Annotated in this window: 55 protein-coding genes and 3 pseudogenes; 35 read left to right on the top strand and 23 right to left on the bottom strand. The window is 64.9% G+C overall.

What is annotated here, in order from left to right; all coding sequences use genetic code 11:
• Positions 1 to 98 precede the first annotated feature (98 nt).
• Positions 99 to 1061 (bottom strand): succinylglutamate desuccinylase/aspartoacylase family protein, encoded by a 963-nt coding sequence (locus ASD15_RS11960; protein WP_057155128.1) that lies wholly within the window; start codon positions 1059 to 1061, stop codon positions 99 to 101.
• Positions 1062 to 1132: 71 nt separating this feature from the next.
• On the opposite strand from ASD15_RS11960, the gene ASD15_RS11955 reads away from it, so the two are divergent.
• Entirely contained in the window at positions 1133 to 2311 is a 1179-nt protein-coding gene (locus ASD15_RS11955; RefSeq protein WP_057155126.1) for an acyltransferase, read from the top strand.
• A 153-nt stretch (positions 2312 to 2464) separates the two neighbouring features.
• On the opposite strand, the gene ASD15_RS11950 is transcribed toward ASD15_RS11955, so the two are convergent.
• From ASD15_RS11950 to ASD15_RS11940, 3 genes are all read right to left on the bottom strand, one after another.
• On the bottom strand, positions 2465 to 2935 hold the full coding sequence (locus ASD15_RS11950) for a hypothetical protein (protein WP_057155125.1): 471 nt from the start codon (positions 2933 to 2935) through the stop codon (positions 2465 to 2467).
• A gap of 70 nt (positions 2936 to 3005) precedes the next feature.
• Positions 3006 to 3884, bottom strand: coding sequence for a pirin family protein (locus tag ASD15_RS11945; RefSeq protein ID WP_157200911.1), 879 nt, complete (start codon positions 3882 to 3884; stop codon positions 3006 to 3008).
• Positions 3885 to 3925: 41 nt separating this feature from the next.
• Entirely contained in the window at positions 3926 to 4525 is a 600-nt protein-coding gene (locus tag ASD15_RS11940; RefSeq protein WP_057155120.1) for an FMN-dependent NADH-azoreductase, read from the bottom strand.
• Between the two features lie 333 nt (positions 4526 to 4858).
• Between ASD15_RS11940 and ASD15_RS11935 the strand changes: the two genes are divergently transcribed.
• Positions 4859 to 5284 carry a GNAT family N-acetyltransferase gene (locus ASD15_RS11935; protein ID WP_057155118.1) on the top strand — a complete coding sequence of 142 codons (426 nt, stop codon included), beginning with the start codon at positions 4859 to 4861 and terminating at the stop codon, positions 5282 to 5284.
• An 11-nt stretch (positions 5285 to 5295) separates the two neighbouring features.
• Complete coding sequence (locus ASD15_RS11930) at positions 5296 to 5892, top strand: YdcF family protein (protein WP_057155116.1); 597 nt, start codon at positions 5296 to 5298, stop codon at positions 5890 to 5892.
• A 1-nt stretch (position 5893) separates the two neighbouring features.
• Here ASD15_RS11930 and ASD15_RS11925 read toward each other — a convergent pair whose 3' ends face one another.
• The 10 genes from ASD15_RS11925 to ASD15_RS11880 form a co-directional block, all read right to left on the bottom strand.
• Positions 5894 to 6793, bottom strand: a complete 900-nt coding sequence (locus tag ASD15_RS11925; protein ID WP_057155114.1) for an alpha/beta hydrolase — start codon at positions 6791 to 6793, stop codon at positions 5894 to 5896.
• A complete protein-coding gene (locus ASD15_RS11920; RefSeq protein WP_057155209.1) occupies positions 6786 to 8411 on the bottom strand; it encodes a 3-hydroxyacyl-CoA dehydrogenase in 1626 nt (541 codons plus the stop codon). The genes ASD15_RS11925 and ASD15_RS11920 overlap by 8 nt, the downstream gene beginning before the upstream one ends.
• Positions 8412 to 8413: 2 nt before the next feature.
• Positions 8414 to 8812 (bottom strand): RidA family protein, encoded by a 399-nt coding sequence (locus tag ASD15_RS11915; RefSeq protein WP_057155112.1) that lies wholly within the window; start codon positions 8810 to 8812, stop codon positions 8414 to 8416.
• Between the two features lie 49 nt (positions 8813 to 8861).
• On the bottom strand, positions 8862 to 10019 hold the full coding sequence (locus ASD15_RS11910; RefSeq protein ID WP_057155110.1) for an acyl-CoA dehydrogenase family protein: 1158 nt from the start codon (positions 10017 to 10019) through the stop codon (positions 8862 to 8864).
• A gap of 9 nt (positions 10020 to 10028) precedes the next feature.
• The gene (locus ASD15_RS11905; RefSeq protein ID WP_057155108.1) at positions 10029 to 10883 is read right to left on the bottom strand and encodes an enoyl-CoA hydratase family protein; all 855 of its coding nucleotides are present in this window, start codon (positions 10881 to 10883) and stop codon (positions 10029 to 10031) included.
• Between the two features lie 11 nt (positions 10884 to 10894).
• Positions 10895 to 11434, bottom strand: coding sequence for a MarR family winged helix-turn-helix transcriptional regulator (locus tag ASD15_RS11900; RefSeq protein WP_057155106.1), 540 nt, complete (start codon positions 11432 to 11434; stop codon positions 10895 to 10897).
• 11 nt (positions 11435 to 11445) lie between these two features.
• Positions 11446 to 12261 (bottom strand): SDR family NAD(P)-dependent oxidoreductase, encoded by an 816-nt coding sequence (locus ASD15_RS11895; protein ID WP_057155104.1) that lies wholly within the window; start codon positions 12259 to 12261, stop codon positions 11446 to 11448.
• Between the two features lie 2 nt (positions 12262 to 12263).
• Positions 12264 to 14660, bottom strand: coding sequence for a bifunctional salicylyl-CoA 5-hydroxylase/oxidoreductase (locus ASD15_RS11890; protein WP_057155102.1), 2397 nt, complete (start codon positions 14658 to 14660; stop codon positions 12264 to 12266).
• A gap of 81 nt (positions 14661 to 14741) precedes the next feature.
• Positions 14742 to 15935 carry an ABC transporter substrate-binding protein gene (locus tag ASD15_RS11885; protein ID WP_057155100.1) on the bottom strand — a complete coding sequence of 398 codons (1194 nt, stop codon included), beginning with the start codon at positions 15933 to 15935 and terminating at the stop codon, positions 14742 to 14744.
• 70 nt (positions 15936 to 16005) lie between these two features.
• The gene (locus tag ASD15_RS11880; RefSeq protein WP_057155099.1) at positions 16006 to 17631 is read right to left on the bottom strand and encodes an AMP-binding protein; all 1626 of its coding nucleotides are present in this window, start codon (positions 17629 to 17631) and stop codon (positions 16006 to 16008) included.
• 220 nt (positions 17632 to 17851) lie between these two features.
• Here ASD15_RS11880 and ASD15_RS11875 point away from each other — a divergent pair, with 220 nt between their 5' ends.
• Genes ASD15_RS11875 through ASD15_RS11860 form a run of 4 tightly spaced genes read left to right on the top strand, consistent with a single transcriptional unit; the run spans position 17852 to position 21263 of the window.
• Positions 17852 to 18772 (top strand): branched-chain amino acid ABC transporter permease, encoded by a 921-nt coding sequence (locus ASD15_RS11875; protein WP_057155207.1) that lies wholly within the window; start codon positions 17852 to 17854, stop codon positions 18770 to 18772.
• A gap of 9 nt (positions 18773 to 18781) precedes the next feature.
• Positions 18782 to 19768 (top strand): branched-chain amino acid ABC transporter permease, encoded by a 987-nt coding sequence (locus ASD15_RS11870; RefSeq protein ID WP_082551778.1) that lies wholly within the window; start codon positions 18782 to 18784, stop codon positions 19766 to 19768.
• An 8-nt stretch (positions 19769 to 19776) separates the two neighbouring features.
• Positions 19777 to 20556, top strand: coding sequence for an ABC transporter ATP-binding protein (locus tag ASD15_RS11865; RefSeq protein WP_057155097.1), 780 nt, complete (start codon positions 19777 to 19779; stop codon positions 20554 to 20556).
• Positions 20553 to 21263 carry an ABC transporter ATP-binding protein gene (locus ASD15_RS11860; RefSeq protein WP_057155095.1) on the top strand — a complete coding sequence of 237 codons (711 nt, stop codon included), beginning with the start codon at positions 20553 to 20555 and terminating at the stop codon, positions 21261 to 21263. Before ASD15_RS11865 ends, ASD15_RS11860 begins: the two co-directional genes overlap by 4 nt.
• A gap of 60 nt (positions 21264 to 21323) precedes the next feature.
• On the opposite strand, the gene ASD15_RS11855 is transcribed toward ASD15_RS11860, so the two are convergent.
• Complete coding sequence (locus ASD15_RS11855) at positions 21324 to 21734, bottom strand: thioesterase family protein (RefSeq protein WP_057155094.1); 411 nt, start codon at positions 21732 to 21734, stop codon at positions 21324 to 21326.
• Positions 21735 to 21748: 14 nt separating this feature from the next.
• On the bottom strand, positions 21749 to 22804 hold the full coding sequence (locus ASD15_RS11850) for a porin (RefSeq protein ID WP_057155092.1): 1056 nt from the start codon (positions 22802 to 22804) through the stop codon (positions 21749 to 21751).
• A gap of 157 nt (positions 22805 to 22961) precedes the next feature.
• On the opposite strand from ASD15_RS11850, the gene ASD15_RS11845 reads away from it, so the two are divergent.
• Positions 22962 to 23873: a LysR family transcriptional regulator gene (locus ASD15_RS11845; protein WP_057155090.1), complete on the top strand. Its 912-nt coding sequence runs from the start codon at positions 22962 to 22964 to the stop codon at positions 23871 to 23873.
• A gap of 121 nt (positions 23874 to 23994) precedes the next feature.
• On the opposite strand, the gene ASD15_RS11840 is transcribed toward ASD15_RS11845, so the two are convergent.
• Both ASD15_RS11840 and asd read right to left on the bottom strand, forming a co-directional pair.
• On the bottom strand, positions 23995 to 24675 hold the full coding sequence (locus ASD15_RS11840; protein ID WP_057155089.1) for a thiol:disulfide interchange protein DsbA/DsbL: 681 nt from the start codon (positions 24673 to 24675) through the stop codon (positions 23995 to 23997).
• Positions 24676 to 24695: 20 nt separating this feature from the next.
• Entirely contained in the window at positions 24696 to 25541 is an 846-nt protein-coding gene (gene asd, locus ASD15_RS11835) for an archaetidylserine decarboxylase (RefSeq protein ID WP_057155087.1), read from the bottom strand.
• A gap of 190 nt (positions 25542 to 25731) precedes the next feature.
• Between asd and ASD15_RS11830 the strand changes: the two genes are divergently transcribed.
• The 4 genes from ASD15_RS11830 to ASD15_RS11815 all read left to right on the top strand — a co-directional run bounded on the left by ASD15_RS11830 (position 25732) and on the right by ASD15_RS11815 (position 31631).
• A complete protein-coding gene (locus tag ASD15_RS11830) occupies positions 25732 to 27879 on the top strand; it encodes a TonB-dependent siderophore receptor (protein WP_229418161.1) in 2148 nt (715 codons plus the stop codon).
• Positions 27880 to 27946: 67 nt separating this feature from the next.
• Complete coding sequence (locus ASD15_RS33155; protein ID WP_229418160.1) at positions 27947 to 28387, top strand: hypothetical protein; 441 nt, start codon at positions 27947 to 27949, stop codon at positions 28385 to 28387.
• Complete coding sequence (locus tag ASD15_RS11820) at positions 28384 to 30708, top strand: GAF domain-containing protein (protein ID WP_200953960.1); 2325 nt, start codon at positions 28384 to 28386, stop codon at positions 30706 to 30708. The genes ASD15_RS33155 and ASD15_RS11820 overlap by 4 nt, the downstream gene beginning before the upstream one ends.
• A complete protein-coding gene (locus ASD15_RS11815) occupies positions 30708 to 31631 on the top strand; it encodes a LysR family transcriptional regulator (protein ID WP_057155083.1) in 924 nt (307 codons plus the stop codon). Before ASD15_RS11820 ends, ASD15_RS11815 begins: the two co-directional genes overlap by 1 nt.
• A 16-nt stretch (positions 31632 to 31647) precedes the next feature.
• Here ASD15_RS11815 and ASD15_RS11810 read toward each other — a convergent pair whose 3' ends face one another.
• Complete coding sequence (locus tag ASD15_RS11810) at positions 31648 to 32496, bottom strand: aldo/keto reductase (RefSeq protein WP_057155201.1); 849 nt, start codon at positions 32494 to 32496, stop codon at positions 31648 to 31650.
• Between the two features lie 213 nt (positions 32497 to 32709).
• Here ASD15_RS11810 and ASD15_RS11805 point away from each other — a divergent pair, with 213 nt between their 5' ends.
• The 5 genes from ASD15_RS11805 (at position 32710) to ASD15_RS11785 (ending at position 36850) form a co-directional block, all read left to right on the top strand.
• Complete coding sequence (locus ASD15_RS11805) at positions 32710 to 33666, top strand: sugar-transfer associated ATP-grasp domain-containing protein (protein ID WP_162249894.1); 957 nt, start codon at positions 32710 to 32712, stop codon at positions 33664 to 33666.
• 76 nt (positions 33667 to 33742) lie between these two features.
• Positions 33743 to 34885: a PepSY domain-containing protein gene (locus tag ASD15_RS11800; RefSeq protein WP_057155079.1), complete on the top strand. Its 1143-nt coding sequence runs from the start codon at positions 33743 to 33745 to the stop codon at positions 34883 to 34885.
• Between the two features lie 176 nt (positions 34886 to 35061).
• The gene (locus ASD15_RS11795) at positions 35062 to 35355 is read left to right on the top strand and encodes an H-NS family nucleoid-associated regulatory protein (RefSeq protein WP_057155077.1); all 294 of its coding nucleotides are present in this window, start codon (positions 35062 to 35064) and stop codon (positions 35353 to 35355) included.
• A 164-nt stretch (positions 35356 to 35519) separates the two neighbouring features.
• A complete protein-coding gene (locus ASD15_RS11790; RefSeq protein ID WP_057155075.1) occupies positions 35520 to 36134 on the top strand; it encodes an LON peptidase substrate-binding domain-containing protein in 615 nt (204 codons plus the stop codon).
• Between the two features lie 86 nt (positions 36135 to 36220).
• Entirely contained in the window at positions 36221 to 36850 is a 630-nt protein-coding gene (locus ASD15_RS11785; protein ID WP_057155073.1) for an FMN-binding negative transcriptional regulator, read from the top strand.
• Between the two features lie 21 nt (positions 36851 to 36871).
• Here the strand turns inward: ASD15_RS11785 and ASD15_RS11780 are convergent, their stop codons facing one another.
• Complete coding sequence (locus ASD15_RS11780; RefSeq protein WP_057155071.1) at positions 36872 to 37825, bottom strand: DMT family transporter; 954 nt, start codon at positions 37823 to 37825, stop codon at positions 36872 to 36874.
• 144 nt (positions 37826 to 37969) lie between these two features.
• On the opposite strand from ASD15_RS11780, the gene ASD15_RS11775 reads away from it, so the two are divergent.
• Together ASD15_RS11775 and ASD15_RS11770 are read left to right on the top strand one after the other, a co-directional pair.
• Positions 37970 to 39325: an erythromycin esterase family protein gene (locus ASD15_RS11775; RefSeq protein ID WP_057155069.1), complete on the top strand. Its 1356-nt coding sequence runs from the start codon at positions 37970 to 37972 to the stop codon at positions 39323 to 39325.
• On the top strand, positions 39322 to 40413 hold the full coding sequence (locus ASD15_RS11770) for a chemotaxis protein CheB (protein ID WP_057155067.1): 1092 nt from the start codon (positions 39322 to 39324) through the stop codon (positions 40411 to 40413). Before ASD15_RS11775 ends, ASD15_RS11770 begins: the two co-directional genes overlap by 4 nt.
• Positions 40414 to 40520: 107 nt before the next feature.
• Here the strand turns inward: ASD15_RS11770 and ASD15_RS32270 are convergent, their stop codons facing one another.
• Entirely contained in the window at positions 40521 to 41090 is a 570-nt protein-coding gene (locus ASD15_RS32270) for a DUF1294 domain-containing protein (RefSeq protein WP_157200910.1), read from the bottom strand.
• A gap of 17 nt (positions 41091 to 41107) precedes the next feature.
• Positions 41108 to 42130: a tryptophan--tRNA ligase gene (gene trpS / locus ASD15_RS11760; protein WP_057155065.1), complete on the bottom strand. Its 1023-nt coding sequence runs from the start codon at positions 42128 to 42130 to the stop codon at positions 41108 to 41110.
• Between the two features lie 288 nt (positions 42131 to 42418).
• Here trpS and ASD15_RS11755 point away from each other — a divergent pair, with 288 nt between their 5' ends.
• Entirely contained in the window at positions 42419 to 43126 is a 708-nt protein-coding gene (locus ASD15_RS11755) for a hypothetical protein (protein WP_057155063.1), read from the top strand.
• A 60-nt stretch (positions 43127 to 43186) separates the two neighbouring features.
• Here the strand turns inward: ASD15_RS11755 and ASD15_RS11750 are convergent, their stop codons facing one another.
• Positions 43187 to 43591, bottom strand: coding sequence for a YXWGXW repeat-containing protein (locus tag ASD15_RS11750; RefSeq protein WP_057155061.1), 405 nt, complete (start codon positions 43589 to 43591; stop codon positions 43187 to 43189).
• Between the two features lie 197 nt (positions 43592 to 43788).
• Between ASD15_RS11750 and ASD15_RS11745 the strand changes: the two genes are divergently transcribed.
• The 15 genes and pseudogenes from ASD15_RS11745 to ASD15_RS11685 all read left to right on the top strand — a co-directional run.
• On the top strand, positions 43789 to 45732 hold the full coding sequence (locus tag ASD15_RS11745) for a CocE/NonD family hydrolase (RefSeq protein ID WP_057155059.1): 1944 nt from the start codon (positions 43789 to 43791) through the stop codon (positions 45730 to 45732).
• Positions 45733 to 45976: 244 nt separating this feature from the next.
• Positions 45977 to 47347 (top strand): reverse transcriptase family protein, encoded by a 1371-nt coding sequence (locus ASD15_RS11740; protein ID WP_082551785.1) that lies wholly within the window; start codon positions 45977 to 45979, stop codon positions 47345 to 47347.
• An 81-nt stretch (positions 47348 to 47428) separates the two neighbouring features.
• Positions 47429 to 47644, top strand: a complete 216-nt coding sequence (locus ASD15_RS11735; protein ID WP_057155055.1) for a DUF4287 domain-containing protein — start codon at positions 47429 to 47431, stop codon at positions 47642 to 47644.
• A 92-nt stretch (positions 47645 to 47736) separates the two neighbouring features.
• Entirely contained in the window at positions 47737 to 48192 is a 456-nt protein-coding gene (locus tag ASD15_RS11730) for an N-acetyltransferase (protein ID WP_057155053.1), read from the top strand.
• A 17-nt stretch (positions 48193 to 48209) separates the two neighbouring features.
• The gene (locus ASD15_RS11725; RefSeq protein WP_307188279.1) at positions 48210 to 48641 is read left to right on the top strand and encodes a GNAT family N-acetyltransferase; all 432 of its coding nucleotides are present in this window, start codon (positions 48210 to 48212) and stop codon (positions 48639 to 48641) included.
• Positions 48623 to 49096: a nuclear transport factor 2 family protein gene (locus ASD15_RS11720; RefSeq protein WP_082551776.1), complete on the top strand. Its 474-nt coding sequence runs from the start codon at positions 48623 to 48625 to the stop codon at positions 49094 to 49096. The genes ASD15_RS11725 and ASD15_RS11720 overlap by 19 nt, the downstream gene beginning before the upstream one ends.
• A 27-nt stretch (positions 49097 to 49123) precedes the next feature.
• On the top strand, positions 49124 to 49750 hold the full coding sequence (locus tag ASD15_RS11715) for a hypothetical protein (protein ID WP_229418159.1): 627 nt from the start codon (positions 49124 to 49126) through the stop codon (positions 49748 to 49750).
• 16 nt (positions 49751 to 49766) lie between these two features.
• The gene (locus ASD15_RS11710) at positions 49767 to 49976 is read left to right on the top strand and encodes a hypothetical protein (protein WP_057155048.1); all 210 of its coding nucleotides are present in this window, start codon (positions 49767 to 49769) and stop codon (positions 49974 to 49976) included.
• Positions 49977 to 50151: 175 nt separating this feature from the next.
• Positions 50152 to 50568: a hypothetical protein gene (locus ASD15_RS32265; RefSeq protein ID WP_157200909.1), complete on the top strand. Its 417-nt coding sequence runs from the start codon at positions 50152 to 50154 to the stop codon at positions 50566 to 50568.
• A gap of 254 nt (positions 50569 to 50822) precedes the next feature.
• Positions 50823 to 51124, top strand: a pseudogene (locus ASD15_RS32260) (transposase); the annotation flags it as partial.
• 1 nt (position 51125) lies between these two features.
• A protein-coding gene (locus ASD15_RS11695) for an IS3 family transposase (RefSeq protein ID WP_373888173.1) occupies positions 51126 to 52228 on the top strand; the annotation gives its coding sequence in 2 pieces (ribosomal slippage) (positions 51126 to 51263 and positions 51266 to 52228; 1101 coding nt annotated over the 2 pieces). This gene is flagged as partial in the annotation.
• A gap of 25 nt (positions 52229 to 52253) precedes the next feature.
• Positions 52254 to 52712: an Imm30 family immunity protein gene (locus tag ASD15_RS31660; RefSeq protein ID WP_082551775.1), complete on the top strand. Its 459-nt coding sequence runs from the start codon at positions 52254 to 52256 to the stop codon at positions 52710 to 52712.
• Positions 52713 to 52919: 207 nt separating this feature from the next.
• A pseudogene (locus ASD15_RS33150) lies at positions 52920 to 53623 on the top strand (type VI secretion system Vgr family protein); the annotation flags it as partial.
• Between the two features lie 52 nt (positions 53624 to 53675).
• Positions 53676 to 53909: pseudogene (locus ASD15_RS33145) on the top strand (DUF2345 domain-containing protein); the annotation flags it as partial.
• A 1-nt stretch (position 53910) separates the two neighbouring features.
• Positions 53911 to 54297: DUF2345 domain-containing protein (locus ASD15_RS11685; protein WP_157200914.1), on the top strand; the 387-nt coding region annotated here is incomplete at its 5' end.
• Positions 54298 to 54360 lie beyond the last annotated feature (63 nt).

Raw genomic sequence — 54360 nt, 5'->3', positions numbered from 1 at the left:
GGAGGGGTGAATGAAACCCAGTATAGAAGCCATCAATATCCGAATCAACGCACGGACTCGGAAGGAATTATTCAGGAAAACTGAACGCCTAGCCTGCCTCAGAAGCCTGCCGGATTCGCCTTCGCCAGGTAGTACCACTCGGCGTTTGCGCGGGCGTTGGTGTCCGGGAACAGCACGATAGCGTCCTCGGACGCCAGCACCGGCGTGCCGTCCGCGCGGCGGCCGATCTCATCGCCCTTGGCCACGCGGTCAAAGCTCGACCACACGCGGCTGAACTTGTCGGCCGCATCCTGCTTGTCATGCACTTCCACCATGCTCAGGTACTCGCTATCCTCCGGCGCCAGCGGCACCGGCTGCGGCGCATCGATCAAGCCCAGGAAGGCGAGCGTGTTCATGATGGCGCGGTACGCCACTTCCGGCGCCTGCGGATCGGCGTGCTGGCCGCACTCCAGCGTCAGCGCGTAGCCGCCAGTGGAGCGCATGTACTCGGTGGTGCCCACGCCATAGCGCAGCACGGTCTCCAGCTGCGAATCATCGCGCAGGCGGCGCTGCACGCCGGCGCCGTAAGTCGCCATCCAGCCATCGACAAAACGCTTCACGCCCAGGCGGCGCGCCAGCGCGCGTTCCTTCTCCTCGTGCTGGAACGGCTGCAGCTTGCCATCGTTGTTGCGCGGGCCGACCATCACGAAAGGCTGGCTCTGCGCGTTAAACGAATGCAAATCCAGCAGCACCTCGTGCTGGCCGAGCAGCGGGCACAGCCAGTTGGCGATGCGGTCCTCGAAATCCTGCGGGTTTTCGTTGGGGAACAGGTTGCGGTTCAGGTTGCGGTCGCCCGAGCGCTCGCCCTTGGCGTACGCCAGCGGATTGACGATGGGCACGAACGTTACCATGCCGTTCAGGATGCGCAGCTTGCCGCTGTCGATCTCCTCCATCACGCGGGAGATGCCCTTGGTCCCACAGGTCTCGTTGCCGTGCACGGCGCCGGTGATAATTACGCGCGGGCCCTTGCCCTGGCCGGTATAGTTGACGGATTTAAAATGCAGATCGCTTGCTACAGTCATGCTGGTTCCCCGAAACTGATGAATGGCCGTTATTCTAGCGGGGATTCAGCCGTTCGCCCTTAAAATAGCATATGAAATCCATAACCCGAATTCATGGTTTAGACACGCTGCGCGCATTAGCGATCGTGCTCGTGTTCATGAACCATTACGTCCTGTTCGTCAGCAACCGCGCGCCGTTCGGCTTCTGGGGAGAGATTGGATGGACCGGCGTCGACCTGTTTTTCGGGCTGTCCGGCTACCTGATCGGCAACCAGATCTTCAGCGCCATGCGCAGCGAAGGCGGTTTTTCGCTGCGCACGTTCTACATCCGGCGCTTTTTGCGCACCTTGCCCGCGTTCTACGCGGTGCTCGCCCTGTACGCCTTCTGGCCCTGGTTCCGCGCCGGGCTGACGCTGCCGCCGCTGTGGCAATTCCTCACCTTCACGCAAAATTTCAATCTCACCCCCGGCACCGCGTTCTCGCACGCCTGGTCGCTGTGCGTGGAAGAACAGTTCTACGTGCTGCTGCCGGCCATCGCGCTGCTGATCGCCGCCATGCGGCGCTCGCTGGCGTGGGCCTGGGTGGCGGTCGCCGCCAGCTTGTTGGGCGGCATGGCCATCCGCAGCTACCTGTGGCAGACCCAGGTGGGCAACAGCGACGGCGGCTTCCCGTACTACAACGTGATCTATTACTCCTCGCTATGCCGCTTCGACGAGCTGGTGGCCGGCGTGGCGCTGGCGCTGCTGAAAAACCACCACGCCGGCGCATGGAGCAAGCTCACCGCGCACGGCAACTGGGCGCTGGCGGCCGGCATGGCGGTGGGCGGCACGGCGCTGTACCTGTTCGCGGAAGACCATTACGGCTACGGCATGACCGTATTCGGCTACCCGCTGCTGGCGCTGGGCGTCACACTGCTGCTGATCGCCGCGCTCAGTCCCGGCTCGCTGCTGGAAAAGACGCCGATACCTGGCTTCGGCAAGCTGGCGCTATGGTCCTACGCCATCTACCTCACGCACAAGCAGCTATTCCTGCTACTCAAGCCCGAGCTAGCCCAGCACGGCATCAGCGTCGCCAGCTGGAGCGGGATCGGCATCATGACAGCGATCAGCCTGCCTGCCGGCTGGCTACTCTACGCCGCCATCGAAACCCCGTTCATGAAATTGCGCGACCGCTACTTCCCCGTCAAACGAGCTGAGCCGCATGCCCCCACATCGGGGTCAGACCCCGACTCCGCGAAATGCGGCTCAGGTCGCTTGTCAGAAATGGCTTAAAGAGTAGGAATTTGCGGACGCGGAGACCATGTTGCGAATCGATCCTCCGCCGGTTTTGCCCGTGGTGCGGCACTGATCTGGTGCCTGGCAGACTCTGCACCAACCTCGGGGTCTGACCCCGAAGTGGGGAAAATGCGGCTCAGGCTGGCGGGGCTATTGCCGCATTTCGATGACGTCGTAGGGCGATTGCATGCTGTTGAGGAATTCGAGCAGGCTGCGTACGCGGGCGGGGGCTTCGTCGTCGCGGGTGCTGTCGATGGCGCGGCGCAGGCCGGGCAGCGCTTCCATCGTGTGGGGACTTTGGTAGGCCTTGATCAGCAGGGCGGCCAGTTGCGCCGCTTCCTTGCCATGGTTGTGCCGCAGCCGCGATTCGATCACGCCCAGCAGCGCCCGCTGCATGCCGGGTGTGGGCGCGGTGATGTGCATGAATACCAGCGGTGTGTTGCCGATGGCCTCGCAGATGCGGCGCTCCATTTCGTCCGCCTTCACGTCCGAGGCAATGTCGAAATACGCGGCGTTCCAGCGCGTGCGCGCGTGCGCATGCCCGGGTGGGAAGGAGTCGGCGGTGTCGAAGCCGCAAATACGGCTCAGATGTTTGAGCCAACCGATGAGTGGGGATGTCATGGCGGCATTTTAGCGGAAAATGGGAACAGCCCTGGGGGTCTTGCTCCCCCAGCGGCTGGTTTGATGGTTGCTAAGCGTGCGCTTCCTCGCCCAGCTTGCCGGCGCGGAAGTCTTCCACCGCCTGCATCAGCTCGGCCTGGGTATTCATCACGAACGGACCGTACTGGGCGATCGGCTCGTTCAGCGGCTTGCCCGCAATCAGGATGAAGCGGCTGTCTTCGGCCGCCTGCACCGTCACGCCGTCGGCGCCGGCGACGTTTTCCAGGATCGCCATGCGGCCACTGGCCACCGGCTTGCCGCCGATGTGCACGCCGCCGCGATAGGTGAACACGAACGCGTTGTGCCCGGCCGGGATCTGCTGGCTGAAGCTGGCGCCCGCCTTCAGTTCCACGTCGATGTAGATCGGTTCGGTCACTTCACGCTGCACCGCACCGGCCACGCCGTGGCTGCTGCCGGCGATCACCCGCACTTGCGCCCCATCCGTGCTGAACGACGGCACTTCGCCGGCGTTGAAGTCGCGGTACCACGGGTCGCGCATCTTGTCCCTGGCGGGCAGGTTCAGCCACAGCTGGAAGCCTTCCATGCGGCCTTCCTCTTGCTCCGGCATCTCGGAGTGGATCACGCCGCGCCCGGCCGTCATCCATTGCACGCCGCCGTTGGTCAGCAAGCCTTCGTTGCCGGCGCTGTCCTTGTGGCGCATGCGGCCGGTGAGCATGTACGTGACCGTCTCGAAGCCGCGGTGCGGGTGCTCGGGGAAGCCGGCGATGTAGTCGTTGGCCGAGTCGCTGCCGAAGTTATCCAGCATCAAAAACGGGTCGAGGCGGCGCTGCAAAGGCTGGGTGAGGACACGGTTGATCTTCACGCCCGCGCCATCCATCACGGCCTGGCCGTTGATGATGCGCTCCACGCCGCGCGATTGCTGCACGCTTTCCTTGGTTACTTGTGTCATTGCCATACTCCTTTAGTTGATGGGCGCCGCCGGTACCGCTTTTATGCCAGGACCGCGTCGACTTGCGCGTCCGCTTCGGCTTGTGCCTTGGCGACGGCGTCCGGACCCATCCCCAGGCCTTCCGAGTAGACGAACTGCACGTCGGTCAGGCCCACGAAGCTCAGGAACGCTTTCACGTGCGGCAGTTGCGTGTCGCTCGGCGCGTCGCGGTGCAGGCCGCCGCGCGACAGGGCCACGTAGACTTTCTTGCCGTTCAGCAGGCCGACCGGGCCGGTTGGGCCGTACTTGAAGGTCACGCCGGCACGGGCGATAGCGTCGAACCACGATTTCAGCTGCACGGTGATGCCAAAGTTGTACATCGGCGCGCCGATCACGATCACGTCCGCTGCCTGCACCTGGGCGATCAGGGCATCGTCCAGCGCCACGCGGGCCGCTTGCTCCGGGGTACGCTGGTCGGCCGGGGTGAACAGGGCTTGCAGGGTGGGCTCGTCGATCACAGGGTGCGGGTTGCTTGCCAGGTCGCGGCGCTCGACCGAGGCGGCTGGATTGGCGGCGGTCAGCTTGGCGACGATGGAGTCGGCCAGACGGGTTGATTCGGAACCGGTGCTGCGGGCGCTGGAGTTGATTTGCAGGATGTTCATGGTGTGGTTTCCTTCGTGTTGGGTTGTGTGCTGCGATGGATGTACTTTAACAGTCCCAAATTGTTTGATTAAGCTGGGTAAATGGGTTTCATTGGACCGTCAGTGGGACAATCGCCGCGTGGCCTAACGCGGCGAGTGCAGATTTAGTGGAAATGCGTGCAGTTCGAGGCGGTCTCGCGGTGTTATCCTTCGACAATCATTGCAATTCCATATACCTATTCCGGCATCTGGATCTGGACTAGCGATGCGCCCTGAAACCCCGAAGCGTGACCGTGTCGGTGTCTCGTGATCGAACATCGGCGGCCTGCGAGCTCGGAACAAAAAGGAAGTACTTTGAAACAGAGCATTATTCTTGTCACCGATAGCGCGGAGCCTCAATTTGAGGAGATCCTCGGCAAAGGGCTGGATGAGTTCAATCAGCAGGCTGCGGGCCTGAATGATCGCCGCCCGTTGTGCGTGATGGTGCGAGACCCCGACAGCGACGAAGTGGTCGGCGGCATTGTCGGCAGGACTTCGCTGGGGCTGGCGTTTCTGGACCTGTTCCACCTTCCGGATTGTCTGCGCGGCTCGGGCTTGGGAACGAAAGTCCTGAAGGCGTTCGAGGAAGAAGCGCGCGAACGCGGTTGCCGTTCCGCCGTGCTTTACACCATCAGCTTCCAGGCCCCCGGGTTCTACCAAAAGAATGGGTGGGTAGCGTTTGGCGAGATAGACTCCGCAACGGACGGTATCAGCCGCATTTTCATGACCAAAAAGCTGTAACTTCAACGCGCATGTCACACGACGATTTGCAGCGCATTGCCGAATACATCATGCCGTCATTTCCGGCACGTGTTTCGGACCTCGGATTTCTGTTTGGTACCCGTCACGGCGTGCGCGAGTTTTGCGAGGTGGCGCATAGCCTGTGGCAGGCCGGCATGTTCCGCCGCCTGCTGGTATCGGGCGGGCGGACGGGATTCTCGCCGGAGGCCGAGGCCGATATGATTGCCGAGCGGCTGGTGGCGCTTGGCATGCCGGGATCGGCCCTTATACTGGAGACGGCGGCGATGAACACCGGCGAGAACGTGCGCTTCGGCCGGGCCAGGGTGGCGGAGGTGATGGACATCGCTGCAGTTCGCAGTGTGCTCGTCATCGGAAAAGTATGCGCGACCCGGCGCTACCTGATGACGCTGCAGAAGCACTGGCCGGGTTTGAGCGTGTCGGTCTCGCCCGTCAACTATTTTGGCATGCCCGCCGAGCGCTGGCATGAGCACGAAGAATTCCGCGCGCGCGTGCTCAGGGAATTCGACAAGATCCCGCGTTACACGGCCGAAGGCTTTCTCGAAGAGATCGCCGGCTGCCCGGCCTACCCGCACTTGGCCGGGCGTTGAATCAGCCGCCCATGCCCATCATGCGCAGCAGTGCGCGCGTGAGCAGGCTGTCGGCTTTGGCCAGCTCCAGCACCACGTCGAAATGGTTGGTGCTGGCGATCTCCAGGTAGTCGGCCTGCAGGCCTTTGGCGCGCCAGGCGTCGGCGTAGCTGCGGCTCTGGCGGCGGAATTCCGCAGTCTCGGTGGCGCCGACGACAGCCAGCAGCGGGCCGCCTTGTTCGGGCAGGTGGTGGATGGGGCTCAGGCGGCGCGCGGCTGCGGCGTCCAGTTTGGCCCATTCATTGATATGCGTGGCGGGGATGGGCGCGAGGTCCATCAGGCCGCTGATCGGGCAGGCGCCTGCGGCGGCGTACTCGGGCAGGCCATGCGCCTTTTGCCAGCCGGGCGCCAGCAGCATGCCGACCAGGTGGCCGCCGGCCGAACTTCCGCATAGGTAGATCCGCGCCGCGTCGCCGTTGTATTGGGCGATGTGGCGGTGCACCCATGCCAGTGCGCGGCGGTTCTGCTCGACGATGCGGTCCAGCGTGACGCCGGGCGCCAGCGAGTAGTTGACCGCGACCACGGTGGCGCCGGCCGCCGTGAAGGTGGCGGCCATGAAGCTGGAGTCGTCCTTGGACAGGGCGCGCCAGTAGCCGCCGTGGATGTACACCAGCACCGGGCTGTCGGGTTTGGGTGCAGGGAAAATGTCGAGCTGTTCGTCTTCGTGCTCGCCATAAGCCACGCCGCAGCGGCAAGGTAGCACGGCGCGCATGGCGGCACTCTGTTCGGCGTAGGCGCGCAGGTAGATGGTGGCGTCCGGCACCGTGGCGCGGGCGTTGTACTGGCGGTCCAGCTCTGCCGCGCTGTATCCCTGGTAGAGGGCGGCGGCGTCCTGTCTGAGGTTGTCCACGGGATTACGCATGCTGCTGCCCTTGCTCGGCCTGCTGCTCTCTGGCGCCGTTGGTGTGCAGCAGGGACAGGCCGAGCTGCGCGCGGCGCACCAGCCAGGGGCTGGGGCGGTAGCGCGGGTCGCCGCTCAGCTGCTGCAGCTTGCGCAGGATGGCCAGCACGCGCTGCGGGCCGAGATGGTCGCCCCAGGCGAGCGGGCCGCGCGGGTAGCCCAGGCCCAGGGTGACGGCGCTGTCCAGGTCGGCCGGCGTGCAGATGCCTTGCTGGACGATGTCGCAGCCGATGTTGATGATGGTGGCGAGTACGCGCTGGACGATGAAGCCTGCGCTGTCGTTGATCAGCGTCGCCGGGTGGCCGCCTTGCTCGAACAGCGCGAGCAGGCGCCCGGCGAGGCCGGTATCGGTGGCGGGACTGAGCATCAGCGTTGCGTGCACGGGGACGGCGCCGTCCGTTCCTGTCGCGCAGAGCGGGTCGATGCCCAAGGTCCGGCCGGCGTCGAGTTCCAGCCGTGCGATGCTGGCGCTGGTGTCTTCACCCCAAGGCGCCACCAGGCACAAGGCGCTGGCTGAGGGGCGGGCGGAGATGTCGATGAAGGCGCCGAGGCCGCGCAGCAGGCTTGCCAGGCTGGCGTGGGTATCGGCATCGGTTGTGTCGATCCAGATTGGCCCGGTCCAGGGCTGGGGCGAGGAGATGGGCGCGCCAGCGTTGGCGGCGGCAGGGGCGGCGGCCTGCGGGGCCGTGCTGTCTCCGTCGTAGCGGTAGAAACCTTGCCCGGTCTTTTTACCCAGCAGCCCTGCGGCCAGGCGCTGCGCGGTGATGGGGCTGGGACGGTAGCGCGGCTCCTGATAATACTGGCGGTAGATCGATTCCATCACCGGATGGGAGACATCGAGCCCGGTCAGGTCCAGCAGCTGGAAGGGGCCGAGGCGGAAGCCGGCGGCGCCGCGCAGCACTGTGTCCACCTGCTCGAAGCTGGCGACACGCTCCTGTACGATCCTGAGCGCTTCGGTGAGGTAGCCGCGCCCCGCGTGGTTGACGATGAAGCCGGGCGTGTCGCTGGCCTGCACCGGCGTGTGGCCGAGGCGCCGCACGAAGGCGGTCAGTGCCTGCGTTGCCTCGGCGCCGGTGAGCGCGCCGGAGATCACCTCCACCACCTTCATCAGCGGCACGGGATTGAAAAAGTGGCAGCCCGCGATGCGGTCCGGCAGGCGCGCGCCTGCGGCAATGGCGGTCACTGACAGGGAAGATGTATTGGTGGCCAGCACGCAGCCGGGGCGTACGATGCCTTCCAGCGCGTCGAACAGCGCACGCTTGGATTCCAGCTGTTCAACGATGGCTTCGATGACGATGCCGCAATCGGCCAGCGCCTGCAGCGATGGCGCCGCGTGCAGCTTCGCGCCGGCGGCATCGGCCGCTTCGGCGGTGAGCTTGCCTTTGCCGGCCAGCGTGGCCAGCTGCCCGCGCACGGTGGCCACGGCCTTGGCTGCTGCGCCGTCCTGCACGTCGTACAGGTACACGTCGATGCCGGCTTGCGCCGCCACCTGGGCGATGCCGCGCCCCATGGCGCCGGCGCCGGCCACGCCGAGCGTCAGGCGGCCTTGTGTGAGCGGGCCTTGCGGGACGTGCTGCATGGTCACGCCGCTTCCGGCACGATGGCGGTGACTTCGATTTCCACCTTGGCTTCGTCTTCGATCAGGCCCGCCACCTGCACCGCCGTCATGGCGGGGAAGTGGCGCCCGAACACGGCACGGTAGGCCACGCCGATTTCCTTGTAGGCGGCGACATATTCTTTTTTGTCGGTGACGTACCAGGTCATGCGCACTACGTGCTCCGGGCCGGCATTGGCTTCGGCCAGCACAGCGACGATGTTGCGCAGGGCCTGTTCGACCTGGCCGGCGAAGTCGCTGGTCTGGAAGCGGCCTTCGGCATCCCAGCCTATCATGCCGCTGACGCAGATGGTGCGTCCGCTGGCGGCCACGCCGTTGGCGTAGCCCTTGGGCTGAACCCAGCCTGGTGGTTGCAGGAATTGCATGGTGTACCTCTCAGTTATGCGCGGTTGTGCTCAGTTGTTGGGTGCCGGATCACGCGCGCAGCATTTCGCGCGCGATGATCAGCTGCTGGACTTCGGAGGCGCCTTCGTAGATGCGCAGCGAGCGGATTTCGCGGTACAGCCGCTCCACCGGGTGCTCGCTGACCACGCCCAGGCCGCCGAACATCTGCACTGCCGCGTCGATCACCTGCTGCGCGGTTTCGGTGGCGGTCAGCTTGGCCATGGCCGCTTCCTTGGTCACGTTGCGGCCCTGGTCGCGCTGCCAGGCGGCGCGGTAGGTGAGCAGGGCTGCGGCGTCGATGCCGGTGGCCATCTGCGCCAGCTTGGCCTGGGTCATCTGGAAGTCTGCCAGCGTCTGGCCGAACATCTTGCGCTGCTTGGCGTGCGCCAGCGCTTCGTCCAGCGCGCGGCGCGCGAAGCCCAGCGCGGCGGCCGCCACCGAGGTGCGGAACACGTCCAGCGTGGCCATGGCCACCTTGAAGCCCTGGCCCGCTTCGCCCAGCCGCTGCGCGGCGGGGATGCGGCAGTCGGTGAATTTCAACCGCGCCAGCGGGTGCGGCGCGATGACGTTGATGCGCTCGGCAATTTCGAAGCCGGGCGTGCCCGCGTCCACGATGAAGGCCGAGATGCCGCGTGCGCCCGGCTGTTCGCCGGTGCGGGCGAACACCACGTAGAAGCCGGCGATGCCGCCGTTCGAGATCCAGGTCTTCTCGCCGTTCAGGATGTAGCTGTCGCCGTCCCGCACGGCGGCGCACTGCATGGCCGCTACGTCGGAGCCGGCTTGCGGCTCGGACAGTGCGAAGGCGGCGATGGCTGCCCCGCGCGCCACCCGGGGCAGGTAAGCTTCGCGGTTGGCGTCGCTGCCGAACAGGCTGATGGCGCCGGAGCCCAGGCCCTGCATGGCGAAGGCGAAATCGGCCAGGCCGTTGTGGCGCGCCAGCGTTTCGCGGATCAGGCACAGGGCGCGGGTGTCGATCGCGTTGGATGCGCCGCCGTGGCCGGTGCCGGCGATGGCGTGCGACAGCCAGCCGGCCTGGCCCAGCTGCGTGACCAGCGTGCGGCAGGCGGTATCCACGTCGTGTTCGTGCTCCTGGGCGATGTGCTGCGTGGCCCAGCTGTCGAGCTCCTGCTCCAGCTGGCGGTGGCGCGGCTCCAGGAAGGGCCAGCTCAGGTAATCTTTGTCGGACATTGCGGCTCCTTAGTTGCCTTCGAATTCGGGTTTTTGCTTGGCCACGAAGGCGTGGTAGGCACGGTGGAAGTCGTTGGTGGCCATGCAGATGGCCTGCGCCTGCGCTTCGGCTTCGATGGCTTCGTCCACGCCCATGTTCCACTCCTGCTGCAGCATTTTCTTGGTCATGCCGTGCGCGAAGGTGGGGCCTGTGGCCAGGCCTTGCGCCAGCGCCTGCGCGGCGGCCAGCAAGGCATCGGGCGAGTGCAGGCTGTTGAAGAAGCCCCAGCGTTCGGCTTCGGCACCGCCCATCGAGCGGCCCGTGTACAGCAGCTCGGCGGCGCGGCCCTGGCCGATAAGGCGCGGCAGCAGGGCGCAGGCGCCCATGTCGCAGCCGGCCAGGCCCACGCGGGTGAACAAGAAGGCGGTCTTGCTGCGCTCCGTGCCGAGGCGCATGTCGGACGCCATGGCCAGGATGGCGCCGGCGCCGGCGCAAATGCCGTCGATGGCGGCGATCACCGGCTGCGGGCAGGCGCGCACGGCTTTCACCAGGTCGCCCGTCATGCGTGTAAAGGCCAGCAGGCCGGGCATGTCCAGCTTGGTGAGCGGGCCGATGATGTCGTGCACGTCGCCGCCGGAGCAAAAGTTCTCGCCGGCGCCGGTGATGACGACCGCTTTCACATCGTCGGCGTAGGCCAGCGCGCGGAACAGGTCGCGCAGCTCGGCGTAAGAATCGAAGGTGAGCGGATTCTTGCGTTCGGGGCGGTTCAGTGTGACGGTGGCGACGCCGGCGCGCACTTCGAACTTGAAGTGCGCGGCCTGGTAGTCGGCCAGCGCCCGGCTGTTGCCGGGCAGTTGGTGCGGGGTTCCCTGGAGGTAGCGCATGGCGGTGTTCCTTATTCGTCCTGGTGGGGGCCATCGCTCAGATGGCCTTTCATGCGCGACAGCAGCGCGATCATGTCGTTCTTCTCTTTCACCGAGAGGCCGTCCAGCAGCTCGGCGATCCAGCTTTCGTGCACCTGCGCCATGCGCTCGAACGAGCGGCGCCCGGCGGCGGTGAGCTTGACGCTGTAGGCGCGGCGGTCCTTCGGATCGGGCACGCGCAGCACCAGCTTTTCATGCTCCAGCTGGTCGGTGATGCCGGTGATATTGCCGCCGGTGACCATCATGCGCTTGGACAGCTCGCCCATGCGCAAGCCGTCGGGATGGCGCTGCAGCTGGGCCATCAGGTCGAAGCGGGGCAGGGTGATGCCGAATTCATTGCGCAGGCGGGTGCGGATTTCGCTCTCTATCATGGTGGTGCAGGAGAGCATGCGCAGCCACAGCTTGAGCGACTGGTGGTGGTCTTGCGTCAGGCGCGATTCCAGGTCGAATACCTGGGCGGACGGCGCGGCTTGGGCGTCCGTGGCCTGCGCGGCCGGGTTTTTGATAGCCATTCTCTGCTTCCTTACATGATCTCGCCGCCGGCCACTGCCAGCGATTGCCCGGTCATGGCGCTGGCGCCGGGCTGGCACAGCCAGGCCACGGCGTCGGCCACTTGCTCGGGCTGCACCAGTTGTTTCTGCGGATTGCCGGCGGCCAGTTCGGCGCGCGCCTGCTCTTCGCTGCGGCCGGTCTTGGCCATGATGTTGGCGACGGCGTCCTTGACGATGTCGGTTTCGGTGTAGCCCGGGCACACCGCGTTGACGGTAATGCCCTTGGTAGCCAGTTCCAGCGCCAGTGCGCGGGTAAGGCCGATGACGCCGTGCTTGGCGGCGCAGTAGGCAGATACGTAAGCGTAGCCGGTGAGTCCGGCGGTGCTGGCGACGTTGACGATGCGGCCCCAGCCCGCGGCCAGCATGCCGGGCAAGGCGGCCTGGATGCAGTGATAGCTGCCGTCCAGGTTCACCGCCATCATCTGGCGCCAGATGTCGCTGCCGGTCCTGGCGAAGGGCGCGGACGCGGCCTGGCCGGCATTGTTGACCAGGATGTCGATGCGGCCGTGCCGGCGCGCCGCTTCGGCCATGGCCTGGTCCACCGAGTCGCGGCTGGTGACGTCGACGGTGACGTAGTCTACGGCGGGCGCGGTCGCGCCGGCCAGCGCGGACGCCAGCTCATGCGCGGTCTGCTCCAGCACGGCGGCGGTGCGGCCGGCCAGGGTGACGCGTGCGCCTTGCAGCAGCAGGGCCAGCGCGATGGCGCTGCCGATGCCGCGCCCGCCGCCCGTAACAAGGGCATGCTTGCCGTGCAGCGGGCCGGCGCCGGCGCTGGTGAGGGAATTCATGCTCATCCTTCCAGCAGCTTGGCTGCGATCTGCTGCGGCGTCATGCCGCTGTTGGCCGCCGCAACCTGGCGTTCGCGCTCCAGGTTGCGCTCCAGCTGCACCTTGCCCGCCGTGTACTGCTGCGGCCATTCCACGTCCAGGTAGCCGATCCTGGCGGCTTCGTTCAGCGTCCAGGCCGGATTGGCCAGGTGGGGACGGGCCACCGCGCACAGGTCGGCGCGGCCGGCGGCGATGATGCTGTTGGCGTGGTCCGCTTCGAAGATGGCGCCCACGGCGATGGTGGGAATAGCCGCTTCATTGCGCACGCGGTCGGCGAACGGGGTCTGGAACATGCGGCCATACACCGGCTTTTCCTGCTTGCTGACCTGCCCCGACGAGCAGTCGATCATGTCCGCGCCGGCTTGCTTGAACAGGCGGGCGATGGCCACCGCGTCGTCCGGCGTGATGCCGCCCTCGACCCAGTCGTGTGCCGAAATGCGCACGCTGATCGGCTTGTCCTGCGGCCAGGCGGCGCGCACCGCCTGGAACACTTCCAGCGGATAGCGGCAGCGGTTTTCCAGCGAGCCGCCGTATTCGTCCTGGCGCCGGTTGGTGAGCGGCGAGATGAACGACGACAGCAGATAGCCGTGCGCGCAGTGCAGCTCCAGCCAGTCGAAGCCCGCTTCGGCCGCCGCCACGGTGGCGGACACGAAATCGGCCTTGATGCGGTCCATGTCTTCAGTCGTCGCCGCGCGCGACGTCTGCGACACGCCGGGCAGGTACTGCTGTTCGGAAGCCGACACCAGCGGCCAGTTGCCCGACTCAAGCGGCTGGTCGATGCCGTCCCAGGCGCGGCGTGTGGAGCCCTTGGCGCCGGCGTGGCCGATCTGCATGGCGATCTTGGCGCTGGTGTTGTTGTGTACGAAGTCGACGATGCGTTTCCATGCCGCCGTGTGTTCCGGCGCGTATAGTCCCGGGCAGGCCGGGGTGATGCGGGCATCGGCGGAGACGCAGGTCATTTCGGCGAACACCAGGCCGGCGCCGCCCATGGCGCGGGCGCCCAGGTGCACCAGATGGTAGTCGCCCGCCACGCCGTCCACCGCCGAATACTGGGCCATGGGCGATACCACGATGCGGTTCTTCAGTACCGTGCCGCGCAGCTTGAAGGGCGTGAGCATGGGCGGAATGCTGTGGCGGCCGGCGGGTGGCGGCGGCAAGCCGGCTTGGGCGTGGGCCTGTTCGGCGATCCAGCGTTCGTAGCGTTCCACGTAGCCGGCGTCGCGCACGCGCAGGTTCTCGTGCGACAGGCGCTGGCTGCGCGTCAGCATGGAGTAGGCGAACTGCTCGGCTTCCATGGCGGTGTAGCGCTCCACGTTCTCGAACCATTCCATGGAGTTGCGGGCAGCGCTCTGGATCTTCAGCACTTCCACCGCGCGCACTTTCTGGTAGGCTTGCAGCACCTGCTCCATGCCGGCCTCTCCGTGTTTCTCGAAGCAGCGCGCCAGTTCGATCGCGTCCTCCAGCGCCAGTTTGGTGCCGGAGCCGATCGAGAAGTGGGCGCTGTGGGCGGCGTCGCCCATCAAGACCACTGGCACGCGTTTTCCGCCCACGGTGTTCCAGTGCACCCAGTTGTTGCAGATGATGCGCGGGAAGGTGATCCATGCCGCCGAGCCGCGCAAATGGGTGGCGTTGCTGATCAGGGCATTGCCGTCCAGGTGCTTGGCGAACAGGCGCTCGCAGAAGGCGATCGATTCCTGCTGGCTCATCTGGTCCAGGCCGGCCTTGCGCCATACGTCCTCGGGCGTCTCGACGATGAAGGTCGAGGTGTCGCCGTCGTACTGGTAGGCGTGCGCCTGGAACCAGCCATGCTCGGTTTCCTCGAAAGCGAAGGTGAAGGCGGAGAACAGCTTCTTGGTACCGAGCCAGACGAAGCGGCACTGGCGCTGCTCGATGTCCGGCTGGTAGCTGGCGGCGTAGCGGCCCCGGATACGGCTGTTCAAGCCGTCGCTGGCGATCACCAGGTCGGCGTCGTAGGCCGCCGCGATCTCCTGGTCGTCGGCCACATCGGTCTCGAACACCAGCTTCACGCCCAGCTCTTCGCAGCGGCGCTGCAGGATGTTGAGCAGGCGCTTGCGGCCGATGCCGCAGAAGCCGTGGCCGCCCGAGGTGACGGTGGCGCCCTTGAAGTGGGTGTCGATGTCGTCCCAGTGGTTGAAGGACTGCAGGATGGTGCGCGCGGTCTGCTCATCGGCGTTGACCAGGTTGCCCAGCGTCTGGTCCGAAAACACCACGCCCCAGCCGAAGGTGTCGTACGGGCGGTTGCGCTCGACGACGGTGATCTGGCTGGCAGGGTTCTGCTTCTTCATCAGCAGGCCGAAATACAGTCCGGCCGGTCCGCCGCCTATGCATGTGATGTTCATCGTGACTCCTTGTTTCCGTTACCTGTGGTGGTGGGTTACGCGTTCCGGACTCGGCGTCCTCCGCTAACCCCCCTGCGTTCATTACAGCTTGCAGGCGCCGACGTAGGCGTCCTGGTGGGCGTCGAACACCACGCCCAGCGTGCGGTTGGTGATGCGGCCCTGTGCGTCCTTGCCGATCATGCGCGCGTAGTACTTCTGTATCGGGTAGTGATTGCGGTTGAACTTGAAGTCGCCGCGCACCGATTTGAAGCTGGCTGCCTGCAGCGCCTTGCCCACGGCGGCCTTGTCGGCCAGGTTGCCCTTCACGGCGCGCACCGCCGAATCCATCAGCATGGCCGCGTCGTAGCCCTGGGATGCGTACAGGCTGGGCAGGCGGCCGTAGGTCTTTTCAAAGTCGGCCACGAAACGCTTGTTCTGCGGGTTATCGATGTCGTGTCCCCACTGGGACGCGTTGAACATGCCCAGCATCGGCGCGCCCACCGCGCGGATGATGTCCTCGTCGGCCGAGAAGCCAGGGCCGAACAGCTGCAGGTTCTTGGACAGGCCGGCGTCGACGAACTGCTTGATGAAGTTCACGCCCATGCCGCCCGGCAGGAAGATGTAGACCGCGTCCGGCTTCATGGCGCGCAGCTGCGCCATTTCCGTGCCGTAGTCCAGCTGGCCCAGCTTGGTGAGGATTTCGCCGGCCACCTGGCCACGGTAGTAACGCTTGAAGCCGGTCAGCGCGTCCTTGCCGGCCGGGTAGTTCGGCGCAATCAGGGCCACGTTCTTGAAGCCGCGCTGCTGCACCTGCTGGCCCACCGCCTCGTGCAGGTTGTCGTTCTGCCAGGCGACGTTGTAGAAATAGGGGTTGCACTGCTCGCCCGCATACTGCGACGGGCCGGCGTTGGCGCTGACGAAGTAGGTCTTGGAGTTGAACACCGTGGGGCCGACTGCCAGCATCAGGTTGGAGAACACGATGCCGGTCATGAAGTCGACCTTGTCCTTCTTGATCATCTTGTCGACCATCTGCTTGGCCACGTCGGGCGATTGCTGGTCGTCGCCGGTGACCATTTCCACCGGCAGGTTGCCCATCTTGCTGCCCAGGTGGGTGAGCGCCAGCGCGAAGCCGTCGCGGATGTCGACGCCCAGGCCGGCGCCCGCGCCGGACAGCGTGGTGACCATGCCTACCTTCACGCTGTCGGCGGCGGATGCCGGGGCGGCCGCAGCCAGCAGGGCGGCGGCGGAAGCGGCGGCGAGGGCGGTGTGGCGGAATGCGGTGGCGGTGAGTTTCACTGGCGGCTCCTGGCTGGGTGGTGGATGGTTGTTGTGCTTATGTGTGATGGCAATCGGCCTGGTGACGGGCTTACTTGAGCGGCGCGCTGCGCAGCACATGGCGCTGCAGCTTGCCGCTCTGGGTGCGCGGCAGCGCCGCCAGGAATTCTACGGCACGCGGATACTTGTAAGGCGCCACGGTCTGCTTGACGTGCTCCTGCAGCGTGCGCGCCAGTTCGGCGCCGGCCTCGTGGCCCGGCCGCAGCACCACGAAGGCCTTGACGATCTGGCCGCGTTCCTCGTCCGGCCAGCCCACCACCGCGCATTCGGCCACGGCCGGATGGCACATCAGCGCTTCCTCCACTTCCGGCGCGGCGATATTGTAGCCAGCCGAGATGATCATGTCATCGGTGCGCGCGTGGTACCAGAAGTAGCCGTCCTGGTCCATGCGGTAGGCGTCGCCGGTGAGGTTCCAGCCGTTGCGCACATACTGTTGCTGGCGCGCGTCGTCCAGGTAGCGGCAGCCGGTGGGGCCCTTGACGGCCAGCTGCCCGACTTCGCCGGGCGGCAGCGCTTCGCCGTCCGGTCCCAGCACGCAAGCCTGGTAGCCGGGGATGGCCTTGCCGGTGGCGCCGGGGCGCACCGCGTCGCCGGAAGCCGAGATGAAGATGTGCAGCATTTCGGTGGCGCCGATGCCGTCGATGATCTCCAGGCCGGTGCTCTCGCGCCACAGTGTGCGCGTGGCGTTCGGCAGCGCTTCGCCGGCCGACACGGCCTTCTGCAGCGAAGTCAGGTCGTAGTCCTGGACCAGCGGCGCCATCAGGCGGTAGAAGGTGGGGGCGGTGAAACAGATGGTGGCGCGGAAGTCCTGGATCGCCTTCAGCAGCAAGTCCGGCGTCAGGCGGTCCAGCAGCACGGCGGCGGCGCCCACGCGCAGCGGGAACAGCAGCAGGCCGCCGAGGCCAAAGGTGAAGGCCAGCGGCGGCGTGCCGATGAAAACGTCGCTGGCGGCGGAGCCCAGCGTGGAGCGGGGGAAGCAGTCGCAAATGGCCAGCACGTCGCGGTGAAAGTGCATGGTGCCTTTGGGAACGCCGGTGGTGCCCGATGTGAAACCGATGATGCAGACGTCGTCGGCGGCGGTATCGGCGGCTGCGAAACTGGACGGCTGGGCCTCCATCATCCGTTCCAGCGTGCCGCCCTCGCCGAAGTAGACGGCAGGCCCTGCCATGCCGGTCTGGCTGCGCGCCAGTTCCATTTCCTCGGCCAGCGCGGCGCAGCACAGCACCGCGTTGACCTTGGCCTTGTCGATGGCCACGGACAGTTCCTTGGCGCGCAGCAGCGGCATGGTGGGCACCAGCACGCAGCCGGCCTTCAGCACAGCCAGCGCGCACGCCGCCATCATCGGGCTGTTGGCGCCGCGCAGCAGGACGCGGTTGCCGGCCTCCAGGCCGAGGCCGTTGCCTCGGGAGGCACGCAGCACATGGGCGATGCGGTCCACTTTTTCCAGCAATTCGGCGTAGGTCCAGGATAGTTTGTAGCTGTGGATGGCGGGGCTGGCGCCGTGGCCTTTGGCCACCATCTGGTCCAGCAGTGCGGCGGCGCAGTTCAGGCGCTCGGGGTAGTGCAGTGCCGGCAGCAAGGGGGTCATGTCGGGCCATAGCTCGCGCGGCGGTAAATTGTCCCGTGCGAAGGTGTCGGTGTAGCCTGTAGCGATCATTTCTGCTCCGTGTTGACGATGTCTGCGGGGGAGTCCGAACTGCTGGTGCACTGCGATTGAAATATACTTTAAGCTTAAAATATATAGGCGTCAAGAAAAATATCCGGGGCTGAAAAAAAGCCGCGCCAGCAAGCGAAAAAGCTTGATGCTGAGCCAAATTCGGGTAGCATGCTTGAAGCTTAAAGTATTTTTCAAGGCACTTCTTCGGAGAGGGATGGGCATGGATATCGCGCTACTGATCGAGCACGGCCTGAACGGCCTGCAATTCGGTCTGATGCTGTTTTTGCTGGCGGCCGGGCTGACACTGGTACTGGGTATTATGGACCTGGTGAACCTGGCGCACGGCTCGCTCTATATGGCGGGCGCGTATTTCGCCGCCAGCTTCACCGGGCTGACCGGATCGTACTGGATAGGACTGCTGCTGGCGGTGGGCGCCACCGCGCTGTTGGGCGTGGTGCTGGAACTGGCGGTGGTGCGGCGGCTGTACGGGCGCGACCACCTGTCCCAGGTGCTGGCCACGTTCGCGCTGATCCTCATCTTCAACCAGGCCGCGCGCATGCTGTGGGGCGCGGCACCAATTTCGCTCAACGTGCCGGCCGCGCTGGCCACGCCGGTGCAGTTCACTGAACACTTCAGCTACTCCTCTTACCGCCTGTTCATCATCGGCGCCGGCTTTGCCGTGGCGCTGCTGTTGTATTTCGTGGTGGTGAAGACCCGGATCGGCATGGTGGTGCGGGCCGGCGCCTCGAATCGCGAAATGGCGGTGGTGATGGGCGCCAATATCGGCCGCGTGTTTACGCTGCTGTTCGCCTTTGGCGCCGCGCTGTGCGGGCTGGCGGGAGCCTTGCTCGGCCCCATACTCACGGTGCAGTCGGGCATGGGGGAGGGCATATTGATACTGGCGTTCGTAGTGATCGTCATCGGCGGCATCGGTTCGATCCGCGGTGCGCTGGCCGGCGCACTGCTGGTCGGCGTGGTCGACACGCTGAGCCGCACGCTGCTGCCGGTGCTGACGGCAGCGCTGGCGCCGGAAGGCTTGATGGCCGACCTGGGGGCAGCCCTGTCGTCGATGCTGATCTATATCCTGATGGCCGCCGTGCTGTTTTTCAAACCCGAGGGCTTGTTCCCCGCACGAGGCTAGGAGCCCATCATGTATGGCATTTCACAGACCAATCTGCACAGCAAACTGCACCACCGCATTGCGCTGCCGCGCACCCTGGTGCTGCTGGCGCTGTTCCTGCTTTTCCCGCTGGGCGCGCAGGCGCTGGGACTGGAGTTCTACATCAGCATGGCCTGCAGGCTGATGATCTTCGCGCTGGCCGCCAGCAGCCTGAATCTGATACTCGGCTTCGGCGGCATGGTCAGCCTGGGCCACGCGGCCTATTTCGGCGCCGGCGCCTACGCGGTGGGTATCCTGATGCAGCATGGCGTGGTGTCGGCCTGGATAAGCTGGCCGGCCGCCATGCTGGTGGGCGGGCTGATGGCCCTGGCGATCGGCGCGCTGTGCCTGCGCACGCGCGGCATCTACTTCATCATGATCACCCTGGCCTTCGCGCAGATGGTCTACTACCTGTTCATTTCGCTGCGCAGCTACGGCGGCGAGGACGGCTTGAACCTGATGTCGCGCTCTTCGCTGGGCGTGCCCGGCCTCGATCTGGCGGGTGACACTGCCTTCTACTATGTGGTGCTGGCGTTGCTGGCCGGCTGCCTGCTGCTGATGCACCGCCTGGTCAACTCGCGCTTCGGGCGCGTGCTGCAGGCGGTGCGCGACAACGAAACCCGCATGGCCGCCATCGGCTACCCCGTGTTCCGCTACAAGCTGACCTGTTTCGCCATCGCCGGCGGGCTGGCCGGGCTGGCGGGAGCGCTGATCGCCAACCAGAACATGCTGGTCAGCCCCAGCCTGGTGCACTGGACCCAGTCCGGCAGCCTGATGGTGATGGTGATCCTGGGAGGCGCCGGCTATTTTTGGGGTGGTGTGCTGGGCGCCTTCGGCCTGCTGGTACTGGAGGAAGTGCTGGCCGGGTACACCGAACACTGGCAGCTGCCGTTGGGCGTGATTCTGCTGATCGTGGTACTGCTGCTGCCGAAGGGTATGGCCAGCCTGGCGGACCGTTTTAAGGGAGAGCGGAAATGAGCGAGGCAATGAGCGGTGCAATCCTGGAATTGCAGGGGCTGGTCAAGCGCTACGGCGGGCTGACCGCCACCGACCATCTGAACCTGACCGTGAATGCGGGCGAGATCCACGCCATCATCGGTCCCAACGGCGCCGGCAAGACCACGCTGATCCACCAGATCTCCGGGGCGCTGGCGTCCGACAGCGGCCGGATCGCGTTTGCCGGCAACGATGTCACACGCATGCCGATGCACCTGCGGGTGCAGGCCGGGCTGGCGCGCTCCTACCAGATCACGAATATCTTCCCGCGCTTCTCGGTGCTGGACAACCTGGCGCTGGCGGTGCAGGCGCGCAGCGGCTCCAGCATGCGCTTCTGGCGTGCGGCGCTGAGCGAGCGCGCGCTGTTCGACCAGGCGCGCGACCTGGCGCAGCGGGTCGGCCTGGGGCCGCACGTGGACAAGCTGGCCGGCAGCCTGGCGCACGGCGCGCAGCGGCAGCTGGAACTAGGCCTGGCGCTGGCCACGCGTCCGCGCCTGCTGCTATTGGACGAGCCGATGGCCGGCATGGGGCACGAGGAGTCGGTGGAGATGATACCGCTGATCGAAAGCCTGCGGCCGGAGATTGCGGTGCTGATCATCGAGCACGACATGGATGCCGTGTTCCGCATGGCGGACCGGATTTCGGTGCTGGTGGCCGGGCGCATCATCGCCACCGGCACGCCGGACCAGATCCGCGGCAATATCGAAGTGAAAAAAGCCTATTTGGGCGACGAACTGGGCGATGAAGTTGGCGATGAGGTGACGGCATGAGCGCGATACTGAAGGTGCAGGACATTACGGCCGCCTACGGCAGCAGCCAGGTGCTGTTCGGCGTGACGTTCGAGATCAAGCGCGGCGACATCGCCACGCTGCTGGGGCGCAACGGCATGGGCAAGAGCACCACCATACGTTCGATCCTGGGGCTGAACCGGATCGGCAAGGGCAGCATCACGTTCAATGGCCAGCGTATCGACGCCATGACTACGGACCGCATCGCCCGCTCAGGGCTGGCGATTGTGCCCGAAGGGCGGCAGATTTTCCCCAACCTCACGGTGGAGGAGAATCTGGTGGCGTTCGCCGCCAACCGCTCGCAATCGGCCGCGCCATGGACGCTGGCGCGCATCTACGAGCTGTTCCCGCGCCTGAAGGAGCGCGCGCGCAACATGGGCAAGCAGCTGTCCGGCGGCGAGCAGCAGATGCTGGCCATCGGCCGCGCGCTGATGACCAATCCGCACCTGCTCATACTCGATGAGGCCACCGAAGGCCTGGCGCCGCTGATACGGGAAGAGATCTGGGCTTGCCTGGAGCGGCTGCGCAGCGTGGGCCAGACGACGCTGGTGATCGACAAATACGTGGAGCGGCTGACGCGCTTTGCGGACCAGCATACGATCATCGAACGCGGCAAGGTGGTATGGTCTGGGGATTCCCCCACGTTGCGCGCGGCGCCCGATGTATGGCACCGCTACGTGGGGGTGTGATGGCAGGCGCGCCGCCCGGCGGGTTAGCGGGGCGCGCCGCGCGTAAGCCGCCGGGCGGCGCTACAGCAGCTGCCGCAAGTCATCCGGGATGGAAATGGCCTTGTTGGTATCGAGCGAGGTCGTCACCAGCACCTGCCTGGACACCACGCGTACTTGCCCGCCCGCGCTGGCGCTTAGCCGCAGCGCAACCGAGCTGCTCCCCACGCGCTCGACGCCCAGCGACAGCGTAAGGCGTTCCCCCATCTTGCTGGGCGCCTTGAACTCGCAATCGAGCTTCACGATCGGCAGTCCGCAGCGCCGCGCGCCGATAAAGTGCGCATATCCTATTCCCAGCCCCTCGTTGAACCAATCCTCCACCAGGCCATTGAACAGCACCAGGTATTGAGGAAAGAAGACGATGCCGGCCGGGTCGCAATGCGCAAACCGGACCAGCACTTCGCGTTCGAAACTGACCTCCGGCTTGGCATCCATGATGGGTTCCCCGCTTAGAAGGTGTGGCGCATGCCGAGGTTGATGGCGCGGTCGCCCGAGCCCACTTCGGTGGCGTTGCCTACGGTGTAGAAGCCGGTGGCGCCCTTGGCCGCGTCGTTGTCGATGCTGGCGTAGGCCAGGTAGACGTCGGTGCGGCGCGACAGGTAGTAGCTGTAGCCCACGCCCCACTGGTCGGCGCCGCGCCTGGTGCCGGCGCGGTCCTTCTTGTTGATGATGGAGGCGCGCAGCGTGTGCGGGCCGTACGGCACGGTCACGCCCAGCAGCAGGTCGCGCGAATCGGCCTGGCCGTTCGGGTTGATGGTGTTGTTGATGTTGACCGTGCCCCGGTTGACCGAATAGGCCAGCGCGGCCTTGGCCACGCCGAAATCGTAGGTGGCGCCCAGCATGGTGGTGCGGCCCTTGGTCATGGCGGCGGTGCCGGCCGGAATACTGTTGATGTTGGCGTAGGCTGCCTTGATGCTGAGCGGGCCGCTGGTATAGCCGGCGTTGGCGCCGATATTGCGGCCGGCGTCGCTGTTGCCGGCCACTTCGCCCAGGCCGTAGGCCAGCTCGCCGGAGAAGCCCATGGTATCGGGCATGGCGTATTTCACGGTGTTGTTCATGCGGATGCCGGCGTTCGACATCAGGTTGGCGGCGGAGCCTGCGGTGCTGAGCGACTGGAAGGGATCGATATTGGTCATGGCCATGAACAGCGGCGTGTATTGGCGGCCCAGGGTCAGCGTGCCGGATTTGGTCTGCAGGCCGACCAGGGCCTGGCGGCCGAACAGTACGCCGCCCTGGCCGCTCACGCCGGTGTCCAGGCCGAAGCCCATCTCCAGCGCAAAGATGCCTTTCATGCCGTCGCCCAGGTCCTCGCTGCCGCGGAAGCCGAGGCGCGAGCCGCCTTCCACGCCGCCGGTCAGCTTGGTGATGTTGCCGGCCACGCCGCCCGATTCGCGCACGATGCCGGCGTCGACCGCGCCATACACGGCGACGCTGCTTTGCGCGGCGGCCAGGCCGGAGAGGGAACAGGCGGTACACATGGCGACTGAGAGCAAGGTCTTTTTCATCTTGTTTTCCTGGTTGGGTTGGGGAGCCTGCGGAATATACTTTAAGCTTAAACATATTAGGTGTAAATCAGTTTATGCAAGGCGTTGCCGGCTGCGTTGTTTTCTGGGCAGCGCCTGATGTGGTAAGGTGCGCGGGCATACACAGCATGGAATTCTTATGGCGGATATCGACCCCGGCGACTTGCTCCTGTTCGCCCGGATAGTGGAGTGCGGCAGTTTCAGAGCGGCGGCGGATCGGGTGGGGCAGCCCAAGTCCACCGTGTCGCGCCGGCTGTCGCTGCTGGAGGCGCAGCTGGGCGAACGCCTGCTGCAAAGGACCACCCGGCGCCTGGTGCTGACCGAGTTCGGCGCCAGCCTGCTGGAACACGCGCGCAAGGTGACCGAGGAAGTGGAGGCGGCCGGCGCGCTGGCGCAGCACCGCCAGCAGGCGCCCAGCGGCTTGCTGCGCGTGTCCATGCCGGGCGACTTCGCCAACCACACCATGGGCGCGCTGATGGCGCGCTTCATGGAAAAGTATCCGGCCATCTCGCTGGAGATCGACTTGTCGCCGCGCCGGGTGGACCTGGTGGCCGAAGGCTTCGACCTGGCCATCCGCATGGGCAATCTGCCGGACGACTCCACGCTGGCGGCGCGCGCGGTGGCCATCAGCAAGCTGGCGCTGTATGCCTCGCCCGGCTACACCACGTTGCGCGGCCTGCCCGAGCATCCGGACGACCTGTACCAGCATGACCTGCTCAGCCTGCCGCCCAAGCTGAACGGCATGATGCGCTGGCGTCTGCTGCGCGGCAAAACCGAGTGGGAGCGGGAACTGCCGGCGCGCATGATCGCCAACTCGCCGGAGCTGCTGGTGCGCATGGCCTGCACCGGCATCGGCATCGCCGCCAGCACCGAGCTGTTTGCGCAGAGTTTCCTGGAAAGCGGGCAGTTGGTGCGGGTGCTGCCCGAATGGAGCTTCCCGACGGTGACCGGCTGGGCCGTGTTCCCGGGCCGCCGGCTGATGCCGGCCAAGACCCGGGTGTTCCTGGACATGCTGGAATCGCTGGACGGGCTGGTGGGCTCAGTTGCTTGATGGCGCTCAGGTCAGGGGCGCAAGTGACCGGCTAGCAAGATGAGGCATTCTTCCGATTGGGGAATCGCATGTCTGCTCGCGACGGAGTGGAGAGCCCACAGCGCAGCCGCCCGCCATCGCTTTACTTGCCCAACTCCTGCTGCGCCTTGAGCACCAGCGCGTCCATCACCTGGAACGCTGCCGCTTCCACCGACGGGCGTGGCAGGTTGGGGTTGCTTTCGGAGACGATGGAGGGCGAGGTCAGGTAGCGGCCGTTGATGACAACGGTGGGCGTGCCGTCGACGCGGTAGCTGCCAACCAGCTTTTCCAGGTTGCGCAGGCGCGTCAGCACGCCGAAGGAGTTGTAGGCGGACTGGAATTGCGCCTTGTCGAGGCCGTTTTTCACCGCCCACTCCAGGTTGTCCTCGTCGGACTTCAGGCGCTTGCGCTCCACATGCCAGGTGTTGAGCACCTTGCCGTGCATGCTGTCGTCCAGCTTCATCGCTTCCAGGGTCAGGAACAAGTGCGCTTCCGGATCGGCGGCGCCGGTGTGCGGCACGTGGATGCGGCGGAACTGGATGGCCTCGCCTTGCTTCTTGACCCACGCCGCCAGGCCCGGCTCCAGCATGTTGCAGGCCGGGCAGTGGTACATGAAGAACTCTATCACCTCCACCTTCTTGCCTTGGGCCTGCGGCGTCACCGGCGAGGCCAGCGTGCGGTATTCAGCGCCGTCGCGCGGCACGGCGGGAGAGGCGGCGGCTGGCAGGGCGGCAACGGCGGCCATGGCCAGGCTCACGGCAAAGACGGTACGTTTCAGCAGCATCGCAGTTTTATCCGGCAGGGTTATTTAAGGTTGGCCATGGTTTCGCCCAGGCGCACCGGGCCGGCCGGCTGCCAGCTGTCGTTGAAGTGCAGCTTGTCCTTGGGGAACAGCATGACGACGGTGGAACCGAGCAGGAAACGGCCCAGTTCGTCGCCTTTCTTCAGCACGATGTCCTGGTCGGCATACGTCCACTCTTTCACGCTGTCGTGGCGCGGCGGGTTGACCACGCCGTGCCACACGGTGGCCATGCTGCCGACGATGGTGGCGCCCACCAGGGTCATGACGAAGGGGCCGCTGGCGGTGTCGAACACGCACACCACGCGCTCGTTGCGGGCGAACAGGCCGGGAATGCCGCGCGCGGTGGTCGGGTTGACCGAGAACAGCTCGCCCGGCACGTAGATCATGCGCGTCAGCTTGCCGTCGCACGGCATGTGGATGCGGTGGTAGTCGCGCGGACTCAGGTACAGGTTGGCGAAGCTGCCGTGCTGGAACTGCGCGGCCAGTGCCTGGTCGCCGCCCACCAGCGCGGTGGTGCTGAATTTGTGGCCCTTGGCCTGGAAGATCTGGTCGTCCTCGATAGCCCCGAACTGGCTGATGCGGCCGTCCACCGGGCAGATGAAGTCGGCGTTGGCCAGCGGGCGCGCGTCCGGCCGCAATGCGCGGGTGAAGAATTCGTTGAAGGAGCTGTAGCTGGCGATGTCCGGATTGGCCGCCTCGGCCATATTGACGTCGTAGCGGCCGACAAACCAGCGGATCAGGCGGGTTGTCATGGCGCCGGCCTTCGCGCCGGCCACGCGGCCTGCGAAGTTGGTCAGCGCGCCCTTGGGCAGCAGGTATTGCGGCAGTACAGCAAGACGGTCGGACACAGTTATCACACCTATCAATATAGACGAATACGCATTATAACGGCGCGCCACGCGCAGAGGACATTTTCTGCTCCCATAGCGACAGGGCGCACGATTGAATCTATTTCCCAATAACAAGCAATTATGAGAAAATGTAGCCTTTTTTGCAAAGTTATACTGCGCCATGCCTCGCTTTCATACTGCAATTAATTTGTCGCTCGCCGCTGCCGCCGTGGCTTCCGCCCTGAATGCCTGGGCGGCGCCGGCTCTATTGAAGGATGAGAAGACGTCTATACAGAAAGTGGAAGTGACAGCGTCCGGGGCCGGCTACGACGCGCGGCGCGACGACACGGCCAGCAAGATCATTGTAGGCAGCGAGGAGATCCTGCGCTACGGCGACAGCAACGTCGCCGATGTGCTGAAACGGCTGCCGGGCGTGACCGTGACCGGCGGGCGCGGCGGTGCGGTCGACATCCGGCTGCGCGGGCTGGGTAGTGGCTACACGCAAATCCTGCTGAACGGCGAGCGCGCGCCCGCCGGCTTTGCGGTGGACCAGCTGTCGCCGGACGCCATCGAACGGGTGGAGATCATGCGCGCGGCGAGCGCCGAATTCAGCACGCAGGCCATCGCCGGCACCATCAACATCGTGCTCAAGAAGGCGGTCAGGAGCGCGCAGCGCGAGCTGAAGGCCACGGCTGGCCGCGGCAACGATTTTTCGCAGGCAAACGGCGTCTTCACCCTGTCCGACAAGGAGGGCAATTTCTCCTACTCGTCCGTGCTGAGCATGAACCGGCTGAACTTCCACTGGCTCAAGCTGATCGACGACAACGGCGCCGATGCGGCCGGCCGCGCCAGGCTGCTGCGCCATGCCGAGTCCAACGACGTGGGCCGGCTGGAGAACCTCAGCCTGGCGCCGCGCCTGAACTGGACGCTGGCCAACGGCGACACGCTGACCTCGCAGAACCTTATCGCCTCCAACCGTTACCGCTTCGTCGGCACCGTCGATACGGCCACGGTGTTTGGCGCGCCGCAGGAATTCGACGCCACCGCCAACGACCTGCACCAGCGCAATGACTACTACCGCACCGATCTCAACTGGGTGCACAAGCTGGCCGGCGGCGGCAAGCTGGATACCAAGCTGGGCCTGAACGCCAACCGGCTCAGCAACGGGACGCGCCAGACCGGCTCCAGCCACGCCGTGCCGGGGCTGGACCGCCAGGTGGATACGCTGTCCAAGGAGCGCGGCTACACGTTCACCGGCAAATACTCGACCCCGCTGGTGCCCGGCCACGCGCTGTCGATGGGCTGGGACGGCGCCGACAGCCGCCGCGACGATACCCGCCTGCAGCGCGAAGTGCCGCTGGCGGGCGGGCGCGCCTCCACTATGGACGAGGATTTCAGCGCCGACGTGCGGCGCCTGGCGCTATATGCGCAGGACGAATGGGACTTCACGCCGCGCCTGTCGATTTACGCCGGGCTGCGCTGGGAAGGGTTGCAGACCGACAGCCACGGCGCGGGCTTCGACCCGGTGCGCAACCGCAGCAGTGTGCTGAGTCCGGTCTTCCAGGGTTTATGGAAAATACCGGATAGCAAGGACCAGGTGCGCCTGGCGCTGACGCGCACCTATAAGGCGCCGGCCACCACCATGCTGATACCGCGCCGCTTCCTGGCTGTCAACAACACCCAGAACACGCCCGACCAGCGCGGCAACCCCGCATTGAAGCCGGAACTGGCGCTGGGGCTGGACCTGGCATACGAGCATTACTGGTCGGAATCGGCCTTGCTGAGCGCCAGCGGCTTCGTGCGCAAGGTGAGCGACTACACGCGCCCGGGGCTGCTGCTTGAAGAGGGCCGCTGGGTGCAAACCTCGGTCAATGACGGCAAGGCGGTGGCGCGCGGGCTGGAACTGGAGGCCAAATTTCCGCTCAAGGCGGTGATGCAAACCGCGCATGCGCTCGACTTGCGCGCCAGTGTCAGCCGCAACTGGTCGCGCGTCGATGCGGTGCCCGGCCCGTACAACCGCCTGAACCAGCAGTTGCCACTGACGGCCACGCTGGGTGCGGACTACAAATCGGCGGACGGGGCGTTGACGGCCGGCGGCAGCTTTATCTTCAAGCGCGGCGGAGTGATGCGGATCAGCACGGAACAGTCCAGTTTCGTGACGGCCAAGCGTGACCTGGACGTCTATCTGCTGTACAAGTTCACGCCCAAACACGCGCTCCGGCTCTCCATTGTCAGCGCGCTGGCCGAGGATTGGCTGGAAGAATATACCTACACCGACGCCCGCGGCAGCCTGCGCCGCAACTCGCTGGCGCCCGGCGCGGCGCAGTTCCGGGCCGGACTGGAGTGGAAACTGTAGCGCGGCGACGTCGGCCGGGGCCGGCAGCGCGGTTTTCCCCGGCCGGGACGGATGGTATGATTGCTGCATGACAAACACCATCCACGCCGAGCCGGACGCACTCAGTCTTGCCCTGTCCGAAGTGCGCGACCTGCAGCGCACTGTCGTTGTGCTGCGCACCGAACTGGAACAGGCCCAGCACGAGCGCCAGCGCCAGGTGCAGGACGCGCAGGCCGCAGCGCACAACGACACGCAGCAACTGCGCGCCACCGTGTTGTCGCTGCGCGATGCGCTGGAGCTGGCGCACGGCGAGCGCGACAACGCCGTCAAGGCCGCGCTGGCCGCTTCCCTCGCCGAAATCGCCCAGTTGCGCGACACCATCGCGGTGCTGCGTACCGGGCTGGAGCGCGCGCTCGCCGAGCACGCCAGCCTGCAGCAGCAGAGCGCCAGCGCGCAGCGCGCCGAGGTGCAGCAGTTACAGGACACCATACGCGCGCTGCGCAGCGCGCTGGAAGGCGCGGCCGCATGAACGATATGGCAAAGGGCGGCGTCGTCCCCGGCGGCGGGGGCAGGCAGCGCGGCCAGGGCGGCCTGCCGCGCGCGGCATCGGGCGCGCAGTCGCGCTTGCGCATGGCCGAGCTGCTGCTGGAAGTATCGCGCCGCATGGCGGCCTACGACACGCTGGACGAGATCCTCACCGCGCTGGTGGAGGTGACCACCGAGGAGCTGGAGGCCGAGCGCGGCACGCTGTTCCTGAACGACCCGGAGACCAATGAACTGTTCTCGCGCGTGGCGCAGGGCGAAACCCAGCGTGAGATCCGCTTCCTGAACAGTTCCGGCATTGCCGGCCACGTGTTCACCACCGGCGAGCCGCTGATGATTGCCGACGCCTATGCCGACCAGCGTTTCAACCGCGCCATCGACGAGCAGACCGGCTTTGTCACCCGCAACATCCTGTGCGTGCCGATCCGCACCTTCAAGGGCGAGATCATCGGCGTGTCGCAAACGCTGAACAAGCAGCGCGGCCAGTTCACCCGCAAGGATCTGGAACTGCTGGCGGCGCTGACCACGCAGGGCACGCTGGCGCTGCAAAGCGCGCGTTTCCTGGAAAGCATGCAGAAAGTGCGGCGCCAGGAGATGGAATTCATCGACGTGGTGTCCGAAGTGACCGCCGACATCAAGCTCGGCTCGCTGCTGCAGCGCGTGATGGGCGAAGCCACCCGCCTGCTCAGTGCCGAACGCTCGACGCTGTTCCTGAACGACGAGAAGACCGGCGAGCTGTGGTCGGAGGTGGGGCAGGGGCTGGACTCGCTGCAGATCCGCCTGCCGAACACGGCCGGCATCGCCGGCGCCGTGTTCAGCTCCGGCAAGACCATCAACATCCCCTACGCCTATGCCGACCTGCGCTTCAACCCGGCGTTCGACAAGCGCACCGGCTTTTTCACGCGCTCCATCCTGTGCGTGCCCATCGTCAATAAGCATGGCAAGACCATAGGGGTGACGCAGGTGCTGAACAAGCGCGGCGGTCCGTTCAGCCTGGAGGACGAATCGCGGCTGCGGGCGTTCACGGCGCAGATTTCGATCGCGCTGGAAAATGCCAAGCTGTTTGCCGACGTGCAGCAGATGAAGAACTACAACGAGGCCATGCTGGAGTCGATGTCCAACGGCGTCATCACCCTCGACGGGCAGGAGAAAATCGTCACCTGCAATGCGGCCGGCCTGCGCATCCTGCGCGCCGAGGCGGCCCAGCTGCTGGGGCGGCCGGCGGCGGAGTTCTTCACCGGCCCCAACACCTGGGTGCTGGACAAGCTGCGCCTGGTGGAGGAAAACCATGTGGCCGAGCACTTCATGGACGCGCCGCTGATCGTCGGCGAGGACACCATTTCCGTCAATTTCAACGTGCAGCCGCTGTTGTCGGTGGAGAAGAAGCGCATCGGCTGGATGCTGATGCTGGAAGATATCTCCAGTGAAAAGCGGCTAAAAGCCACCATGTCGCGCTATATGGACCCCGGCATCGCTGACCAGATGGTGGCCAACGGCGCCGAAATGCTGGGTGGCAAGAACGTCAACGCCACGGTGCTGTTCTCGGACGTGCGCAGCTTCACCACCATCACCGAGCAGCTCGGCGCGCAGGGCACGGTGGCCTTGCTGAATGAATACTTCACCATGATGGTGGACTGCATCCAGCGCGAAGCGGGCATGCTGGACAAATTCATCGGCGACGCCATCATGGCCGCCTTCGGCATCCCGGTGGCGCACGAGGACGACCCGGACCGCGCGGTGCGCACCGCCATCGCCATGATGGCCGAGCTGCGCGCCTGGAACGTGCAGCGCGTGCGCGACGGCAAGCTGACCGTCGATATCGGCATCGGCTTGAACACGGACCAGGTGGTGTCGGGCAATATCGGCTCGAAGAAGCGCATGGACTACACCATCATCGGCGACGGCGTGAACCTGGCGGCGCGGCTGGAGTCGGCCTGCAAGCAGTACGGCGCCCACATCCTGATCAGCGAGTTCACCTACCGGGCGCTGCGCGGCACCTACCGCACGCGCGAGCTGGACATCGTGGTGGTGCAGGGCAAGACCAGGCCGGTGGCGATCTACGAGGTGCTCGACTACCACACCGAAGACAGCTATCCCAACCTGATCGACGCCATGGGCCTGTTCCGCAACGGCATTATCAACTACCGCCAGCGCAAGTGGGCAGCGGCGCGCAAGCTGTTCGAGGAAGTGCTGGCGCTCAATCCCGGCGACAAGGCGGCCGCGCTGTACATCGAACGCTGCCTGCGCCTGGCGGCCGAACCGCCGCCGGACCACTGGGACGGTACTTACGTCATGCAAAGCAAATAATGAAAATTCCACGGAGCACGCTGGAGCAGTGGCAGGTGCTGCAAGCCATCGTTGAATGCGGCGGCTACGCGCAGGCGGCGGAAGCGCTGCACCGCAGCCAGTCCTCGGTCAGCTACATGGTGGCCAAGCTGCAGGAGCAGCTGGGCATTGAACTGCTGGAAATCGACGGCCGCCGCGCCCGGCTTACCCAGAACGGCGAAACCCTGTTGCGCAAGGCGCGCGAGCTGCTGGACGATGCCTTCCAGCTGGAAGAGCTGGCCGCCAGCCTGAACGAAGGCTGGGAATCCGAACTGCGCTTCGCGGTCGACAGCCTGTTCCCCAGCGAACTGCTGATCCAGATCCTGCAGGAGTTCGAGCCGCTGGCGCGGCACACGCGGGTGAACCTGGAGGAAACCATTTTGTCGGCCTCGGACGACGTGCTGCGCGAAAAGCGCGCCGACGTGGTGATCGCCAACTATGTGCCCAGCGGTTTCCTGGGCGACGCGCTGCTGGACATCGAGTTCCTGGCCGTGGCCCACCCCAGCCACCCGCTGCACGGCCTGAACCGCGACCTGAACGAGGACGACCTGGAGCGGCACCTGCACATCGTGGTGCGCGACGGCGGCGTGTCCGCGACGCGCGATTTCGGCTGGCTCAACACGGCCCAGCGCTGGACCGTCACCAGCCCCGCCACGCGCACCGAGATGGTGTGCGCCGGCCTCGGTTTTGCCTGGATGGCCACGCACAAGATCCAGCACCAGCTCGCCTCCGGCCTGCTGAAGCCGCTGCGCCTGCGGGTGGGACAGAAGCGCAAGCTGTCGCTGTCGCTGATCATCGCCAACGCCGAGCGCCCCGGGCCGGCCGCCTGCCAGCTGGTGAGCATCATCCGCGCCGTCATCGCCCGCCACTGCAAATACAAGGCCGGCGGCTGCCCGGCGATCTGAGCGCCGGCCGCCCTGCTCAGCGCATGGCCAGCGGGCTGTGGCGGCGGGGCAGGGGATAGCCCTGGTCCAGCTCGGCCAGGTCTTCAGCGCTGAGTTCGTAATCGAGCGCGGCGCGGTTCTGGCGGATGTGGTCGGGATTGGCGGCCTTCGGGATGACGATCACGCCGTCCTGCCGCAGCAGCCAGGCCAGCGCGATCTGCGCCGGGGTGGCGCCGTGGCGCCGTGCCACCGTTTGCAGGCTGCGGTTGTCCAGCATGGCGCGCTGTTCCAGCGGATTCGATTCCAGCGGCGAGTAGGCCATCAGCGGCACTTGCTGCTGCTGCGACCACGGCAGCAGATCCCATTCAATGCCGCGCTTGGCCAGGTTGTACAGTACCTGGTTGACGGCAATGGCGCCGCCGCCGGGCAGGGCGCGCGCTTCGCGCATGTCGGCCAGGTCAAAATTGCTGACGCCATAGGCGCCGATCTTGCCGGCTTGCTGCAGCGCCATGAAGCCGGCCAGCGTTTCCTCCAAGGGCACCGAGCCGCGCCAGTGCAGCAAGTACAGGTCGATCTGCTCGACCTTGAGGCGCTTCAGGCTGCGCTCGCAGGCCGCCACCACGCCGGCCCTGCTGGCGTTGTGCGGATAGACTTTGCTTACAAGAAAGGCCTCGTCGCGCCGGCCTGCAATCGCTTCGCCCACCACTTCCTCGCTGCCGCCGTCGGCGTACATTTCCGCCGTGTCGATCAGCGTCATGCCCTGGTCCATGCCGAGCTGCAGCGCGGCCACCTCGTGCGCGCGGTAAGTGGGATCTTCGCCCATGTTCCAGGTGCCCTGGCCCAGCGCCGGCACTTGTCGGCCCGACAATAAAACCACACTCTTCATTTCCACCTCCGGCATGTGAAAGTTTGCATTACACTGGTCTCCTCTCTTCCGGAGGAGGTCTCGATGAGTCTATTGCTAGGCAAGTTGCGGATGGCGCGCGATGCGGGCGGTAAACCCGCTTTTCGGCAAGTATGGGAGGCCGCCAGCCTTCGATTGCGCCGTTCCCCGGTCGGGATCAGCGAATATTTCGATTATGGCATCTGGCACAACTCCGTGACACCCGCCAGGCGTGCGGAATTTATCGGCTGGCGCGCGAGCAGCGCACTGGACCGCGAATTGAACGCGCCGCAATCGCGCGTGCTGGCAAACGACAAGCTGATCAACCACGTGATCCTGCGCTCGGCCGGCTTCCCGGCCCCGGAGCCGCTGGCCACCTACACCACGGCAGGGCGCCGCATCGACAGCGAAACCGCGCTCACCAGCAAAGACCAGGTGCTGGCCTGGCTGCGCGGCGACGTCTACCCCTTCTATGTCAAGCCGATCTCGGCCGGCTATGGGCGCGGCGTCCTGGGCGTGGCCGGCATGGAAGGCGAGCGCCTGCGCCTGCTGGACGGCAGCGAGATCGGCCTGCCGCAGTTTCTGCAGCCCTTCGATTTCGAGCCGTACGGCGGCATGCTGTTCCAGCGCCCGCTCAAGGCGCACCCGGCCATCACGGAGCTGACGGGGTCGGAAGCGGTGAGCTGCGTGCGCTTCATCTGTTTCGTCACGCCCGGCGGGCCGGTGCTGCACACGGCGTTCTGGAAAATCACCGTGGGCCGCAATATGCTCGACAATTTCTCGCACGGCGACTACGGCAACTGCCTGGGCGATGTCGACCCGGAGAGCGGCCTGGTGCGGCGCGTGATCAGCCGCATGGGCCCGGGCGGCGAGATCAGCCGCCATCCCGGCACCGGCCGCGAGCTGGTGGGCTTTGCCTTGCCGGACTGGCAGCGCGCGGTGCGCCTGGTGTACGCCGCCAGTGCGCTGTTCCCCGGCCTGCGCCTGCAGAATTGGGACGTGGCCTTGTGTCCGGAAGGCCCGGTGCTGCTGGAATTGAATACCGAATCGGAATTGGCGGTGCCGCAGGCGATTTCGGGCCGCGGCTTGATGGACCAGCGCCTGCGTACCATCCTGGCCGAGATCGGGCAGGGCGAGCTGGCGCACCGCGCGGCGGTGGCGGGTCGTCACTAGCGGAGTGATACCGGTAATTGAGAACTATTCTCACGAATGCTATGATGCGGATTGACCGAATCATTGCTTAGAGAAAATGTCCACCGCAGCCGTTCCCTTGCGCCGCATCTCGTTCCGTCCGGCCATGGCGTGGCTGCACCGCTGGGCCGGGCTTACGCTGGGCCTGCTGTTCGTGCTGATGGGCCTCAGCGGCACCCTGCTGGTGTTCGAACACGAGATCGACGAAGCGCTCAATCCGCAGCTGTTCCATTCCACCCCTGCGGCGGCGTGCAGCGCGCCGCTGACGCCGGACGCCGCCGCCGCGACGGTGCAAGCGCAGTGGCCGAAAGCCCGCGTCGGCGGCGTGTTCCTGCCGCGCCACGAAGGCGGCAGCTGGCGCGTCACGTTCAAGGCGCCCGGGATAGAAACCGGCGAAGCCTTGCTGGATGCCTGCAACGGCGCGCTGCTGGGCAGCCGCGACCGGGCGGCCGTGGGATTCGGCGCGCAATATCTGATGCCCATGATGCAGACCTGGCATTTGAATATGTTCCAGGGTAAGTCCGGCCGTTTGGCGCAAGGTTATATCGGCGCCGCTATTGCGGTACTGCTGGCAGTGGGCCTTTACCTGGCATGGCCAGCCAAGCGCCAATGGCTGCGCGCGCTGCGCATTAAACTGAATCAGAGCACTTACCGCAGCCATTACGACTTGCACCGTTCCATCGGCTTGTTGGCGCTGCTGCCTTTACTGCTGCTGGCGCTGACGGGCTTTTACAACGGATTACCGGAAGTGGTCAGCTCCATGGTCGGCAGCGTGGCGCAAACCGGCGCGGAGCGGCGCGCTATCGCGAGGCCAGCCTTGCAAAAAGGCGAAACCGCGATTAGCTGGAACCAGGCGCAGGCGATAGCCGCGCCGTATTTGCGCGACGGCGCCGCCATGGCCGGCATTTCGCGCCAGCCGGACAAAGGAATATTCATTGCACGCCTGCGCCGCGCCGACGACTGGCAGCGTACCGGCACGCTGCGGATTTACATCGATATGCGCAGCGGTAAAATACTGGAAGCCATCAATCCCTTATCCGGCAAGCCGGGCGACCGTTTCCTGGCCGCGCTGTTCCCTCTGCATTCCGGCCAGCTCGGGGGCGCCTCGGTGAAGTGGCTGGTGGCGCTGGCGGGATTGTTGCCGGCGCTGTTTTTTATAACCGGTATTACTACCTGGTTACTGCGCAGGAAAAAGAAATAGTTTAGAACGCGCGTGTGGACATGGCTCAACGCTGGCGTGGAAAATATGCCTCCCGTTTCATATTTAGCTAGAATGCGGGCGTATTCTTGTGGTAAATTGCGGTCTTGAATTCTCACAGATTGTCACGCATCGCTTTTGTGGGAATCTCTTATCAACCATAGAGGAAGAGTTGAGTCATGACCACTTATCAGGAATACCAGGCAAAAATCGCTGAACTGCAAAACCTGGCGGAATCCGCCCGCCGCGACGAGCTGAATTCGGCTAAAGAGAAAATCGCCGCCATCATGCGCGAGCACGGTCTGACCCTGGCTGATCTGGCTGGCACGGCCAAACCTGCAAAAGTAAGCAAGCCACGCGCACCGGTGCCGATGAAATATCGCGACACCGCCACCGGTCAAAGCTGGACCGGCCGTGGCCGCGCACCGAAATGGCTGGAAGGTAAAAACAAGGAAGACTTCCTGATTAAGTAATCAGGTTGTTGTTGCAAAAAATATCCGGCATGCCCGCGTGGGCCTGCCGGATATTTTCATTTATGCATCACAGTGTGGCATTCGCCACAAAACCTGCATGTTTCCTCGCCCTGGCGCTAGAATTTTGCTCGGCGGCATGACGTATTTCGTGCGATGATGGCAAGATGCCATCCATACCGCTATTTCCTCTTAATACAGTACTATTTCCAGACGGACACTTGCCGCTGCAAGTATTCGAAGTCCGTTATCTCGACCTGGTGAAGAAGTGCATTGCCCGTTCGGAAGAGTTCGGAGTGGTGGCGCTCGCGTCCGGCAGCGAAGTGCAGCGCCCGGAGCAGCATGAGGAATTAACGGACATCGGCACCATGGCCCGCATCGTGGACTGGTCTTCTCCCATGTCCGGCCTGCTTCAGCTGACCTGCGTGGGCACGCAGCGTTTCCGCATCAATTCGGCTTCCCAGCTCAAGCACGGCCTGTGGATGGGCGAAGTGGACATGCTGGAACCCGACATGCAGGTGCCCGTGCCCAGCGAGCAGCAGGACGTGGCCGAAGCGCTGGGCGCCGTGATCCGCTCGCTGCAGAAGCGCCAGCTGCCGACCACCCAGATGCCCCTGCTGCCGCCGTACAAGCTGGACGACGCCGGCTGGGTGGCCAACCGCTGGTGCGAGCTGCTGCGCATGACGCCCACCCGCAAGCAGTTGCTGATGGCCCAGCAAAACCCGGTGCTGCGCCTTGAACTGGTGCAGGATGTGCTGTGCGAGAGCGGGCTGCTGGAGTAGCTGGCTCCACATTTCCACCACGTCCTGGCTCTCGCCGCGTGCCGCAAGCCTCGTTACACTGGGGCCATCGCCACTGTGGAGCCGTCATGTACAACCAAACCGCTTTTCTCGAAGAACGCCCCGAGGTGCTGCACGCACTGCTGCGCGCCCACCCGCTGGGCACGCTGATCGTCGCCAGCGGCGGCAGCGTCAGCGCCGACCTGATTCCGTTCATCCTGTACCCCGAGGAGGGCGCGCGCGGCGTATTGCGGGCCCATGTGGCGCGCGCCAATCCGGTCTGGCAGGCCTTGCGCGACGGTGGTGAATGCCTGGTGCTGTTCCAGGGGCCGCACGCCTATATCAGCCCGAGCTGGTACGCCGGCAAGGCCGAGCACCACAAGGTCGTGCCAACCTGGAACTACGCGATGGTGCAGGCGCGCGGCGCCGCGCGCGTGGTCGAGGATGGCGCCTGGCTGCACCGTGCGCTGGGCGACCTGACCGCCGTGCACGAGGCCGGGCTGCCGCAGCCGTGGCAACTGTCCGATGCCCCGCCGGATTTCCTGGCGGCAACCATGAAAGCCATCGTCGGTATCGAGATTCCGCTGGCGTCGCTCGAGGGCAAATGGAAGGCGAACCAGAACCGCAGCGCGGCCGACCGCGACGGGGTGGTGCAGGGCTTGCGCAGCCGGCCCGACGGAGCGGCCATGGCCGCGCTGGTGCAGGCGACGCTGAAGTAGCGGCAACGGTATCGGCCCGTTTTACGGCGGGGGCAGGTCTTCCTCCATGGCGTGCACCCGCACCGACCACATCACGCCCACCGCCAGCAGCACGATGGCGGCCGCTTCCAGCGGACGCGGCCATTGTTGCTTGTAGAGAAAGCCGTACAGCAGCGCGAATAGCGTTTCGAACAGGATCAGCTGGCCGGACAGCGTAACCGGCACGCGCCGGCTGGCGATGTTCCACAGGTGGTTGCCGATGACCGACGCGCCCAGTGCCAGCAGGGAATTGGTGATCCAGAACACGGTCCAGTCCCGTCCGCTGGCCTTGCCGGCGGCGCCCAGCACGTCGCCGTGCCACACGGCCAGGGCCGCGGCGCCGATCAGCAGCGCGATCAGGCCGCTGGACAAGCCATACAGCGCCGACCATTCGGCACTCGTGAAATGCGGGTTGCGCTTCAGGTAGCGCGCGTTGTCCAGCGTGTACCAGCTCCAGCACAGCAGTGCACCGGTGGCGCACAGCACGCCCAGCAGGGTTTGCAGCACGGGGTGGCCTGCATTGCCGGCATGCATGAACACATCCACATTGATGCAGGCGATGCCTGCAGCGGCCACCAGCAGCGGCAGCGCCAACTGGCGCAATGGCAGTGCGCCGTGGTCCTTGCGGCCCATCAGCGTGACCGAGATCGGCAGCACGCCGATGATCAGCGAGGTGGGCGCCACGCCGGCCAGCTTCACGCCGAGCGCCAGCAGCATGTAATAGACGATGTTGCCGGCCAGCGCATGGCGCACCAGCGCCGCGTAGTCGCTGCGCTCGAGCCGCGCGTACAGGCGGCCCAGGCGCGGCAGCATCAGCCCGAAGGCGATGGCGCCGTAGGCGATGTAGCGGCCCACCGCCATTTCCACCGGCGAGAACGCCGACAGCAGTTCCGGCACGATGAACACCATGCCCCACATGGCCCCGGCCAGCAGGCCGCACAGCACTCCATTCCACATCTGTAAGCTCTCCGGTTCACAAGGGCGACAGTGTCGCACAGCAAGGCGCGGCGCGGAAGGCCGGCCTTGCGCCGCATCGCGTGCGGCGCAAGGCGTGTGGCGCGGCGCGATGGATGGGACTATCATGGCGGTAGGGAGGCCATCATGACTGCTTCAGCCACCGCCCTGGCGCTGCGCGCCGAGTTGCTGCCGCTGGCGGACGACCCGCACTACGATCATCTGCTCGAGCAGATCGGCGCATCGAGCATCGTGCTGCTGGGCGAATCCACGCACGGCACCACCGAGTTCTACCGCCTGCGCACGGAGATCACCAAGCGCTTGGTGGTCGAGCGCGGCTTTGACGCCATCGCCGTGGAGTGCGACTGGCCGGACGCGCTGCGCGTGAGCCGCTACGTGCAGCATTCCGACGGCGACATCAATGCGGCCGACGCGCTGGGCGGTTTCCAGCGCTTTCCGCAGTGGATGTGGCGCAACACGGAAGTGGTGGCGCTGGTGGAATGGCTGCGTGCGCATAATGCGCAGGCGGGCGACCCGGCGCGGCGCGTAGGCTTTTACGGGCTGGACCTGTACAGCCTGCGCAAGTCCATGCACGCCGTGATCGAATACCTGGACAAGGAAGACCCGGCCGCGGCGCGCCGCGCCCGCGAGCGCTACGCCTGCATCGACCACATGGCCGACTTTCCGCAGCGCTACGGCTATGCCGCCACCTTCGGCATGACGCGCGATTGCGAGGACGAACTGGTGGGCCAGTTGCGCGAGCTGAGCCTGCAGGCGGCGCGCTTGATGGCGCGGCCCGGCGCGGCGGTGCCGGATCAGCTGTTCTACGCGCAGCAGAACGCGCGCGTTGCGCGCAATGCCGAAACCTATTACCGGGCCATGTTCCAGCACGGCGACGCGGCCTGGAACGTGCGCGACACCCACATGGCCGACACGCTGCTGGCGCTGCGCCAGCACCTGGGCGCGCGCAAGGGGCGGGCGCCGGCCAGGATCGTGGTGTGGGCGCACAACTCGCACATCGGCGACGCGCGCGCCACCGAGATGGGCGAGGGCGGCCAGATCAACCTGGGCCAGCTGGTGCGGGAAAACTATCCGCCAGGCGAGTCCTTCCTGCTCGGCTTCACCACCCACACCGGCAACGTGACCGCCGCCAGCGATTGGGACGGCCCGGCCGAGCTGAAAGCGGTGCAGCCATCGTTGCCGCACAGCATCGAGCGCCTGCTGCACGCCAGCGGTGCGGCGCTGCCCGGCAATGAGTTCCTGTTGCCGCTGCGCGGACGCGACAGCGTGCTGGCGCACCTGCCCGAGACGCTGATCGAACGCGCCGTCGGCGTCGTGTACCGGCCTGAGACGGAACGCCGCAGCCACTACTTCCGTGCCGACCCTGTACGCCAGTTCGACGCGCTGATCCATATCGACCGCAGCACGGCAGTGCCGCCGCTGGAACGGTCGGCCTCGTGGGCGATGGATGAAGCGCCCGAGACCTATCCTTCCGGGCTATGACGCCAGCCACCGACAAAGTGATTGTGATCGGCGCCTCGGCGGGCGGGCTGGATGCGTTGAAACGCGTGCTGGGCAAGCTGCCGGCCGACTTTCCCGCGCCGGTGCTGGTGGTCATGCATATCGGCGCGCGCGAGAGCATCCTGCCGGCGCTGCTGCGCAAGGTTTGCGCGCTGCAGGTGCGCCATGCGCGCGACGGGGAATTGCTGGCGCAGCCGATGATACTGGTGGCGCCGCCGGACCGGCACATGATGGTGGCGCGCGACGGCCCGATCGGCTGCGTGCGGCTGACGTACGGCGCGATGGAGAACTACACCCGGCCCGCCATCGATCCGCTGTTCCGCTCGGCCGCCGCCGCGTACGGCGCGGGCGCCACCGGCGTGATCCTGACCGGCTACCTGGATGACGGCACGGCTGGTTTGCAAGCCATCAAGGCCTGCGGCGGGACTGCCGTCGTGCAGGATCCGTCCGACGCATTTGCCGAGAGCATGCCGTCGAGCGCGCTGGAGCGGGTAGCGGTGGACTATGTTTTGAAACTCGACGATATCGGTGACATGTTGCTGACCCTGGCCGGCGCGCCGCTTCCGCCGTCCGAACTGGACGCCACGCAGGACTTGAGCAAGGAGGCAGCCATGGAAAGCAAGCCGCGCGAGGTGCCGGAGTGGATTGCCGTGGAGAACCGCTACGCCGGCGGTGAAGGCGAGCTGCGTGACCTGGAGCGCATCGCCCGCCCGTCCACGTTCACTTGTCCCGAGTGCCATGGCGCGCTGTGGGAAGTCAGGGAGCGCGTGGCGGGCGCGGCGTCCAGCGGCAATGCAAACGGCAAGCCGCGCCCCCGCTACCGCTGCCACACTGGCCACAGCTTCACCGCGCTGGCACTGGAGCATACCCAGGACCGGGTGGTGGAGGAGGCCGTGTGGTCGGCCATCCGGGCGCTCCACGAAAAGGAAGAACTGGCGCGCCGCCTGGCCGAACACGCGCATTCGAACGGCCTGCCGGGGGCGGCTGCCGACTACCAGGCCCGCGCCGAGTCTGCCCGCCGCAGCGCCGCAGTGCTGCGGAATAACCTGGTGCGCGGCGCCGGCGGCTGATTGCTTTCCACGCCGCGCCGCACCTCGCTACGGTTGCCGCCCGGGCACGGCGGAGTACGACATCATGGTGGGCGATTTCCTGGCACGCTACGTGCGGTGAGTCCACCCTACGCGCCGGGGAAACGCTGCGCCAGCCAGCTGAAGGCCGCCAGGTTGACGGTCACGGTGGCCCAGAACGCGAGCTGGAAGGAAGTCTTGCTGGATTTGTGGCGCAGCCATTGCTGCGCCACGATGGCGCCGGGCCAGCCGCAGCACAGGCCGAGCAGCAGCAAAGTGCTTTCGGGCGTACGCCAGCGTCCCGCCTTGGCGGCGGACTTGTCGATGGCGTAGAACATGAAACAGACCACGCTGGCGCCTGCGTACAGCAAGGCGGGCCAGGCGGGAATCCGCCATAGCAGGATGGCGACCAGGTACAGCACGGCGAGCGCGCCGATAGCCAGGTAAGACGCGGCGCCGGCGCCGCTGACACCGCCATTTCCGGCGCCATTGCCGCCGCGGCGTCCGGAACCGGCGCGACCGGGCCCGGCATTGCCGCGCCGTTGGACGCCTTTAGCCAGGTCGATAATGCGTGGCGCGCGCTTGCCGCCCTTGGCCGCAGACGGGCCGCGCTCGGGCTGCTGGGCCGGGTCGCCCGAGCGCTTGGGCTTGGCCGGTTTGCGCGGCGCGGCAGGAGCCATGCGGGCTGCGCTGCCGGTTAGAAGTAGCTCAGGCCCAACGCGGCCTTCACTTCGTCGGCCGTCCTGGCAGCCACTTCGCGCGCCTTGGCCGTGCCTTCCTTCAGGATCTGCATGACCTGGCCCTTGTCCTTGGCGAATTCTTCGCGGCGGGCGCGGATCGGCGCCAGCATTTCCTGCAGCACTACTTCCAGGCGTTTCTTGACGATGCTGTCGCCCAGCCCGCCGCGCACGTAGTGCGCCTTCATTTCTTCCAGCGCCGCTTTTTCGGTGTCGAATGCGTCCAGGTAGATGAAGGCCACGTTGCCTTCCAGGTGGCCGGGGTCCTGCACGCGCAGGTGCAGCGGGTCGGTGTAGACCTTTTTGACGGCGGCGGTGATCTCGTCGGCGGTGGCGCCCAGGTTGATGGTGTTGCCCAGGGACTTGCTCATCTTGGCCTTGCCGTCGATGCCAGGCAGGCGGCCGATTTCCGGCACCAGCGCCTTGCACTCGACCAGGATGTCGCGGTTGGCCAAACGGTTGAACTTGCGCACGATTTCGTTGGTCTGCTCGATCATCGGGATCTGGTCTTCGCCCACCGGCACCAGCGAGGCCTTGAAGGCCGAAATGTCAGCCGCCTGGCTGGCTGGATAAGTCAGGAAGCCGGCCGGGATGTCGCGTTCGAAGCCGCGCAGGATGATTTCCTGCTTCACGGTCGGATTGCGCTCCAGGCGCGCCACGGTCACCATGTTCAGGTAGTAGAAGGTCAGCTCGGCCAGTTCGGGGATCTGCGACTGGATCAGGATGGTGGACTTGGCCGGGTCAATGCCCACGGCCAGATAGTCCAGCGCCACTTCCACCACGTTGCGGTGCACCTTGTCGGTGTCTTCCATGTTGTCGGTCAGCGCCTGCGAGTCGGCCAGCATGATGAACTGCTTGTACTCGTGCTGGTAGGTCACGCGGTTGCGCAGGCTGCCGACGTAATGGCCCAGGTGCAGCGGACCGGTAGGACGGTCGCCGGTCAGGATCACGGACGGGGTGGTGGGCGTTGCTGGCTGGCTCATACGGGTTCCTTGGGGTTCCTAAGTGTCGCCCCGCACGATGCGCCAAGAAAAACGCCACCCTGCGAAGGCGGCGTTGACTAAATACTCACATCACTGTGCAGTGGCCGCGCTATGTCAGCGGGACCACCAATTCAGGCAGGTGCGATGTGGTTGGAAATATTTCATGTCCGTATGGTTGCAGTTTGCCGCGGCCCTGTCAAGGTTGGCGCCCGTTTGCGCAGTGTCATTCCACTTGTTTGTTGATCGTGGTAAATTAACAAGATTGCAATCAGCGTCACGAGGTCGAGAATGAATCAGCACAGCTTGAAGAAGAGCGCGGAGCCTGCCCGCCACGACGGGAAAAAGGAATCCATGGTCAAGCAGTTGCTGCTGGCTGCCGCGCGCGGCGCCGGCGCAGGCGTGCTGCGGGTGGCGCTGGCGCTGCTGGCGGCCGTTCTGGTCAATGCGGCCGGGGTCACGCTGGCGCTGGCCTTCAGCGCGGATGCCTGGATGGGCCATGGCGGTTCGGTGCTGTTCGCACTGCTGATCGGCGTGCCGTTCATCGTCGCCGTGGGCGTGACGGGCATGATGGCGTACAAGCAGGGCTTGATGGGCATCCTTAGCCGCTTGCTGGAGACCCAGGCGCCGGCCCTGGCCGGACTTGGCGCCAGCTTGCTTGAGAAATTTTTGAAGACACTAGACTACCAGCCCGGCGGCCCGCTCAGCGGCGCCTTGCTTGACCAGTGGCGCAAGTTCCTGAAGTTGCAGGACGACCTGCCTCGGCCGCTGCCCTTTCTGTTGGTCGCCCTGGCCGACAAGGTGCCATTTTCCGAGAGCATCACGGAGGTGGCGAGCGGCGATATGACGCTGCAGGAAGTGGCCCAGGAGGCCATGGAAGACATGGTCCAGCTTGCCATAGAGGGCGGCTTGCGCCCCGAACCCGGGCCGCTGTTCGGGGCACTGGCGCTGCAGTTCGCGTTGTGGGTGATGCTGGCCGCCGTATTGCACTACCGCTAGCCGGCGCCGGCCCCGGATGTGGCCGGGGCGGCGGGATGACCAAGGGGGATAGGCGGCGGCTCAGTGGCGATTGGGGTTGTTTGGCCGGTCGTCGTGGCGGTTCGGTACGCCGTCGCCATCCCGGTCACGGTCTACACGGTTCGGTACGCCATCGCGGTCGCGGTCGCCGCGATGCCAGCCGCCGCGTTCCACCACCCAGCGGCCGTCGCGCTCTTCCCACACGGTGGGGCGGTACACGTAGCCATTGCGGTCGCGTACCCATTTGCCCTTGACCCATACGTTGCGGCGCCCGTTCCAGTCCCAGTGGCCCGCCACCCAGGTATAGCCCCGGCGCGCTTCGGGCACGCTTTCGTGGCGCGGCGGCGGTGGCGCGGTGCGCACGACAATGACGTCGGCGAACGATGGCACGGCAACCCCGCCACCCAGCGCGGCCGCCATGGCAGCGGCTATCAGCAGTTTTTTCATGATGACACTCCTCGTTCTGTTGTGTGTTCAGCCAATGTAGGCTGGCTCAGCCTTATGATCTGTGCGGCGACGCGCATAGTGATAGGCAAGTTGCAAGCAGAGGTAACAGGATAGAAAAAGTGCGTTACAAAAGTTGCATTGCGCTATGAATGGCAACTGTCTACCATGGCCCGCAGCACAAAATTGGAGACATACCCATGCGCAACAAGCGTACCCGCACCCTCATCCAGCTGCCGGCCCTGGCGGCGCTTTCCCTGTTCGTCTCGTCCGCGCTGGCGCAAACGCCGCCGATGGCGGTGGACATTCCCGCCAGCTTCACCGCGCCGGTGAACCAGGCCGACTATGTGAAGAAAGTGGTGATGGTGCCGATGCGCGACGGGGTCAAGCTGTATACCGTGATCGTCATCCCCAGGGGCGCGGGCGTGAATGGCGCCAAGGCGCCCATCATGCTCACCCGCACGCCGTACAACGCGGCCCGGCGCGCCCAGCGCAACATCAGCCCCAGCATCCGGGCCATCCTGCCGCAGGGTGACGAAACCTTTATCGACGAAGGCTATATCCGCGTGTTCCAGGACGTGCGCGGCAAATACGGCTCCGAGGGCGAGTATGTGATGACGCGTCCGCTGAGCGGCCCGCTCAACAGCAGCAAGATCGACCACGCCACGGACGCCTGGGACACCATCGAGTGGCTGACCAGGAACGTGCCCGAGTCCAACGGCAAGGTTGGCATGGTGGGTTCTTCGTACGAAGGCTTCACGGTGATGATGGCGCTGATGGACCCGCATCCCGCACTGAAGGCGGCGGTGCCGATGAGCGCCATGGTGGACGGCTGGCGCGGCGACGACTGGTTCCACAACGGCGCCTTCCGCATGCCCAGCCTGCCGTACATCGGCGGCCAGACCTCGGTCAAGGGGCGCGGCGAAGCGGTCGCCAGCGGCTATTTCGACGATTATGAGGGCTTTCTGCGTGCCGGCTCGGCCGGCGACTACGCCAGGAAGTTCGGCCTGGACCAGCTGACCTACACCAAGAAGCTGTTCGAACACCCGGCCTACGACAGCTACTGGCAGCACCAGGCGATCGACAAGCTGGTGGGCGCGCGCAAGCTGAGCGTGCCGACCATGCACGTGGTGGGGCAGTGGGACCAGGAAGACATCTACGGACCGTACGCCGCCTACGCCGCCATGGAGCCGCAGGACAAGGCCAACAAGCTGAACTACCTGGTGATCGGTCCATGGCGGCACAGCGGCGTGAACTACGACGGCTCCAGCCTGGGCGCCATCAAGTTCACCGGCGACACCGCACTGGAATTCCGCCGCAACGTGATGCAGCCCTTCTTCAACCAGTACCTGAAGGACGGCGCGCCGGTGGCCGACACGCCGCCCGTGCTGAGCTATCAGACCGGCACCAACCGCTGGCAGCGCTTCGACAAATGGCCGCAGTCGTGCGCCAGCGGCTGCCCGGCCGCATCCAAGGCCATCTACCTGCAGGCCGGCTACAAGCTGGGTTTCGAACCGCCCGCGGCCGGCGCCGCGTATGACGAATACGTGTCCGACCCGGCCAAGCCGGTGCCATTCGTGCCGCGCCCGGTGCGCATGCATGACGAGAATGTGTGGAAACCGTGGCTGGTGAGCGACCAGCGCTTCACCTCTGACCGTCCGGACGTGCTGACCTATGTGACCGAGCCGCTGCAAGCACCGCTGCAACTGTCCGGCCAGCCGATGGTAAACCTGTACGCCGCCACCAGCGGCACCGACGCCGACTGGGTGGTCAAGCTGATCGACGTCTATCCGGATGAGATGCCGTCGCAGCCAGAGCTGGGCGGCTACCAGCAAGGCATCTCGATGGACATTTTCCGTGGCCGCTACCGCAACAGCCTGGAGCGCGCCGAAGCTATCCCGGCCAACAAGGTGGAACGCTACCGCTACGCACTGCCAAACGTAAACCATGTGTTCCTGAAAGGCCACCGCGTGATGGTGCAGATCCAGTCCAGCTGGTTCCCGCTGTACGACCGCAACCCGCAGCGCTTCGTGCCCAATATCTTCCACGCGCAGCCGTCGGACTACATCAAGGCCACCCAGCGCATCTACCACGCGCCCGGCTCGGCCAGCGCGATTGAACTGCCGGTGGTGGAAGCGCGCTGATCCTGCGCGTCTATCCTCCTGGGTTGACCGTTGTGCGAAATTGCCCTACTGTGTCGGCGGGGCGGACTCCTTCAAGCCGGCCTGTCCCTGCTTCGTGCAGGGACAGCCTCTACGGGGCTACCCCGTGGTAACTTGATTGGTTCAGCATTTCGCCGCATGGGCCTGGTTGCGCTTTCGCGCAAAGCCGCTCACGCATCACGAGACTCGTTGAAGGACCTCCGCCCCTTTTGGATCTTTGCTGCGCATGAATACAAAGCAGTTCACCGTGCTGGCGCTGGCCGATATGGTGCTGGCCACGGACGGCAGCCTGGCCAGCCTGATCGGCGCATGCAATCGCGTATTCGACGCGGAACCGCCGTGGGTGCCCGCTGCTTGCGCGGCGCTCATCGAACGAACCGGTGACTACTTCCACTACTACAGCAGGCGAGAACTGGCCGCTCTCCTGCTGGAGTGCATTGGCCACGGAAGCGCTGGCGCGCGCGATGAAGACGCGGAGCCGGGGCACGAGCGGGGGCTGGAGTGCTTAGTGATGCCGGACGTGCGGCGCTTGTGTGTGGAGCCGGCTTTGCGCCCGCCCAAGCCAGCCTGGCTCGCCGCGCTTGCACTGCCGGACTTACCGACTGCCGGCGCGCTGGCCGCCTGGCTGAACGAACCGGTCGGCGCCCTGGACTGGTTCGCCGACCAGTGGCGCCTCGCGCGCGATGCGCAATCGCCGCTCCAGCATTACCACTATCGCTGGGTACCCAAGCGCAGCGGCGGGCAACGGCTGATAGAAATACCGAAGGCGCGGCTGCGGCGCATCCAGCAGAAAATCCTGCGCGAGATACTGGACATGGTGCCGCCGCACCCGGCCGCGCATGGCTTCCGGCGCGGCCACTCCTGCGTCACGCACGCGGCGCTGCACGCTGGCCGGCATGCCGTGATCCGCATGGACCTGAAGGACTTTTTTCCGAGCATACAGCTGTCACGCGTCCATGCGCTGTTCGAAAAGCTGGGCTATCCGCATAGAACGGCCGGAACGCTGGCCCGGATTTGCGTCAACCGCACGCCGCAGGGCGCCTTGCGCGACAAGCTGGCCGGCGGGGCGCTGCCTTGGCTTGAACGCCAGGCGCTGAAGTCGCCCCATTTGCCGCAAGGGTCCCCTTGCTCGCCCGCGCTGGCCAATCTGTGCGCCTACCGTCTCGACATTCGGCTCTCGGCGCTGGCACAATCCCTGGGCGGGTCCTACAGCCGCTATGCAGATGACCTGGCATTCTCCGGCGGCCCTGCGTTCGCGCGGGCAGCGGACCGTTTCCACGTGCGGGTCGCCGCGATCGCACTGGAGGAAGGCTTCCGCGTGAACACGCGCAAGACCCGCCTGATGCGTGAGGGCACGCGGCAGCAGGTGACAGGCATCGTGGTAAACGCCCATACCAATGTCGCGCGCGACGAATACGACAAGCTTAAGGCCACGCTGACCAATTGCGTGCGCCATGGGCCCGCGTCCCAGAACCGCGACCGGCATCCGGACTTCAAGGCCTACCTTGCCGGCAGAGTTTCCTACGTGAGAATGGTGAACGCGGGCCGGGCGAGCAGGCTGCAAGGCCTGCTGGACGCCATCGCATGGGCAGCCTGAAAAAATAATCTCGCCTGCTTGTCGATTCCGGCCGCGCCCGTCCGTCGTGTTCATAGTGACTGACTAGCTATGGAGAGAAAAATGAGCGACAAAGACGTTGTCAAGGGCCCGGCTTCCTACTTCCCTTCCATCGAGAAGAAATACGGGTATCCGGTCGCTCACTGGCTTGGCCTGCTGGCGTCGGCCGGCCAGATGAAGCACATGGAGCTGGTGAACTGGCTGAAGGCGGAGCACGGGCTTGGCCACGGCCATGCCAATGCACTGGTGGCCTACCACCTGGCCAAGCGCCAGGGCTAGGGCAGCGCTGCATCGTCTTGTGAGAATGTGCGCATTTTCATAGGCCCCCACCTGCTATTCTGCTCACATTATTGTTGAATGCGGAGCGAACGATGGGCGTGCCCGTGACGCGGCTGGCCCATGCCGGCGACAAGGCCGGCATCTGGCACTTGTATCAGGCGGCGATGAAGCCGCATATCGAATCCATCTGGGGATGGGACCAGGACTGGCAGAGCGCCGACTTCGATCAAGCCTTTTCGTCGTCCGCGAGTTATGTTGTGGAAGTGGACGGCGAGTTTGCGGGCTACTTCCAGCTAGACTTGAACCCGGACGACATCTATCTGCGCATGCTGGTGCTTGCGCCAGTATTCCGCTCCAAGGGCCTGGGTGCGCGCCTGCTGGGGGAACTGTGTCACATGAGCGTCCAATCGCGCCGGCGCCTCAGCTTGCGCGTGTTCCGAGTGAACGGCGATGCCAAACGATTTTACGAACGGGAAGGCTGGACCGTGGAGTCCGAGGACGACCTGTTCTGGATGATGACCCGCGCGGGCTGCAAAGGAAGGGAATGAACTACAGGCGGGCAACCGTGCAGGATATTCCTGCCATGTCGGCGATACGCCTGGCGGTGACGGAGAACGTGCTGTCCGATCCTTCGCGCGTAACGGAGCAGATGTACAGGGACTATCTGCACCTGCTCGGCCGTGGCTGGGTGGCCGAGTGCGAAGGCGTGATCGCCGGTTTCTGCTACGCGGACAAGGGCCAGTCGTCGATCTGGGCGCTGTTTATGGCGCAAGGGTATGAGGGGCAGGGCATCGCCAGGCGCCTGCTGCAGCTGGCTGTCGACTGGCTGTTCGAGCAGGGCAGCGCGAGCATCCGGCTGACCACTACAGCAGGCACGCGCGCCGACGCGTTTTACGCACGCCAGGGCTGGACGCGCGGCATGCTTAACGAGCGTGAAGCGGTGTTCACGCTAGCTAACTTAAAGAGAACCCACAAGCCATGTCAGGAAAATACTTAGTCAAACCGCGATTCGTTCAGCAGTGCCTGGCCCTCGCGCTGGCGTGTGGCGCGAACGCCGCTGCTGCCGCAGCGCCGGACGCCAGCCCTGCGCTGGTGGAGTTGGTACAGCGCCATGCCGAAGCGCAGCGCGACTTCGACCAGGCCACGCTGAAAACCGTTACTGCCGAAAACTATGTCGAAGTGTCTCCCGCCGGCGAGGTGGACAGCCGGGAGAAAATGCTGTCCTTCTACGCTCCCGAGCAAAAACGCCCGCCGCCGCAGCTGCAGGTGAGTGAGCCGATGGTGCGGGTGCTGGGCGAGACCGCCGTCGTTCTCGCCAAACTGACCTACACCATGGGCGCGGAAGGCCAGGCCCGTACCTTCGCCATGCGTGCCAGCTATGTCGCGCAACTGAAGGAAGGCAAGTGGAGACTGGTGGCGGCGCAGTACACTGGCATACGCCCCCCGAAATAAGGGGAGCCAATGGGAGCGAAGACTTGGATGCTGGTGTACAGCAAAGGGAACCCGGCGGAGATCTTGAAGGGGAAGCCGGAGCTGGACCGTGAAGCAAGCATTGCGCTCGCGCAGCGGCTGTTCCCGTCCGAGAAATTGGAGGCCTTGAGCGATGTTGACTTGTCTTACACCTGCCCGCCGGACAATGAGCTGGTGGTCGGCTGCTTCCCCGGTCTCGCGGTGGTGGCTGCAAAGGAGTTCGGCATCGACTGCCCGTCCAGGTTGCCAGTGGCGTTCCTGGAACAATTCCCCGGCTACGGCATCTATTTGCACGCCATGCATAGCGTGGTCGACTGGTTTGCTTATGCCGTGTGGTTGGATGGGAAGCTGCAACGCTCCCTGAGCCTGTCGCCGGACAGTGGGGTGCTGGAAGATATCGGAGCGCGGCTGCCGTTCGAGCAGCCTTACTGGAACGGCGCCCATCCGGCCGTCGATCCGGATGAAGATGAAGCCGACTATCCCTTCGTTTTCCATCCGCTGGAGTTGGGCGAGGCCGCCCTGGCAGCGTTGTTTGGCTACCAGTTGGAAGGCATGATCGATCCCGCGCATCTGCAGCCGGAAACGGTGCCGTTGATGCGCTTCAAACGTAAAAAAGCCTGGTGGCGGTTCGGCTAGTGCGAAAGAGATGCAAATGAAATTCAATATCTACGGCAGGTTTCAGCTTGATGTCAGGCGTGTTGGCGATGAGTGGGAAGTCTATCGCCTGGACTATGGCAAGCGCGTTCCCATGGAAGAAATCGTCATCCCACCGACGCTACCCGAGGACGAAATCGCCACCTATCTGGACGATATTTTCCACGAACTTGCCGGGTTCGGTCAAAGCATAGAGGTGCTGGTTTGAACCGCAGAGAGTTGAACATGTAGGCCGAGAAACAAGTCACAGTTTTGAGGGCGGCTAACGTGCGCTAGCTTGGACTTGACCTGATACCAATTGGCAGATGAGTTAGAGTTCTGACAGGCCGCAACCGGCCAGAAGCTGCCGCTCAACCTATGATTAGTTTTTTTATTTGAGATTTATGAGCAACCAACATTGGCGAATTGAAGAACTCAAGCATCATTCGAAAGACATTTCTTGGCTCGATGCCAGTGAGGTCAGCCAGGCTTACAAGTTGGTTGGTCTTTATGATTCGAAAAGTCACCTTGGTTTGAATGCCCACACAGTTGGTTCAGTGGAGCGACTTGAGTTCGACGAGGACGTATCAACTGCTACCGATTGGTTGCGGCCTCGTATTTCTGGCATTCAGGAATTGATAGTAGTGTTTGGTGGGGATGATTGCTTCCGTTGCAGTGGCAACTTCTTTGTAGAGAATTGGTCGGACATTTTTATGCCCGCACGCGACGATGCGATGGCCTACTCACCAGAAAGCTCTATCATTCTATTCTACTGCCATGAAAATGAATTCGAGGTTGGACAACGGATTATTTTTGACTGAAATCGGCCATAAGCGGACGCCTGAGCCAATGAAACTTTCTGCACTAAATTGAACCGGACCGGAAATCTGGGAGGCTCCAACATCTGAGAGAATGGAGCCATTGATCCGCTTGGATTTGCTGGAGACTTTACGGGCGCGAATTTGGCCGGTCGTGGGCCTGTTCGAGCATTTCCGAGGCCAGGCTCCGAGCGAAGAATGAATCGCCACGACCGTTGTAGACACTCCTGAGCCATAATTTAGGCAAAGGAGAAATCATGAGTGGGAAGCGCTACACGGAAGAATTTAAGGTCGCTGCGGTCAAGCAGGTTGTTGATCGCGGGCACCCAGCGGCCGAGGTCGCTGAACGGCTTGGTGTCAGTATYCACAGCATCTATGCGTGGACAAAGCGGTATGGCGTGCCTGAAGTCGAGCGCAAAGCGCAGGACGCTCAGTCTGACGAAATGCGGCGACTGAAGGCCGAATTAAAGCGCGTTACCGAGGAGCGGCAACGCCAGCGTGGCGCTGCCGGACGCGCTGGTGCAGAAGTGGAAAAAGGAAGGGCGTTACGAGCGCGAAGNCACAGCATCTATGCGTGGACAAAGCGGTATGGCGTGCCTGAAGTCGAGCGCAAAGCGCAGGACGCTCAGTCTGACGAAATGCGGCGACTGAAGGCCGAATTAAAGCGCGTTACCGAGGAGCGCGACATCTTGAAAAAGGCCGCGGTGTACTTTGCCAAGACGTCCGGGTAAGGTACGCCTTCATTCAGGAAGTACAGGACGAATTTCCGGTGCGGCGCTTGTGCAAGATGATGGGAGTTCATCCCAGCGGTTTCTATGCGTGGTGCGTTCAGCCGGAGAGCGAACGGGCCAAGGAAGACAAGCGCCTGCTCGGTCACATTAAGCAGTCGTGGCTCGAAAGCGGCGCGATCTACGGCTACCGCAAGGTATCTGACGACCTGCGCGACCTAGGGGAACGATGTGGCATCAATCGCGTTCACCGCATCATGCGCTCAGCGGGTCTGCGCTCCCAGACCGGATACGGCAAACGCAAATGGAAAGGCGGCGGCGTGCCATCGGTGGTGACGCCGAATCATCTGCAGCGGCAATTCGACGTGCTTGAGCCAAACCGTGTCTGGGTAACGGACATAACCTATATACGAACCCATGAAGGCTGGCTTTACTTGGCAGTCGTACTCGACCTGTTTTCACGCCAGGTGGTCGGGTGGTCGATGAGTTCGCGTATTGACACGGAGCTGGCGATGAATGCGCTGCTGATGGCGGTTTGGCGACGCAAGCCGACTGATTCTGTGATGGTTCATTCCGATCAGGGCTCGCAATTCACCAGCAAGGACTGGCGCGATTTCTTGACAGAGCATCGGCTGGCACCAAGCATGAGCCGGCGTGGAAACTGTCACGATAATGCTGTCGCTGAAAGCTTCTTTCAGCTACTAAAGCGCGAGCGCATCAAACGCAAGACCTATGCAACCAGGGACGACGCCAGGATGGACATCTTCGACTACATTGAGATGTTCTACAATCCGAAGCGCCGTCACGGATTTAATGACAGGCTTTCGCCAGCAGAGTTTGAGCGAAGGTTTTTGAACGGCTCGCGGGTGTCTAGCAGACTCGTGGTGATTCAGGCCTTCAAGAGCTCATTAAAAAAACAAAGAAGCATATCCTGACGTATTCAAAAAATTAAGGAAAAAAATGAACACTATCCTTAAATCAAAATTTTTAGAACTCACCTCGGCGATCAAGAAGAATGATCTCAATTCAGTCGGTAGTATTGACGCTGTTCTTGCTGACATAGCCAAAGAGAACGATCCATCTACTGTGGCAGTATTGCTACTATCCCTGGATGACAATTTCGACTTCGACGAAGGTGTGTTTTCGATAATCCATACTGCTGAAGCCTTTGACGATCAGACTTACATTCCGGGTTTCTTGGCTACGATACCACATCTTTTCCAATCTTCTCCGCGTTGGGCATCCATTGTTCTTATTAGGATACTTAATCATGCAGGGAGTAAAGAGGCTTTAATAAAATCGCTAATGCAATCCCCCGAGCCGACAAAAAAAGCGGTAGAACAGCTATGCAACCAAATTAATGATCAAAGCACCGATTTCTTAAGCAAAACAGTTGCTGTGCTGGTGGCAACCAAATAACCATAATTTAGGCAACAACACCGACACCAAGGGGCAGCGCCCCCGGCGACGAGCGCACCGGCACCTGGGGGCGTAGCCGAAGCGCTGGTCGACTTCATCGAAGGCGACATGGACCGCCCGGTGGTGGTGGCCCAGCTCTACACCGGCAGCGACGCCCCGCCCTTCGCGGCGGGCGTGGACGNGCTGGTCGACTTCATCGAAGGCGACATGGACCGCCCGGTGGTGGTGGCCCAGCTCTACACCGGCAGCGACGCCCCGCCCTTCGCGGCGGGCGTGGACGCGGGCGTGAACCACGCCGGCACCATCTCCGGCATCCACAGCCACAACTTCGACCGCAGCGGCTACGGCCAGTGGCAACTGGACGACACCCCCGGCCAGGTGCGCACGCGCCTGGCCAGCAGCAGCGCCGCCACCCAGCTCAACCTGGGCTACCTGATCCAGCAGGCGCCCGGCTCCGCCCAGCGCGGCAGCTACCGCGGCGCAGGCTTCGAACTGCGCACCGACGCCTGGGCCGTGCTGCGCGGCGCCGAAGGCGTGCTGCTCACCACCAGCGCGCGCAACGCGCAAGGCAGCGGCATCGCCTCCACGCAGATGGACAGCGCCGAATCCCTGGCGCAGCTGAAGGCCGCCGAGGAACTGGCCAAGCAGCTGGGCGACGCTGCCACCGCGCAGCACGCCCTCATCAGCAAGGACGCCGCAGCAGCGCACAAGGACTTCATCACCCAGGTCGATCCCCAGCAAAGCGGCAAGCACGCCGGCGCCATCAACGGCCAGCAGGCCGTCAAGGCGCAAGCCGGCTCGCGCGACCAGGACAGCGCCAAGCCGGTGGAAAAGTTCGGCACCCCGCTGGTGCTGATGGACGCCCCGGCCAGCATCAACTGGGCCACGCCCGCCTCCACCGTGCTGTTCGCNGAGGCCGACAGCGCCAAGCCGGTGGAAAAGTTCGGCACCCCGCTGGTGCTGATGGACGCCCCGGCCAGCATCAACTGGGCCACGCCCGCCTCCACCGTGCTGTTCGCCGGCAAACAGCTGCAATGGACCACGCAGCGCGACCTGCACCTGGCTGCGGCGCACACCGTCTCCTCGGTGGCCGGCAACGCGGCCGGCTTCTTCAGCCACGCCGGCGGCATCCAGGCCTTCGCCGGCAACGGCCCCGTGTCGCTGCAGGCGCATACCGGCGAGCTGGAGATCCTGGCGNGTGGCCGGCAACGCGGCCGGCTTCTTCAGCCACGCCGGCGGCATCCAGGCCTTCGCCGGCAACGGCCCCGTGTCGCTGCAGGCGCATACCGGCGAGCTGGAGATCCTGGCGGACAARGAGATCACCGTSATCTCSGTSAACGACAGCATCGAGATCAAGGCCAGCAAGAAGATCGTGCTGCAGGCCGGCCAGTCCAGCATCACGCTCGACGGCGGCGACATCACCTTCGCCTGCCCCGGCAACTTCACCGTCAAGGGCGGCCAGCACATCTTCGAMGGCGGCGGCAGCGGCGCGGCGGGCCTGCCCGCCCTGCCCACCGGCAGCGCCATCTGCATCGAATGCCTGAAAAACGCGGCGGCCAAGGCCAGCAGCTTCCTGGTCCGCTAAGCGATAGAAAAATATGGACAACCCAACCCACACCTACGCCCTGCTCGACTGCTCGCAGCACGA

This window comes from Massilia sp. Root351, assembly GCF_001425045.1.
Taxonomy (GTDB): domain Bacteria; phylum Pseudomonadota; class Gammaproteobacteria; order Burkholderiales; family Burkholderiaceae_D; genus Rugamonas.
Note: the sequence above shows the minus strand (reverse complement) of the source record. Positions and strands in the feature narration are given on the sequence as shown.

What these genes read in the sequence shown, in the direction of transcription:
- ASD15_RS11845 (WP_057155090.1), top strand. Translation starts at nt 22,962, where the DNA reads ATGGCGGATATCGACCCCGGCGACTTGCTCCTGTTCGCCCGGATAGTG.
- ASD15_RS11905 (WP_057155108.1), bottom strand. Translation starts at nt 10,883, where the DNA reads ATGCGCTACCTCCAGGGAACCCCGCACCAACTGCCCGGCAACAGCCGG.
- ASD15_RS11855 (WP_057155094.1), bottom strand. Translation starts at nt 21,734, where the DNA reads ATGGATGCCAAGCCGGAGGTCAGTTTCGAACGCGAAGTGCTGGTCCGG.
- ASD15_RS11955 (WP_057155126.1), top strand. Translation starts at nt 1,133, where the DNA reads ATGAAATCCATAACCCGAATTCATGGTTTAGACACGCTGCGCGCATTA.
- ASD15_RS32265 (WP_157200909.1), top strand. Translation starts at nt 50,152, where the DNA reads ATGAGCAACCAACATTGGCGAATTGAAGAACTCAAGCATCATTCGAAA.
- ASD15_RS11730 (WP_057155053.1), top strand. Translation starts at nt 47,737, where the DNA reads ATGGGCGTGCCCGTGACGCGGCTGGCCCATGCCGGCGACAAGGCCGGC.
- ASD15_RS11865 (WP_057155097.1), top strand. Translation starts at nt 19,777, where the DNA reads ATGAGCGGTGCAATCCTGGAATTGCAGGGGCTGGTCAAGCGCTACGGC.
- ASD15_RS11820 (WP_200953960.1), top strand. Translation starts at nt 28,384, where the DNA reads ATGAACGATATGGCAAAGGGCGGCGTCGTCCCCGGCGGCGGGGGCAGG.
- ASD15_RS11960 (WP_057155128.1), bottom strand. Translation starts at nt 1,061, where the DNA reads ATGACTGTAGCAAGCGATCTGCATTTTAAATCCGTCAACTATACCGGC.
- ASD15_RS11770 (WP_057155067.1), top strand. Translation starts at nt 39,322, where the DNA reads ATGACGCCAGCCACCGACAAAGTGATTGTGATCGGCGCCTCGGCGGGC.
- ASD15_RS11940 (WP_057155120.1), bottom strand. Translation starts at nt 4,525, where the DNA reads ATGAACATCCTGCAAATCAACTCCAGCGCCCGCAGCACCGGTTCCGAA.
- ASD15_RS11815 (WP_057155083.1), top strand. Translation starts at nt 30,708, where the DNA reads ATGAAAATTCCACGGAGCACGCTGGAGCAGTGGCAGGTGCTGCAAGCC.
- ASD15_RS32270 (WP_157200910.1), bottom strand. Translation starts at nt 41,090, where the DNA reads ATGGCTCCTGCCGCGCCGCGCAAACCGGCCAAGCCCAAGCGCTCGGGC.
- ASD15_RS11785 (WP_057155073.1), top strand. Translation starts at nt 36,221, where the DNA reads ATGTACAACCAAACCGCTTTTCTCGAAGAACGCCCCGAGGTGCTGCAC.
- ASD15_RS11775 (WP_057155069.1), top strand. Translation starts at nt 37,970, where the DNA reads ATGACTGCTTCAGCCACCGCCCTGGCGCTGCGCGCCGAGTTGCTGCCG.
- ASD15_RS11870 (WP_082551778.1), top strand. Translation starts at nt 18,782, where the DNA reads ATGTATGGCATTTCACAGACCAATCTGCACAGCAAACTGCACCACCGC.
- ASD15_RS11780 (WP_057155071.1), bottom strand. Translation starts at nt 37,825, where the DNA reads ATGTGGAATGGAGTGCTGTGCGGCCTGCTGGCCGGGGCCATGTGGGGC.
- ASD15_RS11915 (WP_057155112.1), bottom strand. Translation starts at nt 8,812, where the DNA reads ATGCAATTCCTGCAACCACCAGGCTGGGTTCAGCCCAAGGGCTACGCC.
- ASD15_RS11745 (WP_057155059.1), top strand. Translation starts at nt 43,789, where the DNA reads ATGCGCAACAAGCGTACCCGCACCCTCATCCAGCTGCCGGCCCTGGCG.
- ASD15_RS11900 (WP_057155106.1), bottom strand. Translation starts at nt 11,434, where the DNA reads ATGGCTATCAAAAACCCGGCCGCGCAGGCCACGGACGCCCAAGCCGCG.
- ASD15_RS11910 (WP_057155110.1), bottom strand. Translation starts at nt 10,019, where the DNA reads ATGTCCGACAAAGATTACCTGAGCTGGCCCTTCCTGGAGCCGCGCCAC.
- ASD15_RS11735 (WP_057155055.1), top strand. Translation starts at nt 47,429, where the DNA reads ATGAGCGACAAAGACGTTGTCAAGGGCCCGGCTTCCTACTTCCCTTCC.
- ASD15_RS11800 (WP_057155079.1), top strand. Translation starts at nt 33,743, where the DNA reads ATGTCCACCGCAGCCGTTCCCTTGCGCCGCATCTCGTTCCGTCCGGCC.
- trpS (WP_057155065.1), bottom strand. Translation starts at nt 42,130, where the DNA reads ATGAGCCAGCCAGCAACGCCCACCACCCCGTCCGTGATCCTGACCGGC.
- ASD15_RS11895 (WP_057155104.1), bottom strand. Translation starts at nt 12,261, where the DNA reads ATGAATTCCCTCACCAGCGCCGGCGCCGGCCCGCTGCACGGCAAGCAT.
- ASD15_RS11750 (WP_057155061.1), bottom strand. Translation starts at nt 43,591, where the DNA reads ATGAAAAAACTGCTGATAGCCGCTGCCATGGCGGCCGCGCTGGGTGGC.
- ASD15_RS11945 (WP_157200911.1), bottom strand. Translation starts at nt 3,884, where the DNA reads ATGACACAAGTAACCAAGGAAAGCGTGCAGCAATCGCGCGGCGTGGAG.
- ASD15_RS11850 (WP_057155092.1), bottom strand. Translation starts at nt 22,804, where the DNA reads ATGAAAAAGACCTTGCTCTCAGTCGCCATGTGTACCGCCTGTTCCCTC.
- ASD15_RS11790 (WP_057155075.1), top strand. Translation starts at nt 35,520, where the DNA reads ATGCCATCCATACCGCTATTTCCTCTTAATACAGTACTATTTCCAGAC.
- ASD15_RS11930 (WP_057155116.1), top strand. Translation starts at nt 5,296, where the DNA reads ATGTCACACGACGATTTGCAGCGCATTGCCGAATACATCATGCCGTCA.
- ASD15_RS11810 (WP_057155201.1), bottom strand. Translation starts at nt 32,496, where the DNA reads ATGAAGAGTGTGGTTTTATTGTCGGGCCGACAAGTGCCGGCGCTGGGC.
- ASD15_RS11755 (WP_057155063.1), top strand. Translation starts at nt 42,419, where the DNA reads ATGAATCAGCACAGCTTGAAGAAGAGCGCGGAGCCTGCCCGCCACGAC.
- ASD15_RS11950 (WP_057155125.1), bottom strand. Translation starts at nt 2,935, where the DNA reads ATGACATCCCCACTCATCGGTTGGCTCAAACATCTGAGCCGTATTTGC.
- ASD15_RS11840 (WP_057155089.1), bottom strand. Translation starts at nt 24,675, where the DNA reads ATGCTGCTGAAACGTACCGTCTTTGCCGTGAGCCTGGCCATGGCCGCC.
- ASD15_RS11795 (WP_057155077.1), top strand. Translation starts at nt 35,062, where the DNA reads ATGACCACTTATCAGGAATACCAGGCAAAAATCGCTGAACTGCAAAAC.
- ASD15_RS11920 (WP_057155209.1), bottom strand. Translation starts at nt 8,411, where the DNA reads ATGCAGCACGTCCCGCAAGGCCCGCTCACACAAGGCCGCCTGACGCTC.
- ASD15_RS11715 (WP_229418159.1), top strand. Translation starts at nt 49,124, where the DNA reads ATGCTGGTGTACAGCAAAGGGAACCCGGCGGAGATCTTGAAGGGGAAG.
- ASD15_RS11880 (WP_057155099.1), bottom strand. Translation starts at nt 17,631, where the DNA reads ATGATCGCTACAGGCTACACCGACACCTTCGCACGGGACAATTTACCG.
- ASD15_RS11720 (WP_082551776.1), top strand. Translation starts at nt 48,623, where the DNA reads ATGTCAGGAAAATACTTAGTCAAACCGCGATTCGTTCAGCAGTGCCTG.
- ASD15_RS11875 (WP_057155207.1), top strand. Translation starts at nt 17,852, where the DNA reads ATGGATATCGCGCTACTGATCGAGCACGGCCTGAACGGCCTGCAATTC.
- ASD15_RS11740 (WP_082551785.1), top strand. Translation starts at nt 45,977, where the DNA reads ATGAATACAAAGCAGTTCACCGTGCTGGCGCTGGCCGATATGGTGCTG.
- ASD15_RS33155 (WP_229418160.1), top strand. Translation starts at nt 27,947, where the DNA reads ATGACAAACACCATCCACGCCGAGCCGGACGCACTCAGTCTTGCCCTG.
- ASD15_RS11925 (WP_057155114.1), bottom strand. Translation starts at nt 6,793, where the DNA reads ATGCGTAATCCCGTGGACAACCTCAGACAGGACGCCGCCGCCCTCTAC.
- ASD15_RS11860 (WP_057155095.1), top strand. Translation starts at nt 20,553, where the DNA reads ATGAGCGCGATACTGAAGGTGCAGGACATTACGGCCGCCTACGGCAGC.
- ASD15_RS31660 (WP_082551775.1), top strand. Translation starts at nt 52,254, where the DNA reads ATGAACACTATCCTTAAATCAAAATTTTTAGAACTCACCTCGGCGATC.
- ASD15_RS11890 (WP_057155102.1), bottom strand. Translation starts at nt 14,660, where the DNA reads ATGAACATCACATGCATAGGCGGCGGACCGGCCGGACTGTATTTCGGC.
- ASD15_RS11710 (WP_057155048.1), top strand. Translation starts at nt 49,767, where the DNA reads ATGAAATTCAATATCTACGGCAGGTTTCAGCTTGATGTCAGGCGTGTT.